Origin of the sequence: Halomonas alkalisoli, from assembly GCF_021412585.1 — a bacterium.
Classification (GTDB): Bacteria; Pseudomonadota; Gammaproteobacteria; order Pseudomonadales; family Halomonadaceae; genus Halomonas; species Halomonas alkalisoli.
Map to the genome: position 1 here is coordinate 1 of NZ_JAKCMI010000040.1, position 57,671 is coordinate 57,671.

At 59.7% G+C, this 57,671-nt stretch carries 50 protein-coding genes and 1 tRNA gene (1 of these 51 running past the window's edge); 28 read left to right on the forward strand and 23 right to left on the reverse strand.

Translation table 11 applies throughout. From position 1 onward, the window contains the following. The 3 genes from LY622_RS17505 to mtgA form a co-directional block, all read left to right on the forward strand. A partial coding sequence (locus LY622_RS17505) for an S-(hydroxymethyl)glutathione dehydrogenase/class III alcohol dehydrogenase (RefSeq protein WP_234292064.1) occupies positions 1–1,110 on the forward strand: 1,110 nt, incomplete at its 5' end. A gap of 215 nt (positions 1,111–1,325) precedes the next feature. Next, positions 1,326–2,180 carry an S-formylglutathione hydrolase gene (gene fghA, locus LY622_RS17510; protein WP_234292065.1) on the forward strand — a complete coding sequence of 285 codons (855 nt, stop codon included), beginning with the start codon at positions 1,326–1,328 and terminating at the stop codon, positions 2,178–2,180. Between the two features lie 24 nt (positions 2,181–2,204). Then, complete coding sequence (gene mtgA, locus LY622_RS17515; RefSeq protein WP_234292066.1) at positions 2,205–2,918, forward strand: monofunctional biosynthetic peptidoglycan transglycosylase; 714 nt, start codon at positions 2,205–2,207, stop codon at positions 2,916–2,918. Positions 2,919–2,930: 12 nt separating this feature from the next. Here the strand turns inward: mtgA and LY622_RS17520 are convergent, their stop codons facing one another. Further along, on the reverse strand, positions 2,931–3,851 hold the full coding sequence (locus LY622_RS17520) for a DMT family transporter (protein WP_234292067.1): 921 nt from the start codon (positions 3,849–3,851) through the stop codon (positions 2,931–2,933). A 197-nt stretch (positions 3,852–4,048) separates the two neighbouring features. Here LY622_RS17520 and LY622_RS17525 point away from each other — a divergent pair, with 197 nt between their 5' ends. The 3 genes from LY622_RS17525 (at position 4,049) to LY622_RS17535 (ending at position 7,234) form a co-directional block, all read left to right on the forward strand. Next, complete coding sequence (locus LY622_RS17525) at positions 4,049–4,444, forward strand: DUF4168 domain-containing protein (protein ID WP_234282028.1); 396 nt, start codon at positions 4,049–4,051, stop codon at positions 4,442–4,444. 147 nt (positions 4,445–4,591) lie between these two features. Beyond that, positions 4,592–6,505, forward strand: coding sequence for a DUF294 nucleotidyltransferase-like domain-containing protein (locus LY622_RS17530; protein WP_234292068.1), 1,914 nt, complete (start codon positions 4,592–4,594; stop codon positions 6,503–6,505). Positions 6,506–6,508: 3 nt separating this feature from the next. Then, a complete protein-coding gene (locus LY622_RS17535) occupies positions 6,509–7,234 on the forward strand; it encodes a 3'-5' exonuclease (protein ID WP_234292069.1) in 726 nt (241 codons plus the stop codon). 21 nt (positions 7,235–7,255) lie between these two features. On the opposite strand, the gene LY622_RS17540 is transcribed toward LY622_RS17535, so the two are convergent. From LY622_RS17540 to LY622_RS17550, 3 genes are all read right to left on the reverse strand, one after another. Beyond that, complete coding sequence (locus tag LY622_RS17540; RefSeq protein WP_234292070.1) at positions 7,256–9,040, reverse strand: sensor domain-containing phosphodiesterase; 1,785 nt, start codon at positions 9,038–9,040, stop codon at positions 7,256–7,258. 281 nt (positions 9,041–9,321) lie between these two features. Continuing rightward, positions 9,322–10,971: a BCCT family transporter gene (locus LY622_RS17545; protein WP_234292071.1), complete on the reverse strand. Its 1,650-nt coding sequence runs from the start codon at positions 10,969–10,971 to the stop codon at positions 9,322–9,324. 55 nt (positions 10,972–11,026) lie between these two features. Then, positions 11,027–11,452 carry a universal stress protein gene (locus LY622_RS17550; protein ID WP_234292072.1) on the reverse strand — a complete coding sequence of 142 codons (426 nt, stop codon included), beginning with the start codon at positions 11,450–11,452 and terminating at the stop codon, positions 11,027–11,029. A 451-nt stretch (positions 11,453–11,903) separates the two neighbouring features. Here LY622_RS17550 and LY622_RS17555 point away from each other — a divergent pair, with 451 nt between their 5' ends. The 6 genes from LY622_RS17555 (at position 11,904) to LY622_RS17580 (ending at position 17,818) form a co-directional block, all read left to right on the forward strand. After that, the gene (locus tag LY622_RS17555; RefSeq protein ID WP_234292073.1) at positions 11,904–13,037 is read left to right on the forward strand and encodes an ABC transporter ATP-binding protein; all 1,134 of its coding nucleotides are present in this window, start codon (positions 11,904–11,906) and stop codon (positions 13,035–13,037) included. Positions 13,038–13,159: 122 nt separating this feature from the next. After that, positions 13,160–14,278 (forward strand): extracellular solute-binding protein, encoded by a 1,119-nt coding sequence (locus LY622_RS17560; RefSeq protein ID WP_234292074.1) that lies wholly within the window; start codon positions 13,160–13,162, stop codon positions 14,276–14,278. Between the two features lie 85 nt (positions 14,279–14,363). Further along, entirely contained in the window at positions 14,364–15,617 is a 1,254-nt protein-coding gene (locus LY622_RS17565; RefSeq protein ID WP_234292075.1) for an ABC transporter permease, read from the forward strand. Between the two features lie 4 nt (positions 15,618–15,621). Continuing rightward, complete coding sequence (locus tag LY622_RS17570) at positions 15,622–16,473, forward strand: ABC transporter permease (RefSeq protein WP_234292076.1); 852 nt, start codon at positions 15,622–15,624, stop codon at positions 16,471–16,473. 267 nt (positions 16,474–16,740) lie between these two features. Next, positions 16,741–17,133 (forward strand): hypothetical protein, encoded by a 393-nt coding sequence (locus tag LY622_RS17575; protein WP_234292077.1) that lies wholly within the window; start codon positions 16,741–16,743, stop codon positions 17,131–17,133. 148 nt (positions 17,134–17,281) lie between these two features. Continuing rightward, entirely contained in the window at positions 17,282–17,818 is a 537-nt protein-coding gene (locus LY622_RS17580) for a hypothetical protein (RefSeq protein WP_234292078.1), read from the forward strand. Positions 17,819–18,097: 279 nt separating this feature from the next. Here LY622_RS17580 and LY622_RS17585 read toward each other — a convergent pair whose 3' ends face one another. From LY622_RS17585 to LY622_RS17595, 3 genes are all read right to left on the reverse strand, one after another. Then, positions 18,098–19,489, reverse strand: coding sequence for a sigma-54-dependent transcriptional regulator (locus LY622_RS17585; protein ID WP_234292079.1), 1,392 nt, complete (start codon positions 19,487–19,489; stop codon positions 18,098–18,100). Next, on the reverse strand, positions 19,486–20,949 hold the full coding sequence (locus LY622_RS17590; RefSeq protein ID WP_234292080.1) for a sensor histidine kinase: 1,464 nt from the start codon (positions 20,947–20,949) through the stop codon (positions 19,486–19,488). Before LY622_RS17590 ends, LY622_RS17585 begins: the two co-directional genes overlap by 4 nt. Positions 20,950–21,019: 70 nt before the next feature. After that, on the reverse strand, positions 21,020–22,162 hold the full coding sequence (locus LY622_RS17595) for a PQQ-dependent sugar dehydrogenase (protein WP_439649599.1): 1,143 nt from the start codon (positions 22,160–22,162) through the stop codon (positions 21,020–21,022). 181 nt (positions 22,163–22,343) lie between these two features. Between LY622_RS17595 and LY622_RS17600 the strand changes: the two genes are divergently transcribed. After that, positions 22,344–22,997 (forward strand): GntR family transcriptional regulator, encoded by a 654-nt coding sequence (locus LY622_RS17600; protein ID WP_234292081.1) that lies wholly within the window; start codon positions 22,344–22,346, stop codon positions 22,995–22,997. 32 nt (positions 22,998–23,029) lie between these two features. Here LY622_RS17600 and LY622_RS17605 read toward each other — a convergent pair whose 3' ends face one another. The 7 genes from LY622_RS17605 to LY622_RS17635 form a co-directional block, all read right to left on the reverse strand. Then, positions 23,030–23,941 (reverse strand): amidohydrolase family protein, encoded by a 912-nt coding sequence (locus tag LY622_RS17605; RefSeq protein WP_234292082.1) that lies wholly within the window; start codon positions 23,939–23,941, stop codon positions 23,030–23,032. A 3-nt stretch (positions 23,942–23,944) separates the two neighbouring features. Then, positions 23,945–24,904, reverse strand: coding sequence for an NAD(P)-dependent oxidoreductase (locus tag LY622_RS22685; RefSeq protein WP_369413800.1), 960 nt, complete (start codon positions 24,902–24,904; stop codon positions 23,945–23,947). Beyond that, a complete protein-coding gene (locus LY622_RS17615; protein ID WP_234292084.1) occupies positions 24,901–25,458 on the reverse strand; it encodes a TRAP transporter small permease in 558 nt (185 codons plus the stop codon). Before LY622_RS17615 ends, LY622_RS22685 begins: the two co-directional genes overlap by 4 nt. A gap of 1 nt (position 25,459) precedes the next feature. Next, a complete protein-coding gene (locus LY622_RS17620; RefSeq protein WP_234292085.1) occupies positions 25,460–26,755 on the reverse strand; it encodes a TRAP transporter large permease in 1,296 nt (431 codons plus the stop codon). An 88-nt stretch (positions 26,756–26,843) separates the two neighbouring features. Then, on the reverse strand, positions 26,844–27,896 hold the full coding sequence (locus LY622_RS17625) for a TRAP transporter substrate-binding protein (protein WP_234292086.1): 1,053 nt from the start codon (positions 27,894–27,896) through the stop codon (positions 26,844–26,846). Between the two features lie 223 nt (positions 27,897–28,119). Beyond that, positions 28,120–29,130 (reverse strand): 4-hydroxythreonine-4-phosphate dehydrogenase PdxA, encoded by a 1,011-nt coding sequence (locus tag LY622_RS17630; RefSeq protein ID WP_234292087.1) that lies wholly within the window; start codon positions 29,128–29,130, stop codon positions 28,120–28,122. 34 nt (positions 29,131–29,164) lie between these two features. Continuing rightward, entirely contained in the window at positions 29,165–30,466 is a 1,302-nt protein-coding gene (locus LY622_RS17635) for an L-fuconate dehydratase (protein ID WP_234292088.1), read from the reverse strand. A 133-nt stretch (positions 30,467–30,599) separates the two neighbouring features. Between LY622_RS17635 and LY622_RS17640 the strand changes: the two genes are divergently transcribed. Further along, on the forward strand, positions 30,600–31,571 hold the full coding sequence (locus LY622_RS17640) for a LysR family transcriptional regulator (protein WP_234292089.1): 972 nt from the start codon (positions 30,600–30,602) through the stop codon (positions 31,569–31,571). Between the two features lie 48 nt (positions 31,572–31,619). On the opposite strand, the gene LY622_RS17645 is transcribed toward LY622_RS17640, so the two are convergent. After that, positions 31,620–32,144 (reverse strand): gamma carbonic anhydrase family protein, encoded by a 525-nt coding sequence (locus tag LY622_RS17645; protein WP_234281987.1) that lies wholly within the window; start codon positions 32,142–32,144, stop codon positions 31,620–31,622. A gap of 315 nt (positions 32,145–32,459) precedes the next feature. On the opposite strand from LY622_RS17645, the gene LY622_RS17650 reads away from it, so the two are divergent. Continuing rightward, entirely contained in the window at positions 32,460–33,251 is a 792-nt protein-coding gene (locus LY622_RS17650) for an enoyl-CoA hydratase/isomerase family protein (RefSeq protein WP_234292090.1), read from the forward strand. A 35-nt stretch (positions 33,252–33,286) separates the two neighbouring features. Then, positions 33,287–34,471, forward strand: a complete 1,185-nt coding sequence (locus LY622_RS17655) for a CaiB/BaiF CoA transferase family protein (protein ID WP_234292091.1) — start codon at positions 33,287–33,289, stop codon at positions 34,469–34,471. A gap of 31 nt (positions 34,472–34,502) precedes the next feature. Here LY622_RS17655 and LY622_RS17660 read toward each other — a convergent pair whose 3' ends face one another. Further along, complete coding sequence (locus tag LY622_RS17660; protein ID WP_234292092.1) at positions 34,503–35,378, reverse strand: AEC family transporter; 876 nt, start codon at positions 35,376–35,378, stop codon at positions 34,503–34,505. Positions 35,379–35,514: 136 nt separating this feature from the next. On the opposite strand from LY622_RS17660, the gene LY622_RS17665 reads away from it, so the two are divergent. Further along, entirely contained in the window at positions 35,515–37,329 is a 1,815-nt protein-coding gene (locus LY622_RS17665; protein ID WP_234292093.1) for an ABC transporter ATP-binding protein, read from the forward strand. 212 nt (positions 37,330–37,541) lie between these two features. Further along, the gene (locus LY622_RS17670; RefSeq protein ID WP_234292094.1) at positions 37,542–37,985 is read left to right on the forward strand and encodes a DUF6789 family protein; all 444 of its coding nucleotides are present in this window, start codon (positions 37,542–37,544) and stop codon (positions 37,983–37,985) included. Positions 37,986–38,119: 134 nt separating this feature from the next. Here the strand turns inward: LY622_RS17670 and LY622_RS17675 are convergent, their stop codons facing one another. Further along, on the reverse strand, positions 38,120–38,554 hold the full coding sequence (locus LY622_RS17675) for an SRPBCC family protein (RefSeq protein ID WP_234292095.1): 435 nt from the start codon (positions 38,552–38,554) through the stop codon (positions 38,120–38,122). A gap of 45 nt (positions 38,555–38,599) precedes the next feature. Between LY622_RS17675 and LY622_RS17680 the strand changes: the two genes are divergently transcribed. Continuing rightward, positions 38,600–40,177, forward strand: a complete 1,578-nt coding sequence (locus tag LY622_RS17680; RefSeq protein ID WP_234292096.1) for an NAD(P)H-dependent oxidoreductase — start codon at positions 38,600–38,602, stop codon at positions 40,175–40,177. A 118-nt stretch (positions 40,178–40,295) separates the two neighbouring features. Here LY622_RS17680 and LY622_RS17685 read toward each other — a convergent pair whose 3' ends face one another. Further along, on the reverse strand, positions 40,296–40,907 hold the full coding sequence (locus tag LY622_RS17685) for a hypothetical protein (protein WP_234292097.1): 612 nt from the start codon (positions 40,905–40,907) through the stop codon (positions 40,296–40,298). 145 nt (positions 40,908–41,052) lie between these two features. On the opposite strand from LY622_RS17685, the gene LY622_RS17690 reads away from it, so the two are divergent. The 7 genes from LY622_RS17690 (at position 41,053) to LY622_RS17720 (ending at position 53,169) form a co-directional block, all read left to right on the forward strand. Beyond that, positions 41,053–41,129: transfer RNA gene (locus LY622_RS17690), tRNA-Ile, on the forward strand. 536 nt (positions 41,130–41,665) lie between these two features. Continuing rightward, positions 41,666–43,057 carry a DNA cytosine methyltransferase gene (locus LY622_RS17695; protein WP_234292098.1) on the forward strand — a complete coding sequence of 464 codons (1,392 nt, stop codon included), beginning with the start codon at positions 41,666–41,668 and terminating at the stop codon, positions 43,055–43,057. A gap of 46 nt (positions 43,058–43,103) precedes the next feature. Next, positions 43,104–45,230, forward strand: coding sequence for a hypothetical protein (locus LY622_RS17700; protein WP_234292099.1), 2,127 nt, complete (start codon positions 43,104–43,106; stop codon positions 45,228–45,230). Next, positions 45,227–46,765, forward strand: a complete 1,539-nt coding sequence (locus tag LY622_RS17705) for a hypothetical protein (RefSeq protein ID WP_234292100.1) — start codon at positions 45,227–45,229, stop codon at positions 46,763–46,765. Before LY622_RS17700 ends, LY622_RS17705 begins: the two co-directional genes overlap by 4 nt. Then, the gene (locus LY622_RS17710) at positions 46,762–52,308 is read left to right on the forward strand and encodes a putative type IV secretion/conjugal transfer ATPase (RefSeq protein WP_234292101.1); all 5,547 of its coding nucleotides are present in this window, start codon (positions 46,762–46,764) and stop codon (positions 52,306–52,308) included. The genes LY622_RS17705 and LY622_RS17710 overlap by 4 nt, the downstream gene beginning before the upstream one ends. A gap of 23 nt (positions 52,309–52,331) precedes the next feature. After that, positions 52,332–52,757, forward strand: a complete 426-nt coding sequence (locus LY622_RS17715) for a very short patch repair endonuclease (protein WP_255762632.1) — start codon at positions 52,332–52,334, stop codon at positions 52,755–52,757. A gap of 238 nt (positions 52,758–52,995) precedes the next feature. Then, positions 52,996–53,169, forward strand: coding sequence for a hypothetical protein (locus tag LY622_RS17720; protein WP_234292102.1), 174 nt, complete (start codon positions 52,996–52,998; stop codon positions 53,167–53,169). 376 nt (positions 53,170–53,545) lie between these two features. Here LY622_RS17720 and LY622_RS17725 read toward each other — a convergent pair whose 3' ends face one another. The 4 genes from LY622_RS17725 to LY622_RS17740 all read right to left on the reverse strand — a co-directional run bounded on the left by LY622_RS17725 (position 53,546) and on the right by LY622_RS17740 (position 56,597). Next, positions 53,546–54,517 (reverse strand): SH3 domain-containing protein, encoded by a 972-nt coding sequence (locus LY622_RS17725; RefSeq protein WP_234292103.1) that lies wholly within the window; start codon positions 54,515–54,517, stop codon positions 53,546–53,548. Between the two features lie 6 nt (positions 54,518–54,523). Further along, positions 54,524–54,748 (reverse strand): hypothetical protein, encoded by a 225-nt coding sequence (locus LY622_RS17730; protein WP_234292104.1) that lies wholly within the window; start codon positions 54,746–54,748, stop codon positions 54,524–54,526. Between the two features lie 741 nt (positions 54,749–55,489). Beyond that, positions 55,490–55,786, reverse strand: a complete 297-nt coding sequence (locus tag LY622_RS17735; protein WP_255762633.1) for a nucleotidyl transferase AbiEii/AbiGii toxin family protein — start codon at positions 55,784–55,786, stop codon at positions 55,490–55,492. After that, entirely contained in the window at positions 55,776–56,597 is an 822-nt protein-coding gene (locus LY622_RS17740) for a type IV toxin-antitoxin system AbiEi family antitoxin (protein WP_234292105.1), read from the reverse strand. Before LY622_RS17740 ends, LY622_RS17735 begins: the two co-directional genes overlap by 11 nt. 392 nt (positions 56,598–56,989) lie before the next feature. Here LY622_RS17740 and LY622_RS22510 point away from each other — a divergent pair, with 392 nt between their 5' ends. Together LY622_RS22510 and LY622_RS17745 are read left to right on the forward strand one after the other, a co-directional pair. Next, positions 56,990–57,124, forward strand: coding sequence for a hypothetical protein (locus LY622_RS22510; RefSeq protein WP_255762634.1), 135 nt, complete (start codon positions 56,990–56,992; stop codon positions 57,122–57,124). 27 nt (positions 57,125–57,151) lie between these two features. Further along, positions 57,152–57,388 (forward strand): YMGG-like glycine zipper-containing protein, encoded by a 237-nt coding sequence (locus tag LY622_RS17745; RefSeq protein ID WP_410505377.1) that lies wholly within the window; start codon positions 57,152–57,154, stop codon positions 57,386–57,388. Positions 57,389–57,428: 40 nt separating this feature from the next. Here LY622_RS17745 and LY622_RS17750 read toward each other — a convergent pair whose 3' ends face one another. After that, positions 57,429–57,671, reverse strand: partial view of a type II toxin-antitoxin system VapC family toxin gene (locus LY622_RS17750; protein ID WP_223136375.1) — the 3' portion only. It continues 144 nt past the right edge of the window; the window shows 243 of its 387 coding nt (coding positions 145–387); the start codon falls outside the window, past its right edge — the gene reads right to left on this strand; it ends in the stop codon at positions 57,429–57,431.

A 57,671-nucleotide genomic window follows, 5' to 3' on the forward strand; every position in this document is an offset into this window, starting at 1 on the left:
ATGAAATCACGCGCTGCCATCGCCCTGGCCGCCGGCAAGCCGCTGGAGCTGGTCGAGATCGACGTCGAGGGACCGAAGGCCGGCGAGGTGCTGGTGCGTATCGCTGCCACCAGCGTCTGTCATACCGACGCCTTCACCCTCTCCGGCGCCGACCCCGAAGGCCTCTTCCCCTCGGTGCTGGGCCACGAGGGCGCCGGGGTCGTCGAGGAAGTCGGCCCCGGCGTCACCAGCCTCAAGCCCGGCGATCATGTCATCCCCCTCTATACCGCCGAGTGCGGCAAGTGCAAGTTCTGCCTTTCCGGCAAGACCAACCTGTGCCAGGCGGTACGCGCCACCCAGGGCCAGGGGCTGATGCCCGACGGCACCTCGCGCTTCTCACTGGACGGCAAGATGCTGCACCACTACATGGGCTGCTCCACCTTCAGCGAATACACCGTGCTGCCCGAGGTGTCGCTGGCCAAGGTGTCCAAGGAAGCGCCGCTGGACAAGATCTGCCTGCTCGGCTGCGGCGTGACCACCGGCATCGGCGCGGTACTCAACACCGCCAAGGTGGAGCCGGGCTCCACCGTTGCCGTGTTCGGCCTCGGTGCCATCGGCCTGGCGGTGATCCAGGGGGCGCAGATGGCCAAGGCCAGCCGCATCATCGCCATCGACGTCAACCCGGACAAGTTCGAGCTGGCGCGCCAGTTCGGTGCCACCGACTTCGTCAATCCCAAGGAGCACAGCGATCCGATCCAGCAGGTGATCGTCGACCTGACCGACGGTGGGGTCGACTACTCCTTCGAGTGCATCGGCAACGTCAACGTGATGCGCCAGGCGCTGGAGTGCTGCCACAAGGGCTGGGGCGAGTCGGTGATCATCGGCGTGGCCGGGGCCGGCGAGGAGATCTCGACGCGGCCGTTCCAGCTGGTGACAGGCCGGGTGTGGAAGGGCTCTGCCTTCGGCGGGGTGAAGGGCCGCAGCGAGCTGCCCGGCTACGTGCAGCGCTACATGGATGGCGAGCTCAAGATCGACGAGTTCATCACCCACGAGATGCCGTTCGAGAAGATCAACGAGGCGTTCGAGCTGCTGCATGCTGGCAAAAGTATCCGTACCGTGCTTCGCTTTTGATACGCGCCCGAAGCCGCGCGGGTGATACGCGCCGCTTTTGACTTACGCCCGATGCTGCGTGACGCGCGGGTGATACGCGCCGCTTTTTACTCACGCCCGATGCTGCGTGACGCGCGGATGATAGGCATCCGAAACTGCGCGTGATACGTCATACGCGCCCGCAATCAGCCGTTTCGGTCGTTGCCAGTCGGGGACGACCGTGAGGAGACCGAACGATGAGCATGACCGAAAAGCTCGAACTGGTATCGGCCAACAAGAGTTTCGGTGGCTGGCACAAGCGCTACCGGCACCGCTCGCGGGCGCTTGACTGCGAGATGGTATTCGCCATTTACCTGCCACCCCAGGCCGAGACCGAGCGGGTGCCGCTGGTCTGGTGGCTGTCGGGGCTGACCTGTACCGACGAGAATTTCATGCAGAAGGCCGGGGCGCAACGCGTCGCGGCAGAGCTGGGAATCGCCATCGTCTGCCCGGACACCAGTCCCCGCGGAACCGACCTGCCGGGTGAGCATGATAGCTACGACCTTGGCTCCGGTGCCGGATTCTACGTCAATGCCTCCCGGGAGCCCTGGAAGAAGCATTACCGGATGTATGACTACGTCACCGAGGAGCTGCCTTCGGTGGTTCGGCAACACTTTCCGGTCAACGGCCGTGAAGCCATCAGTGGTCACTCCATGGGCGGTCACGGCGCCTTGATCATGGCGCTGCGCCGGCCCGGTCACTACTGCTCGGTCTCGGCGTTTGCGCCGATCGTCAATCCCAGCCAGTGCCCCTGGGGGCGCAAGGCCTTCCACGAGTACCTGGGCGACGACCCCGGCAGCTGGACCCAGTATGATGCCTGCGAGCTGGTGGCCAAGGGGGCGTCGAGCCAACCCCTGTTCATCGATCAGGGCGAGGAGGACGATTTTCTTGTGGAGCAGCTCAAGCCCGAGCGACTCGAGGCGGTGTGTAATACACACGATCACCCACTGACGCTGCGGCGTCAGCCGGGGTATGATCACAGCTACTACTTCATCGCCAGCTTCATCGAGGACCACCTGCGCTATCATGCCGAGTACCTATTCAAACGCTGATCAACGAACGCTGTCAGGCGTGGCATGATTCGCGCCGTTCTCTTTCGTGTACTGCGCTGGGCGGCCCTGGTCGGGGCCGCCTTCGTCGTGTTGTCGCTGGTGCTGGTGCTGATGATGCGCTATGTGCCGGCCTACGGTTCGATGGTGATGCTGGAACGCAAGGTCGAAGCCTGGCTCGCCGGTGAATCGCTGACCATCCGGCACCAGTGGCGTCCGTGGGAGGAGCTCTCCGACCACGCCAAGCTGGCGGTGATCGCCGCCGAGGATCAACGCTTCGCCGATCATCGGGGCTTCGATGTCGCCGAGATGCGGCGTGCCTGGGAGGCCAGTCGCTCCGGCGCGCGTCTCCGCGGTGCCAGTACGATCAGCCAGCAGACCGCCAAGAACCTGTTTCTCTGGACCGGGCGCAGCTGGGCCCGCAAGGGACTCGAGGCCTGGTTTACCCTGCTGATCGAGACACTGTGGCCCAAGGAGAGAATCCTCGAGGTCTATCTCAATATTGCCGAGTGGGACAATGGTGTGTTCGGCCTGGAGGCAGCCGGGCAGCACTACTTCGGCGTGTCGGCCAGCCAGGTGAACGAGGTGCAGGCGAGCCGGCTGGCCGCCATACTGCCCAATCCCCGGGCCTGGGATGCCGCGCGACCGGGCCCACAGACTGAGCGTCGCAGCCAGTGGATACGCCAGCAGATGCGCAACCTCGACGGCCCGCGCTACCTGGAACGACTGTCCGCTGATTGAGGAATGGTCGCGTCAGGCCTGGCCTGCCGGCTTGTAGCGAACGGCCAGCACGACGCCGACGATGGTGACCACCATGCCCACCAGTCCTATCAGCGGCAGTCGTTCATCGAACAGCCACCAGGCCTGCAGCGCCGTGACCGGTGGTACCAGGTAGAACAGGCTCGCCACCCGTGAGGCCTCGCCACGCCGGATCAGTGCCATCAGCAGCAGGATGGCGCTGATCGACAGCACCAGCACCAGCCAGGCCATGGTCAGAATGAAGGTGGGGCTCCAGTCGATGCTGCGCTCCTCGAACAGCAGGGCACCGAGGCCCAGCAGGCAGCCTGCCGCCAGGTATTGCACCACGGTGCCGGACAGCAAGGGCATGCCGGTGCAGAAGCGCTTCTGGTAGAGCGTGCCCAGGGTAATACCCGCCAAGGCGGCCAGGATGCTGGCCAGGGCGCCCAGGCCGAAGCCTTGAAACAGCGCCGCCCCCGGGTCGAGCTTGCTGCCCAGCACCATCACGATGCCGGCAAGCCCCAGCAGCAGCCCCAGCCACTGGATGACAGAGATTCTCTCGCCCAGCAGGGGGCTGGCCAGGGTGGCCGTCAGCAATGGCTGCAGGCCTACCAGCAGAGCGGCCAGGCCTGCCGGCATGCCCAGGTAGATGCCGTAGAAGACCCCGCCCAGGTAGGCGCCATGTACCAGCATTCCGGAAACGCCGATGTGCCCCCATAGTCGCGCTCCCTGTGGCCAGCCGCCCTTGAACAGCTTGACCATTGGCACCAGCAACAGGAGGGTCAATACGAAGCGCACGAACAGGAAGGTGAAGGGCTCGGCATGGGGAAGACCGAACTTGGCACCGATGAAGCCCGTGCTCCACAGGGCTACGAACAGCACCGGCATGCCGGCCAGCAGTATGGTGTCGAGCCGGGAGAGGGTAGGGGCGCTCATTGACAGCCAGCATCCGTATCTGAGTAAAGTAGGGACGATACTGCGTCTTGGAGCGCGGGAAAAGGTAGCAAGATAAGTATTTTCACGACGGGGCTTGTTTCATTCCGTTACATGAAAATTCTGAACCCATGGTTCTCACCCGCGTCTCAGTCCCACGTAACGCAACACACCCACGCAATACGTTTTGGAGGTATTTCATGCAAAGGATGACTGCACTCTTCTCGGCCGCCCTGCTTACTGCCGGCCTCATGGCCGTTCAGGCACACGCTCAGGACGCAGCGCAAGATCCGGCCGCCGATCCGCAGCAGCCGCAGGCCGCTGCCCCCGCCCAGGATTTTTCTGATGACCAGCTTCAGCAGTTTGCCGATGCGTCTCAGGATATCGCGGTAATTTCCCAGGAGTACACCGAGCGCCTGCACGCCGCTGAGGATGAGCAGACCCAGCAGGAAGTGCGTATGGAAGCCAACGACAAGATGGTGGAAGTGGTCGAGGATAGCGGTCTCGACGTGGATACCTTCAACGCCATCGGGCACGCCATCCAGCAGGATCCCGAGCTGATGCAGCGTGTGCAGCAGATGGCCGAGCAATCCTGATGTGACGGCGCATCGCCAGCATGATGCAGAAAGGCCACCCGAGGGTGGCCTTTCTGCTATTTGCGCGTCGCATTCGGCTCTTTACAGCATCAAGCGAGCCTTACACACTGGTCGCCATCCAATCATGTGCTGACAGTGGGGTGACGCATGGAAGTGGAGCTGCTGGAAATTCGTCAGCACATGAGCCGCTTTCCTCCCTTCGAGAGCCTCTCCGACGACCTGCTCGACGCATTGGCCGGGCAGGTGGAGGTGAGTTATTTCAAGGCGGGTAGCGATATCCTGGTACTCGATCAGGAATTGCATGACCTGTGCTATATCCGCAGTGGCGCCGTGGAGGTCTATCGTCGCAACGGCGATCTCTACAATCGTCTGGGCGAAGGGGACATCTTCGGCCACTTCAGCCTGCTGCGAAATCATCGGGTGCGTTTCCCGGCGCGGGCCCTGGAAGACACCCTGATCTATTTCATTCCCGAGCCGCTGTTTCATAAGCTCTGTGAAGCCGACGAGCATTTCGCCGACTTCGTCGAGCTGGGGCGACCCCGCATGGCGGCGGCGGTGGAACAGCACAAGCAAGCCAACGACATGATGATCACTCGGGTGCGCAAGCTGCTGACGCGCTATCCGGTCATGATCGAGGCTGCCACGACGGTACAGCAGGCGGCTCGCCAGATAGGGGAGGCCCAGGCTTCGGCGGCACTGGTACTGGATGCACCGGACGACAATCCACGCTACACCTTCACCGATAGCCAAGACCGGCCCTGGAAGGTCTGTGGCATCTTGACCGACAGTGACTTTCGCACCCGGGTCGTGGCCGAGGGCCTTTCGCCCGACACGCCCGTCGGCGAACTGCTGGGCGAACGGCTGATCACCATCCAGTCCGACGAATCGGTGCATGAGGCGATGCTGTGCATGCTGCGCAACAACATCCATCATCTACCGGTACTGCATCGCCGCCGTCCGGTGGGTATCGTGCATCTATCGGACATCATCCGCTACGAGACCCACAGTAGCCTCTACCTGGTCAGCAATATCTTCAACCAGTCCAGCGCCGAAGGGCTGGCCAAGCTGGCTCCCGATGTGCGCGCCGCCTTCGTGCGCATGGTGGAAGACGGGGCCAACTCGCAGATGGTGGGCAGTGCCCTGTCGACCATCGGCCGCAGCTTCACCCGGCGCTTGCTGGAGCTGGCCGAAGAGGAGCTGGGGCCGCCGCCGGTTCCCTACTGCTTCATGGTCAATGGCTCCATGGCGCGCAACGAGCAGTCCATCGTCACCGACCAGGACCATGCCCTGGTACTCTCCGACGATTTCGATGCCAAACGACACGACGCCTACTTCCTGGCTCTGGCGGAGCGTGTCAGCGATGGCCTCGATGCCTGCGGCTACCCGTATTGCAAGGGGGAGGTGATGGCGACCAACGCCAAGTGGCGCCAGCCTCTCTCGGTGTGGAAACGCTACTTCAATGACTGGATCGACAACCCCACCCCGGAACGGCTGCTGCACAGTTCGATCTTCTTCGACCTGGACAGCAACTATGGCGAGGAGGCGTATGTCGAGCAGCTGCAGGACCTGGTGGCGCAGAAGGCCGCCGGAAGCCCCTTGTTCCTGGCGGCCATGGCTCGCAATGCCTTGAATCGCACGCCGCCGCTGGGATTTTTCCGGACCTTCGTGATGGAAAAGGATGGCAAGCAAAACAATTCCATCAACCTCAAGCGACGTGGCACGGCACCCATGGTCGACCTGATCCGGGTGCATGCCCTGGCCTGCGGCTCGCAGGCACAGAACAGCTTCGAGCGGCTCGACGCTATCGGCAACACCCAGCTGCTGGCACCGGGGGCCGGCGAGAAGCTGCGCTATGCGCTGGAACTGATCGCCATGGCACGGATACGCCATCAGGTCATCGACATCCAGCAGGACCGAATGCCGGACAACAACATCGAACCGGAGAACGTCGAGGATAGCGAGCGCCACAACCTCAAGGACGCCTTCCAGGTCCTGAGCAACGCACAGAAGTTCCTCAAGTATCGTTATCCGATGCCGGCTCGCACCGGCCGGTCTCGCTAGGCCATGCTCTCTCATCGCCTGTCTCTGCAGCGCTCCCCTCCTGGCTGGACGGAGTTTCTTGCCGCGCGTGCCGGCGAGGCCTCCCAGCCTGAACTGGGCCGCTACTTTGCCGCCGGTTGCCCGGCCCCCGACACGCCCATCGGCGAGGCGCCGCTAGTGGCGCTGGACCTGGAGACCACCGGGCTCGATGCGCGCCGTCATGATATCGTCAGCATTGGCCTGGTTCCCTTCACCCTCGGCCGCATTCGCTGGGCCGAACGTCGCTATTGGGTGGTGCGGCCAACTCGCCCGCTTTCCAGCGAGTCGATCACCTTCCATCGCATCACCCATTCGGAAATCGCCGAGGCGCCGGACCTGGCCGCCGTGCTGCCCGAACTACTCGAGGCCATGGCCGGCCGCCTCGCCGTGGTGCACTTTCGCCATATCGAGCGGCCGTTCCTGGACGAGGCGACCAGGTCTCGCCTGGGGGAGGGGCTTCGCTTTCCGGTCATCGACACCATGTCCCTGGAGGCGCGGCGACACCGGCTCTCGCTGTGGGCACGCTTTCGGCGTTGGATGCGCCGGCCTCCCGTATCCATACGGCTCAGCGATAGCCGGGCTCGCTATGGTCTGCCGACGTATCAGGGCCATCATGCGCTGCTCGATGCCCTGGCCACCGCCGAGCTGCTCCAGGCCCAGATTGCCACCCACTATCGATCCCAGGTGACGGTCGGCGAGCTGTGGAGCTAGCCGTTGCCGCTTCAAGTGGGCTCAGAGCCAGAGGTCGGCAAAGGTCTTGCCGTCCACCGGCCTGCCGTAGTAGAAGCCTTGAACGCCGGTGCAGCCCAGCTCGCGCAGTGCCTCGGCCTGCTCCGCTTCCTCGACGCCCTCTGCCACGGTATGCATCCCCAGGGTTTCGGCCATGGCGATGATGGTGGCAACGATGGCGTGATCATGACTGCTCTTGAGCATGTCCTGCACGAAGGACATATCGATCTTGAGTGTATCGGCGGCAAAGCGCTTCAGGTAGGTCAGTGACGAATAGCCGGTGCCGAAGTCGTCGATCGCCAGGCCGAAGCCGGCGTCATGCAGGGCGCGGGTGATACGCACGGTCTGCTCGGGGTTGCGCATCAGCCCGCTCTCGGTAAGCTCGAGGCCGAGACGTCCTGGCGCCACCCGGGTAGCGAGGCGCTGTACATGCTCCGCCAGGCGTGGATCGTCCATCTGTTGAGCCGAGACGTTGACACACAGCCGCCCGGGAAAAGGCTTGTTCTGGCCATCCCATGCATGTAGCTGATTGCACGCTTCGTCCAGCACCCAGTCGCCCAGCTGCCGGATCAGCCCCTGCTCTTCGGCCAGGGGGATGAAGGTCCCCGGGCTGACGTGGCCGAGGACGTCGTCGTGCCAGCGGCAGAGCGCTTCGGCACCACTCAACTTTCCGCTCTTGAGACAGAACTGGGGCTGGTAGTGCAGTGCCAGGCGGCCCTGGTTCAGAGCTTCGAAGAAGCGCAGCTGCAGGAATTCACGCTGATGCAGTTCGTCGGCCATGTTGGTATTGAAGAAACGGGTCCGGCTGTCATCCCTCTTGGCATGATTGAGCGCGATGCTGGCATGCTGAAACAGCGATTGAGCGTTATCGGCATCCCGTGGGAAGAGTGCCGCGCCGACGCTGGCCGAGATCGAGAAGCTACGATCGGCGATCTGGATCGGTGGCGAGAGGCTGTTGCGGTAGCGTTCGATCGCGTGAGCCATGGCGGCTGGGCGAGTATTCGTCAGCAGTACCATGAACTCGTCGCCCCCCAGGCGAGCGACGAACTCCCCGGGCTCGGTCTGGGCTCCGAACCGCCCGGCGATTTCGGCGAGCAGCAGGTCTCCACGCTCATGGCCCTGGGTATCGTTGATCTGGCGAAAGCGCTGCAGGTCGAGATAGAGCAGGCCCAGGCTCTTGCCCTGAAGCTGAGCCTGGTCACATGACTCCTGGAGTCGCTCCATGAAGTGTCGGCGATTCGGTAATCCCGTGACGCTGTCCCAGTAGATCAGTTGCTCGATGTGCTGGTCGCTGCTGCGTCGGGTCTCCTCCGCGATTCGACGTGCCATCTCGGCGCCTGCCTGGGTGGCAGCGATGCGCAGCACTTCCGGTGCATAGGCGGCCAGCGATAACGGACGATTGCTCATCAGCGCCAGCAGGCCGAGCAACTGCCCATTCGGCGCCCGGAGAGGGACGCCCACATAGCCTTCCGCACCGAGTTCCCGAAGCATCTCATCATCGGGAAAATGTTCATGGAGGCTATCGGGGAACTGGCAGATCTCGTCGTTCAACACATGTTCGCAGGGGGTGCCGGCCAGTTCGTAGGTTGCAGCCGGCTGTAAGCTTCCCTGCGACCAGAAGGCAACGGTGAGGATGGTCTTGCCATCGGACATCACCTTGCCGATCAGGACATGATCCCCATCGAAAATCGACGCGATGCGTTCGACCAGATGCTCGAATGCCTGAGGAGTGCCGGCTTTGCCCAGGCCATCGGCGAGCAGACGGAAGGCGTCTTCGGGTGCCATCATGGGCGTCGAACGGCTCCTTTATCGTAATTGTAGTGCGGGCTTACTGAAATATGCCCGATGCGTTGACGGGTTACCAGTGGCCGAAGGCCTTAGTCTGTAGGGCTTGACTAAAGACATTACCCTGATGTGCCGAAACCTGCATAGTAGGGCGTCGCTCGAGTGAGTTTTTCAAGGTGAGACATCATAGCAGGGGCCGCGCCCCTTGAGGGATGCGGAACCCAAAAGGCGGCCCGAGGGCCGCCTTCCTTTTACCTTCTTGCTTGTTCAGGCCTGCGATCGGCTCAGCCCCGTGGCTCGCTCATCAGGCCCTTGATGATGGCGTAGCAGGCGACCAGCAGCACCAGCGTGAAGGGGAGGCCGGTGGTGATCACCGCGGCCTGCAGGGCGGCCAGCCCTCCACCCAGAAGCAGGGCGATGGCGATGGCACCCTCGATGATTGCCCAGAACATTCGCTGCGGCCGGGGGGCATCGATCTTGCCACCGGCGGTGATGGAGTCGATCACCAGCGAACCGGAGTCCGAGGAGGTGATGAAGAACACCACTACCAGGACGATGGCGATGAAGGAGGTGATCTCCGTCAACGGCAGGCCACCCAGCATGATGAACAGGGCATCGGTCTCGCCCTCGAAGGTACCCCGGATGAACTGGTCGATGCCGGTGCCGCCGAAGGAGGTCATCCAGAGTACCGAGACGAGGGAAGGGACCAGCAGTACGGCGATCAGGAATTCCCGCACGGTGCGCCCACGGCTGACCCGGGCGATGAACATGCCGACGAACGGTGACCAGGAGATCCACCAGGCCCAGTAGAAGGCGGTCCAGCCCTGGGTGAAGTTGGCGTCTTCACGACCGAAGGGGTTGGAGAGCCCCGGCAGGTTGGTCACGTAGGAGATCAGGTTCTGGAAGAAGCCGGTGGCGATCATCAGCGTCGGCCCGACGATGATCACGAACAGCAGCAGCACCAGCGCCAGCACCATGTTGAGCTGGGAGAGCCGCTGTACGCCCTTGTCGACGCCGAGCATGATCGAGCCCATGGCCACCACGGTAATGCCCATGATCAGGATCACCATGGTGGCGTTACCATCGGGGATGCCGAACAGGTCGTTGAGGCCACTGGTGGCCTGCTGCGCCCCGAGGCCCAGCGAGGTGGCCAGGCCGAAGAGAGTGGCGAATACCGCCAGGATGTCTATCACATGGCCCGGCCAGCCCCAGACACGCTCGCCCAGGATAGGGTAGAAGATCGAGCGCATGGTCAGTGGCAAGCCCTTGTTGTAGGAAAAGAGCGCCAGTGCCAGGGCCACTACGGCATAGATCGCCCAGGGGTGCAGCCCCCAGTGGAAGATGGTGGCGGCCATGCCCAGTGCGATCGCCCCCTCTTCGTTACCTTCGGCGGCACCGAGCGGGGCCCAGTCGGTTCTGGCGCCGTTCTCCGTGGCAATGCCGCCCAGGGCAGACTGGAAGTGGTCCATGGGCTCGGAGACACCGAAATACATCAGGCCGATGCCCATCCCGGCGGCGAACAGCATGGAGAACCAGCCGGCATAGCTGAAGTCGGGTGTGGCTTTGGCCCCGCCTATGCGCACCTTCCCCAGCGGCGTGAAGATCAGGATGATCGACAGGAGGACGAAAACATTCGCGGCAAACAGGAAGAACCAGGCCAGGTTGCCGGTGAGAAAGGCGAAGGCGCCATCGAAGATGGGAGCGACCTGCTCCTGAAGCGCCAGGGTGACGATCACGAAGAACAGGATGACGATGGCGGAGATCGTGAAGACCTTGCCATGCAGGTCGATATCAACGCCCAGCGTGGTGGTGGTGATGTTGTCCTGTCCAATGACGTAGTCGGTATCGATGAGGTTTGCCGGCCCCTCCGGGGCCGGGATTCCTTCGGAGCCATTGGGCCCCTTGTCGTTCTCGTCGTTGTGGGGGTTGGCCACGAGACATCTCCCTTGCAATTGGTGTCGTCGGGTTTATAGGTGTGTTGAGAAATCGTCAGGCGCTCTTCGGCCTGACGAGAAAAACCGATGCCTTGGTGTGAGTAGCCACCTTGCCACCATGGGACGGCATGATGACGTCCAGGTGCTTGGGTGGATGAGTGGGCATGATCACCAGGTCGGCTCCGACATCGTCGATGGCCTGTATCAGGCGATCATCGAGATCGGCGATCGGGTCGGGGCTGACGATGGTGTGGGTGCTGACCGGTTGACCATGCACCCCGGATCGCTCCTGGGCGAACGCCTCCAGCTTGCGGGTGAACTCCTCCGGCGTTCTTGCGACGCTGCCTGGTGCGGAGGATGTGACCCCGACATAGCACACCTCGGCATCGTAATGGCGGGCCAGGTCGGCGACCGCTTGCAGGGAGGGTTCAAGCACTTCGATGTGTGCCAAGTCGATTGGTACCATGATCTTCTTGTACATGCCGTTTCTCCTAGTACTCCGGGCGATCGAGCGAGTCTCGATACGGCTGATGGCACTTTAGAGTGTGGCGGCTTTGGCCCACGATACCAGTCCTGTTACAAAGGCGTTTCTGTAAAGCCCCCAGGATCTTGTTCCGTATCGTGAACAGCTATTGTACCGGCCGGGAGGAGTATTTTCGAGGCACCTTGCCGGCCAGGGTGAGCCCCAGGTGGCCTGGCAAAGGCATAGGTGACGGTTGGTTTCATGACGAGACTGCGTCACTAGCCGATTTTGCTCACAAATGTTCACAATGCCTTCAACGCTGATTGGACTCTGTGGGGTTGCGGCACCTGTCGTAATCGGACTAGTGTCGACCCATTCCAATGAGAACAACACCACTTGGCCAGGTGGCTAGCGGAACTCCTCGACACCAAGCGATCCGCTGGTTGCTGGCTATTAGCGGGAACCATGCATGAACGACAGTCTTGAAGTAGAAGCAGACGTAAGGGAAACGAAAGATCCGGGGGAGTGCTTTGCCCGTTTCGTGAATGTTCAGAAGAGCTACGATGGTGTCGAGCTGGTGGTCAAGGGATTCAACCTGGACATCCAGCATGGCGAATTCGTGACGCTCCTGGGGCCTTCCGGTTCGGGAAAGACAACCTGCCTGATGATGATGGCGGGCTTCGAGACCCCGACCCATGGTGAAATTCTCCTCCAGGGCGAGCCGATCAGCGGCCTACCGCCTCACAAGCGGGGGATCGGCATGGTCTTCCAGAACTATGCCCTCTTTCCCCACATGACCGTTGCCGAGAATCTCGCCTTTCCACTGGAAGTGCGACATCTTTCCAAGGCCGAAACCCGGAAAAAGGTCGACCGGGCACTGGCCATGGTGCGCCTGGAAGAGTTCGGCGACCGTCGCCCGGCTCAGCTATCCGGCGGCCAGCAGCAGCGCGTCGCACTGGCCCGTGCGCTGGTCTTCGAGCCCGAGCTGGTGTTGATGGACGAGCCCCTGGGTGCGCTGGACAAGAACCTTCGTGAAGAGATGCAGTACGAGATCAAGCGGATCCATGCCAGCCTTGGCGTGACCATGATCTACGTGACCCATGACCAGACCGAAGCCTTGACCATGTCTGACCGCATTGCCGTCTTCAATGATGGCATCGTCCAGCAGCTGGCGACGCCCGAAGCCCTCTACGAAGAGCCCGAGAACGCCTTCGTGGCTTACTTCATCGGTGAGAACAATCGCCTTCAGGGCGAGGTGGTCGAGCATATCGGAGACGAGTGCAAGGTTCGCCTCGACAGTGGAGAGATCGTGCTGGCCAAGGCGGTGGCAGCGGGTGGTGTTGGGGCGCGAACGACCCTCTCACTGCGGCCAGAGCGGGTCAGCATCCTCCTCGATGAGTCGACGCCCTTCGATAACTGCTTTGAAGGCGAGGTAAAGGAGGTGATTTACCTCGGTGACCACCTGCGGACCCGGCTAGCCGTTTGCGGCAACGATGAGTTCATTCTCAAGACCCCCAATGCGAAGGGGCATCCGGCCCTCAGGCCGGGCCAGACCATCAAGGTCGGCTGGTCCAGCAAGGATTGCCGGGCGCTGGATGCCTGAGTCAGCCGGGCAATGGGGCGGCCGGGCAAACGGTAATTGGAACCGTGATAGCGGTAGAGCAGCTTGATAAAGGCTGGCATGGCAATAAGCGAGTGAGCAACAACAACAAGTGGAGAAGTGACATGAAACTACAGGGAAATCACAAGCGCGCGGTACGCCGCACCTTGGCGCTGGCCGTGGCGAGCGCCTCAGTCGTCGGTCTGTCCAGCATGGCCCAGGCCCAGCAGACGCTCAACATCGTCTCCTGGGGTGGTGCCTACAGCATGAGTCAGCAAGAGGCCTATCACGAACCCTGGATGGAGAAGACCGGCGACGAGATCGTCAATATCGATCGTAGCGCCAATGCCCTGGCCGGCCTGCGCGCCCAGAGCCAGGCCGGTAACGTGACCTGGGACCTGGTCGATATGCTGCCGGCGGATGCCATGATCGCCTGCGCCGAGGGCCTGATCGAGCCGCTGGACCATGATGAGCTGCTGGCAGACGCCCCTGACGGTACGCCGCCCAGTGAAGACTTCGTCGACGGTGCTCTTGGCGAGTGCTTCGTGGCCTCGATCGTCTACTCGAACATCGTGGCATTCAACAGCGAAATGTTCCCGGAAGACAACCAGCCCAGCACCATCAAGGATGTCTTCGACCTGGAGAACTACCCTGGCCAGCGCGCCCTGATGCGCCGTCCCATCAATAACCTGGAGTGGGCGCTGATCGCCGACGGCGTTGATCGCGACGACGTCTACGACATGCTCGAGACCGAAGAGGGTATCCAGCGCGCCTTTGCCAAGCTCGATACCATCAAGGACAACGTGATCTGGTGGGAGGAGGGTGCCCAGCCGCCGCAGCTGCTGGCCGACCAGGAAGTGGCCTTCGCCTCTGCCTATAACGGTCGTATCTTCGACGCCATGGTCAGCGAAGACCAGCCCTTCGAGATCATCTGGGACGCCCAGGTATTCGAACTGGATGGCTGGGTGGTACCAACCGGCAAGCTCGACAAGGTGCGCGACTATCTCTATTTCGCCACCGACACCCAGCGGCTCGCCGATCAGGCCCAGTACATCTCCTATGGTCCGGCACGCATGTCCTCTTCCGACATGGTCTCGACCCACGCCGAAGCCGGTATCGACATGATGCCGCACATGCCGACCTATCCGCCCAACTTCGCCACCGCCATCCAGAAGGATGATGAGTTCTGGGCGGACTACAGCGATGAACTGAGCCAGCGTTTCGACGCCTGGCTGGCCCAGTAAGACCTGGCCGCCACCCGATATGGGTGGCGGCTGCATTTCACTCGAATTCTTCTGAATTGTCCTGTCGCTTACTGGAGAGGCCTGCGTGTCTGAATCTCCCGCTTCCCCCTTGACGACTGCCGACGGGGTGCCGCTAAAGGTCAGCCTGCGACGCGCCGTACGGCGGTCGAAGGTCAAGGCGCTGCTGCTGGTATCGCCCCTGTTGCTGTTTCTGATTATCGCCTTCGTCATGCCGATCTTCGACATGTTGTGGCGCAGTGTGGACAACCCCGAAGTCTCGGCCGGACTGACGCGAACCGTCGAGGCGCTGGAGGGCTGGGATCGCCAGTCGCTTCCCGATGAGCACGTCTTTGCTGCCCTGGCTGCGGACCTGCAGGAGGGACAGGAGGCGCGCAACCTGGGGCTGTTGTCGAGCCGGTTGAACTACGAGCAGTCGGGCATGCGTTCGGCGATCACCAGAACGGCGCGGGGTCTGCGCACCATGGAGCCGCCCTACAAGGAGGCCCTGATCGAGGCTCATGATAACTGGGGTGAAGTGGATACCTGGAAGCTGATCGAGCGTGAAGCCACGCCACTGACGATGTCCTACTACCTCATGGCGCTGGATCGTCAGCTCACGCCGGATGGCGAGATCGTGCGCGCACCGGAAAATCAGCGAATTCATGTCAACCTGTTCTGGCGCACCTTCTGGATGAGCGGCGTGATCACCGGCCTGACCTTGCTGCTTGGCTACCCCATCGCGTTCCTGCTCGCCAACCTGCCGCTGCGTCATTCCAACCTGTTGATGATACTGGTGCTATTGCCGTTCTGGACGTCGCTGCTGGTGCGTACCACGACCTGGATCGCCATTCTGCAGTCACAGGGCGTGCTCAACGATGTCATGGTGGCGATTGGCGTCATTGCCGATGAGGCACGATGGCAGATGATTCATAACAAGACCGGCACCATCGTCGCCATGACCCATATCCTGCTGCCGTTCATGATTCTGCCGCTCTATTCGGTCATGAAGACCATCCCTCCCAGCTACATGAGGGCGGCTCGCTCGCTCGGTGGTCGTCCGTTCCTCTGTTTCCGGCGGGTCTACTTTCCGCTGACCATTCCCGGCATCGCGGCGGGGGGCATTCTGGTTTTCATTCTTTCCATCGGTTACTACATCACGCCAGCCCTGGTGGGTGGGCAGTCGGGCCGATTCATCACCAACTACATCGCCTATCATATGCAGACCTCACTCAACTGGGGGCTGGCCGCGGCGATCGCCTCGATCCTGCTGTTCGTGGTGATCATCTTCTATCTCGTCTTCAACCGCCTGATTGGCGTCGACAAGGTCAAGCTGGGGTAATCCGATGGCCATACCTTCCTATGCCACCCGTGGTGAGCGCATCTGGCACTATGTCTTTCTCGGCATCTGTGCCCTGATCTTCCTGTTCCTGGTGGGGCCGTTGCTGATCATCATCCCGCTCTCCTTCAACGCCCAGCCCTACTTTACCTTTTCGCAAAAGATGCTGACCCTCGATCCGGAAGGCTTCTCGTTGCGCTGGTATCAGGACTTCTTTACTTCCCGGGCCTGGCTCAATGCGATCAAGAACAGCTTCATCATCGGTATCGCCTCGACGATCCTGGCGACCGTGCTGGGCACCATAGCGGCCTTGGGCCTGTCGAGTCGCAACATGCCGGCTCGCGGGGTGATCATGGCACTGCTCATTTCGCCGATGATCGTGCCGCTGATCATTTCCGCGGCGGCCATGTTCTTCTTCTTCTCCAAGGTGAATCTGGCCCAGACCTACCTGGGCGTTATCCTTGCGCACACGGCGCTGGGCATCCCCTTCGTGGTGATTACCGTCACCGCGACCCTCTCGAGCTTCGATACCACCCTGATCCGCGCCGCCCACAGCCTGGGCGCCAACCCGACCCGAACCTTCTTCAAGGTCGTATTGCCGCTGGTGACGCCAGGCGTGGTCTCCGGTGCCCTGTTTGCCTTCATCACCTCCTTCGATGAGGTCGTCGTGGTGCTCTTCATTGCGGGTCCCGAGCAGCGCACCATGCCCATTCAGATGTGGTCCGGGATCCGCGAGCAGATCAGCCCCACGATACTGGCGGTGGCCACCATGCTGGTGCTGCTGTCGATGTTGATGCTCACTACCCTGGAGCTTCTGCGACGTCGTGGAGAGCGCATGCGGGGCCTCACGCCGGGGTAGATGGCCGAGGTTACCCTCCATGGGGGAGGCATCGAGAGATGCCTCCCCCATGTCGTTTCGGGTTGGTATCCGGAAGGGGTGTCGGTGACGTGGATTTCTGGCTCATGTGTCATATTTAACCAGACTTAGCGGGCGTTAATGTTTGGACTTTTCTAAAGTTACATAACTTCAATCAACTGATATAAAAGAGATTTCTTGAAAAATTCCCCGTGTGGCATGCTCTGTGCTGCGGTCAGGGTGATTACGGATCAACAGGGAGTGTTTCATATGAGCCATGAAAAGAATGTTCGCTGGGCCTCTGCCGGACGTTTGACGGCTTTAGCTTCGGCCATGGCGCTGTCGCTGGGTACGTTGAGCTTGGCGGGTTGTGGCAACGATGATGACTTGCCGCCGGTAGAGCAAGAGCCGCCTGCTACAGAGCAACAAGGTTCTCCCATGCAGGATACTACTGCTGATCCAGGCATCGACCAGACCGGTACTGCGGCTGGCGATGGCGCGGAAGACCCGGCGGGTTCCATGGAGCAGATGCCCGAAGACGAGGGCACGCTGCCTGAAGCCGAGCAGGAGCCCGTACCGGATGGGGCGCAGGACACGATGGCGCCCGATGATGAGGAAGAGTCGTTCATGGATGACGACATGGACGATGAAATCGATCGTTAATTCTCAAGTCAATGGATCGAGTTAATTCAATTGAGTGAGTGATGACTATCTCAAGCGCTTGTGGTGATGAAGTGATAACGGTCACGCAAGCGCGGAGGGTGAGAGACCCTCGACACTTCGTCGAAAGACGACTTTCAGGAGGTGTAACATGATGTCCAAGGAATTTTTGAAGCATCTTGGTATTCTGGGTATTACCGTTGGCCTCACGGCTAGCCCGTTGGTCATGGCGCAGCAAACCCAGCAAGACCCTGCAGGACAACAGGAGTCTGGCCAAGTATTCGACAGTGAGCCGGGAGCCCCCGAAGCGCCACACTCTGATCCGACCATGGATCCGACTGACCAGGCTGATCCGGCTTACCCGGACGATGCTGCAGCTCCGGCCGACCCCACTGCTCCGGTCGATCCGGCAGAGGAGGGCGCACAGACCGATCCGACCAGGGATCCCACGGCACCGGCCGATCCGGCTTTCCCGGACGATTCTGCAGCTCCTGCCGACCCCACCGCTCCGGCCGATCCGGCAGAGCAGGGGACACAGACCGATCCGACCATGGATCCCACGGCACCGGGCACCGAGACAGCACCCGGCGCTGAGGGTGATGCAGGATTCGGTGAAGGCACCGAGCCCATGCCGGGCGCGGATCCCGCACAGGACGAGTGGGAACAAGAGTACTATGAAGACGACTAAGTCTTCGTTTCATGGCTCCGGTGCCAGTCACCGGAGCCAGCCAAGGATGGCGAACACGGCAAGCCTCAATGACTTCTTGCAAGCGCAGAATCCACTGACGGACCGCCACCCTCCCCCTTGCACCGTCAGTCGGATTGCATGGCGCATTTTGCCCCCAACCTCCCAGGGGGCTTTTTTTATATTCATCGCGTCTTGCCGGGCTATTTACCCGTTTTATCCATGCACATGCCGTGTCTGGTCATCATGGCGTCGAGTCGCCGGGCCGAGTGGCAGAGCCGATTACTCGTCGTCCAGTCGGCGATAGAGCGTGCGCCTGGCGATCCCCAGGATATCGGCGGTACGGCGCTTGTTGCCGCCGGTCGCTTCCAGCACTTTCTGTATATAGCGCTTTTCCACCTCTTCCAGGCTGGGCCAGTTCTGCTGCTTCTCGGCCGCCACCACGGCGTTGCCTGCCTCGAGATAACGCGCATTGCTGCGTTGTTCCAGGCCATGTTGACGAATACGCTCCGGCAGGTCGGCATGGCTGAGCAGGCCGCCTTCGGCGAGCGTCACGGCTCGCATGACGGCGTTCTCCAGCTCACGCACATTGCCCGGATAGGAGTACTCGAGTAGCGCTTGCAGGGCCGAGGGCTCGACGCTCTCGATCTGCTTGCCCTGAGCGGTGGCGTGCTTCTCGATCAAGGCCGAGATCAGCCGCTCGATGTCGCCGTTCCGCTCCCGCAGCGGGGGGATGCGCAAGGAGAACGTCTCCAGGCGATAGAAGAGGTCGCTGCGAAAATTGCCGCTCTCGATCTCCTGCTCCAGTTCGCGGTGGGTGGCGGCGATGATGCGTACATCCACCCGCTCCTCCTTCTCGGCCCCCACTGCCTTGATCGTCTTCTCCTGCAAGGCACGGAGCAGCTTGGCCTGGAGTCCGATGGACATCTCCCCGATCTCGTCGAGAAAGAGGCTGCCGCCGTTGGCAGCCTGGAACAGTCCCTGGCGGGAATCGCTGGCGCCGGTAAAGGCACCCTTTACATGGCCGAAGAACTCGCTCTCCATCAGCTCGGAGGGAATGCTGGCGCAGTTGATGGCGATGAAAGGGTCTTCGGCACGAGGGCTCTCGGCATGGATGGCACGGGCAAGCAACTCCTTGCCGGTACCGCTCTCGCCCTGTATCAGGATAGGGGCGTCGCTCTTGGCCAGCCGTGCGGCGTCATGGAAGAGGGCCTGCATCGTTTCGCTTTCGCCGACGATGCCATGAAAGTGGCCGGGAGGATGGTCCTGATGAAAGCGCTCCGCCAGGCGGCGGTTCTCCAGCACGCGATAGACCGCCTCGCGAACACCCTCCAGGTCCAGAGGCTTGGTCAGGAAGTCGTCGGCACCGATCTTCAAGGCTTCCACGGCCTGGTCGATAGTGCCGAAGGCGGTGATCACGATGAAGCCCAGCTGATTGCCTTCGCTGCGCAGCTGCTCGAGGAGCTGCATGCCGCTGCTGCCCGGAAGGCGGACATCGCTGATGATCAGTGCCACGTCGGTGTGGCTCATGGTGGCCAGTGCATCCTCGGCACTGCCTACGCCGAGGGTTGGGTATCCGGCTTCCTGCAGCTCTTCTTCCAGCAGTTCCAGTATGGCTGCGTCGTCCTCGACGATCAGGATCGGCAAGCCGCTGGGTGTGATGTTCCCTGTCACGTGGCAGTTCCTCCTTCGATGGAATCCGTCGGGCTCAGGGGCAGGCCGACTTCGAAGCCGGCGCCTCCCATTTCACTATCGAAGACACCGACAGTGCCGCCGTGGTCGTTGATAATGCGATGCACCATGGATAGCCCCAGGCCGCTACCCTGTCCCACGGGCTTGGTGGTAAAGAAGGGATCGAAGACCTTCGACTGATTGGGCTGGGCGATCCCGGCTCCGTCATCTTCTACCAAAAGTGTCAGCCAGTCGTCCTCCTGCCGGGCGCTGAGTCGAACCCGCTTCACTCCCTCGGCCTGGGATGCGTTGCGCAACAGGTTCGTGAGCACCTGGATCAGCTGCTGGCCGTTGGCCAGAAACTGAGGTGACGGATTCGGCAGGTCCATTTCCAGTTGAATGGCGTTGCGCTCGAGGTCATCTTCCACCAACTCCCGGGTGGCGTTTATCAGGCTGTCGAGGTCGAGGGGCTCCTTCTCGACATTGTGACGCCGGCCGAGCTCCATCAGCTGTCGCACGATCTCGACGATGCGCTCCACCTCACTGCGGATACGGTCCAGCTTGGCCCGCTCGTCGTCGCCGATGCGGTCCCGGCGTGCCAGGCGCTGGGCCTGACCGTTGATCACCGTGAGCGGTGCACCGATTTCGTGGGCGACCCCCGCGGCCAGCACGCCAAGCTCCGCCAGTTTCTTCGACTTGCGCAGGCGCTTCTCCAGCTCGATCTCCTTTCGCCGGCGCGCCTCGATATCGGCGTCCTTTTCGGCCATGGAATCCAGCATCCCATTCAGCCCGACGGCCAGGCGGGCGTACTCCTGGGGGCCGTTGGCCTCGGCGCGCTGGCTGCGATCCCCCTCCTCGACACGCTGCATGACAGCCAGCAGGCGCTCGAGGGGGCGTTCGATATGTCGACGAAATCCCCACCAGATACCCAACACGATACCCCCGGCCCCGATCACGAAGGCGATCAGGGCCAACTGGCTGAGAAAGCCGGTGTAGTTCTCGATGCCGGTATTGAGGCGGTTGACCTGCAGTACACCACGTATCTCCCCGGTGGGCGACGTGAGGGGTTTCAGTGCCGAGTAGTAGTGCCAGCCGTCATGTTCACGATAGGCCGCGCGCATCTCGCCGTGCTCCGCCACGTCGCGAATGGCGTCGGCGCTGAACAGGGCCTGCCCCAGCCCCAGGCCATAGATCTCCTGGCCGTTGGTATCGAACACATAGGCGCCATAGATACGGTGGAAGGAGAACGCCGAATAGAGGGACTCCTCCAGTGGCTCCGTGGCATCCCGGCTGAGGGCATGGCTGAGGGTGGTGCCGATGACATGGGTAATGACCTGGACTTCCCGCTCCAGGCGGGAGCGAACGTTGTCTTCCAGCGACTTGATCGCCACCAGGCTGAAGATGAGCAGTACCAGGAAGAGCGGGGCGATGACCGTCAGGATGATCAAGTTGCGTAGGCGCATGGGGGCTCACGAGCAGCAATCGGAAATGGCAGGCGCCGGTGTATGGCCTTCACCGGCGCCTGCCGCGGAATCAATCGGCTGGAACCAGCCGGTAGAGGCTGCCCTGCGGATCGTCGTTGAGTAGGTAGAGACTGCCGTCGTCGCCCTGACGGATATCGCGGATGCGTCCGATATGACCGTCGAGAATGGTCTCGCTGGCAACGATATCGCTCCCATCCGGGGTCAGGCGCATGAGGCGTTCGCTGCGCAGGCCACCGGCGAGCAGGTCGCCCTGCCAGTCGGGGAAGGCGTCGGCGGTGACCTGGGCCAGGCCGGACGGCGCCTGGGTGCCCTCGAAGACATGGGCCGGGTCCCGCATGCCAGGCAGGGAGTCCTCGCCGATGGGCCGGCCAGTGCCGTAGTCGCGCCCCAGGCTCACTTCCGGCCAGCCGTAGTTCTCTCCGGCCTCGATGAAATTGACCTCGTCGCCGCCCCGTGGCCCATGCTCGCTGGCCCAGATCGCACCGTCGGCGGTCACGATCATGCCCTGGATATTGCGGTTGCCTGCAGTATAGAGCTCGTCGAGTACGTCGTCGTCATCGACGAAGGGATTGTCATCGGGCACCCCTCCGGTATCGGTCAGGCGCAGCACGCTGCCGGCGTGATCGCCCTTGTCCTGGGCTCGTTCCGGGTGGGTGCCGCGATCGCCGATGCTCATCAGCAGGGTACCGTCGGGCAGCCAGGCGAGGCGCGAACCGTAGTGGCGCCCCGGGTCGGAGTAACGGTCCTGCACGAAAAGCTCCTCGACCTCGACCAGGCTTTCGCCTTCAAGCCTGGCACGGCTCAGCGCCGTGGCCGTGTTGCCGTTGTCCGGCTTGCTCCAGGTGAAATAGATCCAGTCGTGCTCGCCGTCCCCCCAGGAAGGGTGCAGGGCGAGGTCCAGCAGGCCGCCCTGGCCACGGGCATGGACCTCGGGCACGCCCTCCAGGCGGGTGGTGGTGCCGTCTTCCGCGACCAACGTCAGGTGCCCGGGCCGTTCGCTGACCAGAAAGCGGCCATCGGGCAGCCTGGCCAGGGCCCACGGATTCTCCAGGCCGGAAGCGAGCCGCTCCAGGCGCAGGTCCAGATGTTCGGTGGCGATGCGTTCGTCGATGACCTCGGCATTGGTGTGGGGTGCGATCAGCATGCCGAGTGTCAAGAGGGTTGTCGGCAGTGCCTTGCAGGGCTTGTCCATCCCGCTCTCCCTTCGTCATTATCCGCTGTGTTTGGCTTCCCTCATGCTGCAGTAAGGACCCCCCGAAGGGCGCTATGTTCCCCAATCAGGTTCCCAAGTTCGGTCAGACGGTGGTGCCTTGCTGCTTCTGAATACAGAATATATAATTATATGTATCCCTTCTGCACTTGCGCGAGGCTCTATGGAAAAGATTAGGCAGAATACGCTGCATGGGGAAGTCGCGAACCGAATCCGGGACATGATCGACCAGGGCATGCTGACGCCGGGAAGCCGTGTTCCGGAACTGCAGCTCTGCGAGCAGTTCGGTGTTTCGCGGACGCCGCTACGGGAGGCACTCAAGGTGCTGGCCTTCGAAGGGGTCGTCGAACTCCTGCCGAACCGTGGCGCGCGGGTTGCCAAGCTGACCAAGGCAACGCTCAAGAACACCTTCGAGGTGATGCAGAATCTCGAAGCCCTGGCCGGTGAGTTGGCGGGGGAGCGGATCTCCGAGGCGGAGCTGGCCAATATCGAGGCGCTGCACTACCAGATGCTGTCGCACTACAAGAGCGGCAACATGAAGGAGTACCTGCTGGTCAATCAACAGATCCATGAGGCCATCGTGGTAGCGTCGCAGAACGACGTGCTGATCGATGTCTACAAGAACCTCAACCACCGTGTGCGGCGTGTTCGCTTCACCGCCGAGCTGAGCAGCGCCTATTGGTCCAAGGCGGTGGGCGAGCACGAAGCCATGGTCGAAGCCTTGAGGGCGCGCGACGGTGTCGCCCTGGGCGAGATCCTGCGTCGTCACCTGCGCAACAAGATGGAGGTCTCGGCACTCGACGACATGGCGGAATGAGAGTTGCCGGCCTCCGTGCCGGCAGGCTACGGCTACCGTTGACGCTCGAGGCGGTAGAATGTCACGGCGTTATCATGGAACAGCTTGAGGCGTTCGCTTTCGCTGAAGGTGCCCGTGATGGCCTGGAAGCCCTCGAAGAGGGTGTCAAAGGATGCCACCAGGCTATCGACGGGGAAGTTGCTGGCGAACATGCACCGGTCGACGCCGAAGCAGTCGATGGTTTCCAGTACCACGCGCCGGTTGGCCTCGGCCGTCCAGGTTGTTTCCGGTACACCGATCCCCGAGATCTTGACGGCGACATTGGGCTGCCTGGCCACGGCGGCCATGGCATCCCGCCAGCTTCTCAATCCCTCTTCGCTGCGATCCGCCGGCAGCCCCGTATGATTGATGATGATCTGCGTCTCGGGATAGGCCTCGGCGAGTTCGGCGGCCTCGTCGAAGTGCCACCAGGGGGTCTGCAGGTCGAACGAGAGCCGGTGTTCGGCCAGCAGCGCGAATCCGCGTCGCCAGGCCGGGTCGCCCATGGAGCCCGGCACCCCCGGCACCACCTCGGCGGCCGAACGGGCCGCCGTTGGCTTGTGGCGGATGCCACGCACACGCGGGAAGTCACTGTGCGCGGCCAGCAGCTCCCCGACATCCGGCTGGTTCAGCCGGGCCTGGGCGACCATGACCGTCGGTAAACCTTCCCTGTCGGCGAGCTCATGCACCCAGCGGGTTTCTTCGACCGGCGTGCGTGGATCCCATTCGGCCTCGACATATACCGTACCCGCGATCCGGAAATTTGCCGTATCACGGCGGTAATCCTCGGGCAGATAGTTGCGCCGGATCGCACTGTAATCGCCATAGCGAAAGGGAATCATGGGCTCGTCACACAGCCAGGGCAGGTAGTTGCGCTCCAGGTCCCAGAAGTGTTGATGAGCATCGATGAGCGGTATGTCATTCATGAATCAGTGCTCCGGGTTGCTTCCTTCCAGCAGCGACACGATTGCCGCACCGTCGAGCTCGCCCTTGCCCTGCGCGATCAATAGGCTGTAGAGCGCATTGGCCGTCCCCGCCATGGGCATGGCGACATTCAGGCCGTTGGCCGCATCCTGCAGCATGTGCAGGTCCTTGAGGATCTGCCGGGCGTAGCCCCGCGGCTCGAAATCGCCCTCCACCATGCGTGGCAGCAGGTCATTGAGCAGGTTGCTGCCGGCATAGCCGGAGGAGAGTGCCTCGGGAATCTTGCTCACATCGATGCCGAAGCGATTGCCGAGGTTGCAGGCTTCGGCGATCACGCAGTAATTGGATAGCACCAAGGCCTGGTTGATCAGCTTGGTGGCCTGGCCGGCGCCGACCTCGCCCATGCGGGTGAACTGCCCCAGGGTCGCCATCAGAGGCTGGATGGTATCGATGGCGGCCTGCTCGCCACCGGCCATGATCGCCAGGCGCCCTTCGGCAGCGGCACCGGGGCCGCCGGATACCGGCGCATCGACGAACTGCATGCCATTGCGCTGGGCGAGGGTCTCAGCCAGGCGCTTGGTGGTGTCGAGTTCGGTGGTCGAGTGATCGACGACGGTCTTGCCACCGCCCTGGTCGACCTCGACGATACCTCCCTCACCGAGAATGACCGCTTCCACCGCGGCAGTTGAAATGACGCAAACCTGGATGATATCGGCACGTTCGGCGACCTCGGCTGGCGATGCGGCGATTTCCACCCCTCTTGCCTTGGCGGCCTGGCAGCAGGCGTCATCGATATCGTAACCGACGACGCCATAGCCGCTGTCGAGCAGGCGCGTGGTGAAACCGGCGCCCATCTTGCCGAGGCCGATGAAACCGATGGTTGTCTTGTCTGACATGAATACCTCCTGTCGCTTGTCGTGAGCATGTTGCTTGTCGTGAGCATCGCTGGTGTTGCACGCGTTCACTCTTTGCTGGACCTGCCTTCGTCATCGTCCGGGTTGGCGCCGACCAGGCCGGCTGCCTCCTTGAGGACCACGACGCCGGCCTGGAACATGATGAAGGCGCCGCCCAGCACGATGGTCATGCGTGGCCAGTAGAGCGAGAAGGTGCGGCTGGTGACGAGTTCGTTGCGCCCCAGTTCGACCAGGGCATGGCCGGACTGGTACACCTTCAGGGCGAAGTAGAAGATCAGCAGGTGAATGGCGATGACGAACAGGCTCCTCAGTATCCTGGGCAACGCATTGAGCAGCAGGTCGACCTGGAGATGAGAGCCGTGGCGGATACAGACGGCCGCTCCCCAGAGCGCGAGGATCGGTAGTTGATAGGCGGCGACCTCCTCGATCCAGGCGAACGGGGAGTGGATCACGTAGCGCAGCAGGACCTGGGCGAACATCAGCAGGAAGATGCTCGACATCACCACCACTAGAATGGCCTGGAGCGCCCTGTCCATCCAGTAGGCCAGCAGGTCGATGGCCTGGACGAAGCGCCTTAGCGCGTGACTGACATTGCTGGCGGTCATATCAGATGCCTCCGAAGCCAAGGGCGCGAGGCAGTGCCTCGCTGAGGGCCGGAATCGCCACAATCAGCGCGGTCAGCACGACCTTGACCAGAATGAAGGGCCAGGCATAGCGGCTGATTTCCGCCACCGACATCTTGCCCACCAGGGAGGCAGTGAGCAGGGTGCCGCCGAAGGGTGGCGTCAGGTGCCCGACCCCCAGGGCAGAGATGATGATCATCGCCGTCTGGACGTCGCTGAAGCCCAGCTCCATGGTGAAAATGGGGATGATGATCGGCCCCAGCAGCAGCAGGTTCGAGTTGCGGTCGATGAACATGCCGGCGATCAGCAGTACCAGAATGATCAGTGCCACGATGCCGATGGGGGACTGGGTGATCTGCAGCAGGAAATCCACCACCTGAGTGGGGATGTTGCGCCGTACCACCACATAGGAAAACATCGCGGCGACCCCCACCAGGATGGTGATGGCGGCACTGGTGATGGCGGTCTGGCGAATGATGGGAATCAGTTCGCGCAGGCGAATGGTGCGATAGACCCCTACGGTGACTACCAGGCCATAGGCCACCGCCACCGAGGCGGCCTCGGTGGCGGTGAAGAAGCCGCCCAGGATGCCGCCTACCACGATGATCGGCATGCCCAGGGGAATGGCGGCCTTGAAAAAGGTGCGGGCCAGCTCTCTGACACCCAGCCAACCATGGGAGGGAATGCCGTAGCGCCATACCATGGCGTAGGTAACCAGGCCGAACAGCAGGGTCAGCGTCAGGGCGATGGTCAATCCGGCGGCAAAGAGGGCGCCGATGGAAACGCTGAAGGCCGAGCCGTAGATGATGAGGACGATGCTGGGCGGAAACAGCGGCGACAGGGTCGCCGAAGCGGCGGTCAGTGCGCCGGCAAAGCCGCGGGGATAGCCCTCTTTCTGCATGGCCGGGATCATGACAGGACCCATGGCGGCAACATCGGCATAGGCCGACCCGGAGATACTGGAGAAGAACAGGCTTGAAGCGATATTGACCTGGGCAAGCCCCGCCTTGAAATGCCCGACCAGTGCTCGAGCCAGGTCCATCAGGCGGTCGGTCAATCCGCCACGGGACATGATTTCCCCCGCCAGCAGGAAGAGCGGGATGGCCAGGAAGGTGAAGGAGGTCATGCCGTCGAACATCCTCAAGGTGAGAATGTTCATCGTCGCCTCGCGGCCGGTTTCCCAGTAGTGAATCAATGACGCACCGGCCATCGCCATGAAGACGGGTGCACCGATGATGATCAGCCCGACCAGGGCAATGAGCAGGGATAGAGCGATCACGGCAACTCCCAACCGAGTCGAAGGATTGCGCCCCCTTCCCGCCGCGGGAGCCCGCAGAGGGAAGGGGGGAGCACTCATGGACGTAATGTCAGTCGGTAGTGGAACCCTTCACACCCGCAATGCGTTGCTCGGTCCGCTCGAGGGCGGCTAGCGTCGCCTCGATGTAAGATTCCGGCACCTCCTCCTCGATGAAGTCGCGGGCCGCCGGCACGGCGATCTCCTGCCACTGGCTCAGTTCTTCGACGGTGGGCACATAGATCTCCTTGCCCGCCTCGGCCATCAGTACCAGGGCCTCGTTGTCATCCTGGAAGCTGATTGCGTTGCTCGTGGCCGTCGCGATGATGGCGGCTTCGTCCACCGCCTGACGGTGTGCTTCGGGCAGGCTTTCGTAGAAGTCGTTGTTGGATACCAGCCACAGGTATTCGTACATGTGGCCGGTGAGGGAGACATAATCGGCGACTTCCATCAGGCCGGCATCCCAGGCGGAGGACAAGCCGCCCTCGAGGCCGTCGATCAGGCCACTCTGCAGTGCCGAATAGCGTTCCGGCGCCGACACCGTGACGATTTGTGCGGCACCCAATGCCTCGAACAGCTCCTGGTGCAGCGGCACGGCCTGGGTGCGCATCTTGATGGCATGTTCCTGCATGTCGGCGGGAGTCCGGATCGGGCCTCGGGTGGTATAGAGGTGGCGGATCGAGTTCTCCATCAGTGCGAGCAGGCGCATGGTGCCGCCGCTGGCATCGAGCAGCTCGTCGCGGGTCAGCTGCATGTACTCGGGATCCTGGGGCAGTGCCCAGAACACGCTGCGCTCGGTGAACAGGAACGGCCAGCTGTGGACCTGAGCATGGGGAAAGATACTGGCGATGCCGCCAGCGCCGGGGAGGTTGAACTCCAGCTCACCGAGGCGCAGCTGGTCGGTAATCTCCCGGTCGCCACCGAGCGCGCCATGGCGCACCAGGTTGATGGTCAGTTCGCCATCGGTGGCCGCCTCGACATGGTTCTTGAAGGCCTCGGCGGCTTGTACCCCGTAGTTCTGATGCGGGTGGGCCAGGGTCGCCTCGTAACTCTGGGCCAGGGCCAATGGGGCGAACAAGGCTGAGATCGAGAGGGTGCAGAGCAGCTTGCTGGCGTGCTTCTTCATGATTGTTCTCCGTTTACTGTCGTTGATGCGCTGTTGTTCTTGTCGTGGTTCTTGTCGTGGTTCTTGTCTGGCACGCATGGTGCCCTTGTCGCGGCTCTCCCTGCCGGATGAAACCGCGCCTTCCCGAGAGGGCGCTGGCTCGTTCAGGTCGTGGCAATCACGCCTAATATGTCATTATGAACACATAATTCATTTTAAGTTGTAGAACATTATGCCCGTTGGCTCAACCGTTTTCGAGTCGGTGACGGCCCATGCGACAGGCGATATCGAAGGCGTGCCGCATGGCCTGGACGTTGGCCTTGCCTTGGCCGGCGATATCGAAAGCCGTCCCATGGGCGGGAGTGGTGACGGGAATCGGCAGGCCGCCCTGTACGGTGACACCGCGCTCGAAGCCAAGCAGCTTCAGCGCGATCTGGCCCTGGTCGTGATACATGGTCACCACGCCATCGAACTCCCCGTCACGTGCGCGCCGGAATAGCGTGTCGGCGGGGAAGGGTCCCTGGGCGGGATAGCCGGCACCGACGCAGGCCTCGACGGCAGGGGCAATGATGTCGATCTCCTCGCGACCACAGGTGCCACCCTCGCCGGCGTGGGGATTGAGCGCCGCGACCGCGATTTTCGGATGTTCCAGGCCGCTGGCGATCAGCGCCTCGTGGATCAGTCGCGTGGCGCTCATGATGCGTTCGTGGGTCACATGGCGGGCGGCCTCGGCAAGCGGGACGTGGGACGAAATGCGCGATGTCCAGAGGTTGCCCAGCGTATTGAACTCGCAGACATCGGTGGTGACGCCCAGGTACTCGGCCAGGAAGTGCAGCTCGTCCTCATGCTTCAAGCCGCCCTGCTTCATGGCCAGCTTGTTGAGGGGCGCAAAGCAGATGGCGTCGATGTGACCGTCGTTCGCGGCATCCAGGCAGTGAGCCAGTACCTTCAGCACAGAGGCGCCGCAAACCGGCGAGACCTGGCCATACTCCGCTTGGTCGCGATCCAGCGTATGCAGGGGGAACAAGGCGGGCCCGGAAAGCTCGCGGGCCTGTGCCATATCGTCGATCTCGGGAAGATCGAGATGGGTGCCGGCGATGCGCTGGCCTTCCTGCCACAGCCAGGGGTCGCCGACCACGACGATCGCGGCCTGATCCGCCGTTCCTCGTTCGGCGAGTAACCGGGCGACCAGCTCAGGGCCGATGCCGGCGGGGTCGCCCAGGGTCAAGGCGATGCAGGGGCGGGGTGTAGTCATGTTCCTCTCCTTCCAGGGCTGTTCGGGAGTCGGCTCAGGTTTCTTGCCAGGCGGCGCCGCCGGGATAGGCGTGCCGTGCCAGCGAGTCGGGGTGCATGGTGATGCTGTAGCCCGGGGCCGTGGGAACCTGGTAGCGACCGTTGCGGACCACCACGGGGTCAACGAAGTGCTCGTGGAGGTGGTCGACGTATTCGAGAATGCGCCCCTCCAGCGAGCCGGAAACGGCGATGTAGTCGAAGATCGAGACGTGCTGCACGTATTCGCAGAGTCCGACGCCCCCGGCATGGGGGCAGACCGGCACGCCGTACTTGGCCGCCATCAGCACCACCACGATGACCTCGTTGAGGCCGCCGAGGCGGGCGGCATCCACCTGGCAATAGTCGATGGCGCCAGCCTGGAGCAGCTGCTTGAACATCACCCGGTTGTGGCAATGTTCGCCGGTGGCCACGCCGATCGGCGCCAGGCGCCGGCGAATCTCGGCATGACCGAGGATGTCGTCGGGGCTGGTCGGCTCCTCGATCCACAGCGGGTCGAACTCGGCAAGCACGCGCATGTTGGCGATCGCCTCGTCCACGTCCCAGACCTGGTTGGCGTCCATCATCAGCGGACGCTCCCAGCCGATCTCCTCGCGCAGGATCTGGGCGCGGCGCCGATCCTCCTCGAGGTTGCCGCCGACTTTCTGCTTGAAGTGCGTCCAGCCCTCGGCCAGGGCCTCGCGGGCCAACTTGCGAACCTTGTCGTCCGGGTAGCCAAGCCAGCCGGCTGATGTGGTGTAGCCCGGATAGCCGTGCTCGCGCATCTCCTGCTCCCGCTGAGCCTTGCCCGCCGCGTTGCGCTTGAGCATGGCCAGCGCTTCCTGTGGGGTCAGCGCATCGCTGACGAAACGGAAGTCGAGGCTGTTCACCAAGGCTTCCGGGCTCATGTCCGCCAACAGCTTCCAGACCGGCTTCTGCTCCGATTTTGCCCACAGGTCCCAGATGGCGTTGACGATGGCGGCGGTGGCGAGATGAATGGCTCCCTTGTCGGGCCCGATCCAGCGCAGCTGGCTGTCGCTGCTGGTCAGCCGGCGCCAGAACTCCCCCATGTTCGAGGTGATCTCCGCCAACGACGCCCCCTCCACCAGGTAGGCCAGCGACTCCACCGCCTTGACGCAGATCTCGTTACCCCGGCCGATGGTGAAGGTCAGCCCGTGCCCCTCCAGCTGTGCGTCATCGGTATGCAGTACGACATAGGTGGCGGAGTAGTCCGGGGCGGCATTCATGGCATCCGAGCCATCCAGGGAGCGCGAGGTGGGGAAGCGAATATCCTGAACGGACAGGCGAGAGATGGTGGTCATACAGTCGGTTTCCTGTTGTGCGTCGGTTGTTATCGTTCCAGCCTAGAAGGGGAGTGTAATAACCTTCCAATCGAAATTTCCGCCTAGCTGATCCATTCTGGTTATCAGTCGGAGGAGTAAGGGGAGGGTGACGATGGACAAGCTGACGACGGCTAGCCTGTGTGCCTGGCTACGCTTCAAGCACTTACAGCTGCTGGTGAACCTGGGCCAGAGTCGCAACATGCATGCCGCCGCTCGCCAGATGCACCTCAGCCAGCCGGCGGCCAGCAAGATGCTGCGCGACCTGGAGACCTACTTCGGCTTCGCGATCTTCGAGCGGCAGCCGCGTGCCATGGTGCCTACCGAGCTGGGCGGGCATGTGCTGCATCATGCCGAACGCCTGCTCAACGACGTACAACGTCTGGTCGAGGATGTGGAGTCCCTGCGTGAGGGGGGCTACGGGCGCCTCGCCATCGGGGCCATACCGGCCGCGGCCCCCGAGCTCCTGCCAGCGGCGATTGCCGCCCTGAAGCAGCGGCGGCCGCGGCTGGCGCTGCGCATCGACGAGCAGAGCAGCGATAGGCTATTGCTGGCGCTGGAGTATCGACAGCTGGACCTGGTCATCGGCCGCCTGACGGAAGTCAGTCAGCACAACCAGTTCGATTTCGAAGCGCTGCTGGAGGAACCGCTCCGTGTCGTGGCGCGCTCGGGGCATCCACTGGTGAAAGGCGGGGAGGCGTCACTAGGCGTACTCAGCCGCTGGCCTTGGATACTGCACCCCTTGAGCAGTCCGATGCGCGGCGTCTTCGAGAGGGCCCTGGCCGAGGCTGGCATTGCCACGCCCGAGGACATCATCGAGACGACCTCTACCCAGTCGATCCTGCAGCTGCTGCTGGCCTCCGACATGTTGGCCGTGCTGCCCCACTCCGTCCTCAAGAGGCCCCTGGCCAGCGGCCAGTATGCGACCCTGCCATTGACCATCGGCAAGCCGCTGGACCACTACGGCATCATCACCCGCAAGCACCAGCCGCTCTCCACGGCGGCGGTCGAGTTGATCGACGAACTGCGCGGGCAGGTGGCATTGGCGCGCCGCAGTCCATCGTCAGGGGGAACGTCCGCGCCGTGACAGGACCGCCAATCAGGCCGGCTTCGTATCTGGTTGACGGGAGGCTGACTAGGTCAGCTGCGTCAGCTCGCTGAGATAGCGATTCTTGCGCGCGACGTAGTCCTTGCTGCTCACGGTGAGACCGGCTATTTCCTCCTCGCTCAGCGTCCGCACGACCTTGGCGGGGGAGCCGAGGATCAGCGAGTTGTCGGGAAAGTCCTTGTTGGAGGTGATGACGGAACCGGCACCGATCAGGCAGTTGTCACCGATCCTGGCGCCGTTGAGCACCGTGGAGTGCATGCCGATCAGGGTGCCGTTGCCGATGGTGCAGCCGTGCAGCATGACGAGGTGGCCCACGGTGACGCCTTCGCCGATCTCCATCGGGAAGCCGGGATCGGTATGCAGTACGCAGTTCTCCTGGATGTTGCTGCCCGCGCCGATGACGATCGCCTCGTTGTCACCACGCAAGACGGCGCCGGGCCAGATGCTGACGTCCCGGGCCAGGCGGGCATCGCCGATGACCGCGGCTTCACGGGCGATGAAGACGGTATCGTCATAGGTCGGGGCCAGATCGTCGAGTGCATAGGTAGCCATGGTGGTTCTCCGTCAAGGCGATATCGGAAAGACGCGGGGTGCCGGAAAGGGCGCCACCTCCTACGTTAGGAAGCGGGGCATAACGCGTCAATAATTTTGAATTCACTTTTTCTCTCTTCTCCCATCTTCTGCTTCCCCGCTGATTTCCTTCACCCTTTCTTTCCTCTCCTTGCTAGCTCACGACTAAAGTCTAAATGTTGAAATGAATTATGTGTTCATAATCATGTTGTGACGCAGGCTGCGTGCCGCCAGCGGCCGTAAACAGCAGCCATAAACAAAAGCCACCAGCAACAGCCGCGAGGAGGTAGACGAATCATGAACGAGCCCAGCGACGAACTGCTTCATGAACGCATCGGCCGTGTCGCCTGGCTGACGTTCAACCGCCCCCGAGTGCGCAATGCCATGACCTGGGCGATGTATGACGCGCTGGAGAGGCACTGCCGCGAGTTGAACGATGACCCCGACGTGGATGTGGTGGTCCTGCGCGGGGCGGGAGGGGAAGCCTTCGTCGCCGGTACCGATATCAAGCAATTTGCCAATTTCACCGAAGCGCAGGATGCACTCGATTACGAGCGGCGCATCGATAGCGTGATCGGCGGCTTGCACGCCCTGAACAAGCCCACCATCGCCCTGATCGAGGGCTACTGCGTCGGTGGCGGCGCGGCTATCGCCATGGCCTGCGACTTTCGCTACTGCACGCCGGACCTGAAATTCGGCATTCCCATCGCCAGGACCCTGGGCAACTGCGTATCGATGACCAACGTGTCCCGGCTGGTGGACCTGGTCGGCCCGGCACGAGCCAAGGAAGTGCTGATGCTGGCCAGGATGATCGGAGCGGATGAGGCGAAGCTCGCGGGCCTGGTGACCGATAGCTTCGCGGCCGACTCGATCGAAGCAGAGGTGGGGCGAGTCATCGAGCGTCTCCAGGGGTTCGCTCCCTTGACCCTGGGCGCCTGCAAGGAGGCGATCCATCGCGTCCAGGTCGCACGCCAGCCGGCCGAGGGCAGCGACATCGACCTGATATCGCGCTGCTACACGAGCCAGGACTTCCGTGGTGCCGTCGCGTCTTTCATCAACAAGACACCGCATAGCTGGAGCGGCCGTTGAGCCGCTCGCTATCCGCCGACCAAGAGGTAATGAATATGCTTCCCCTAGCCAACATGAAGGTGCTGGATATTTCGCAGATCATGGCCGGACCGTACTGCACCATGGTGCTGGGCGACATGGGGGCCGAGGTCATAAAGGTCGAGAAGAACGGCGGCGACGACAGCCGGCAGATGGGGCCCTACATCAACGACGAATCGACCTGCTTCGCCCAGATAAACCGCAACAAGAAGAGTATCTCGATCAACCTCAAGGAAGACGAGGGGCGGGAGATATTCTACCGACTGGCGAAGGAGGCCGATGTCATCGTCGAGAACTATCGCCCCGGGGTGGCCAAGTCCCTCAAGGTCGACTACGAAACGATCCAGGCCCTGAACCCCGGCATCATCTACTGCTCCATTTCGGGTTACGGGCAGACGGGGCCCTCCAGCCACAAGGGCGGATTCGACCTGGTGGCGCAAGGCATGTCGGGGTTGATGTCGATGACGGGGGAGCCTGGGCGGCGCCCCTTGAAGACCGGGATCGCCGTGTACGACATTGGCGCCGGCATCACCGCGACCTACTCGATCCTGGCCGCCTATATCCACAAGATGACGACCGGGGAAGGGCAGCAGGTGGATGTTGCCATCGCCGAGTGCGGGCTGCCCTGGTTTACCTGGGAAGCCGCCGCCTATTTCGGCGAAGGCACCATTCCCGAGCCGACCGGCTGGCGGCACCGGGTGTCGGCGCCGTACCAGGCGCTCAAGGTCCAGGATGGCTACATCATGCTGGGCTGTGCCAATCAGCGTACCTGGGAGCGTCTCTGCCATGAAGTGATCCAGCGCCCGGACCTGCTCGAGGAGCCGCGCTTCGCGACCAACCATCTGCGTGGGCAGAACGTGGAGGAGCTGGAAGCGCTGCTGGAAGAGATTTTCGTGACGCGCACCAAGCATGACTGGCTCGAAGCGTGTGACAAGGCCGGGGTGCCCGCAGGCCCCATCAACAACTTCGCCGAGGCGCTTCAGGACCCCCACTACCTGGCAAGGGGGATGGTCCAGGAAATGGAGCACCCCACCATCGGCAAGATGAAGACCATCGGTTTCCCCGGCAAGCTCTCTCGCACGCCGCCCACCATACGTCGCCCGGCGCCGCTGTTTGCCCAGCATACCGACGAAGTGCTGGCGCAGCTGGGCATCGACGGGGCGCAGTGCGACGCGCTGCGCGAGCGAGGCATCATCAGCTGACGCCTCGAGGGGGTCTGTGCTGCCGCCCGGGCTACATCAAAATTGCCAGCAGCACCGGCAGGTAGATCAGCGACAGCAGCGTGGAGCAGAACACCAGGCTGGCCGTGTAGGCGGCACCGCGGCCGGCACGCAGGGCAAAGAGGTAATTGAAGACGGCGACCGGCATGCTCATCTGCAGGATGAGAATGCTCTGGGCCATGGGGGGCAGGCCCACCAGCATGCCGATGCCCCAGGCCACCAGCGCGGCGATGGGAATGCGCAGCAGGCTGAAGCCGATCCCCGACTTCAATCCCTTGACCTGGATGCTGGCCAGGGAGACCCCCAGGGTGATCAGCATCAGCGGTACGGTAAAGCCGGAAATCAGGTCGACGCTGTTGTCCAGCCACAGCGGCAGTTCGGTATCGGTCAGCAGCAGGGCCAGGGCGATCAGAATGGCGTAGACGGTAGGCGTCTTGGCCAGGGTGCGCAGCGGATTGCCGCGGCTGGCCATCATGGCGCCGATGGTGAACTGGAACAGCGAGACCGTGACCATTATCGTGATACCGAACACGAAGCCGGCGCTGCCGAAGGCGTAGAGCACCACCGGAAGCCCCATGTTGCCGGTGTTGGGGTACATGGTGGGGGCCAGCAGGACCCGCCAGTCGCGCCGCAGCAGCTTGGCCAGCACGAAGGCCATGCCCGCCATCGTGATGATCACCAGGGCGGCGGCCAGCATGGTGCGCCCGAAGCTGCCGGCATCGATGTCCGCCCCGGAAAGCGAGGCCAGCACCAGCGCGGGCGTGCCGATATTGAAGACCAGGCGCGTGACGAAATCCACGGGGTAGGGGTGGCCCAGTCGAATCCAGGTGAAGCCGAGCCCGGCACCGGCCAATACCGGCGCCATGACGGCAAAGAGTTCGGCAACCATGCAGGTGTCCTGTTGAGTGACTGTTCGCGGAAGGGGCTTTTGCGTGCCTATTGTCGAGGTATCGGTCCTGCCACGCAAACCGTTAGGCCGCTAAACGCGCTACACTCTGGCCATCGCCACCGTCGGATGGGTACTCATGTCTTCTTCAGCCAACAGCTTCCAGGCCCTGGTGCGCCTGCTGCGCTATGCGCGTGGCTATCGCCGCCGCATCATTGCCGCCACGACCTGTTCGATCATCAACAAGATCTTCGATATCGCTCCCGAGATCCTCATCGGGGTGGCCATCGACGTGGTGGTCAACCAGGAGCGCAGCTTCGTCGCCCGGCTCGGCTTTACCACGCCCCAGGAGCAGATCCTGATGCTGGCCGTGCTCACCTTCTTCATCTGGGCCGGCGAGTCGATCTTCGAGTACCTCTACAAGATCCTGTGGCGCAACCTGGCCCAGCGGTTGCAGGCCGACATGCGCCTGGACACCTACGAGCACGCCCAGCGCCTCGACATGGCCTTCTTCGAGTCGAGGAGTTCCGGCCAGCTGGTGGCGACCATGAACGACGACGTCAACCAGCTGGAACGCTTCCTCGACGGCGGTGCCAACTCGCTGATCCAGGTTGGCGTTACCGTGGTCGCGGTGGGGGCGGTGTTCTTCGTCATCTCGCCGCTGATCGCCCTGCTGGCCTTCACGCCGATCCCGATGATCATCTGGGGCGCCTTCTTCTTCCAGCGCAAGGCCGGGCCGCTCTATGCCGACGTACGCGAGAAGGTGGGCGATCTGGCCAGCCGGCTCTCCAACAACCTCTCCGGCATCGCCACCATCAAGAGCTTTACCAGCGAGGAGCGCGAGGCGGCGCGGCTGCGTGCCACCAGCGAGGCCTATGTGGAGGCCAACCGGCGTGCGATCCGGGTCAGCTCGGCGTTCATTCCGGTGATCCGCATGGCGATCCTGGCCGGCTTCCTGGCCACCTTCACCGTGGGCGGCATGCTGGCGCTGCGTGGCGACCTGAACGTGGGCGCCTACGGCGTGCTGGTGTTTCTCACCCAGCGCCTGCTGTGGCCTCTCACGGGCCTGGCCGAGGTGATCGACCTGTTCGAGCGCGCCATGGCCAGCACCCGGCGCATCCTCGACCTGCTGGCGGTGCCCATCACCGTGAAGGACAACGAAGGCAAGCCGCTGGCGGCACCGGTGCGCGGCGAGGTGAGCTTCGAGGCGGTGAGCTTTCACTATGCCTCGAGCGGTGTGGGCGTCGATGGCGTCAGCCTTCGGGTGCCCGAAGGCAACACCCTGGCGCTGGTCGGTGCCACGGGCTCGGGCAAGTCGACGCTGATCAAGCTGCTGCTGCGCTTCTACGACCCCGAGGCCGGCCGGGTCTGTATCGATGGCCAGCCGATCGGCGAAGTCAGCCTCAACTCGCTGCGCCAGTCCATCGGCCTGGTCAGCCAGGACGTCTACCTCTTCGAAGGCTCTATCCGCGACAACATCGCCTATGGCAAGCCCGATGCCGACGAGGCGGAAGTGATCGAGGCGGCCCGCACCGCCGAGGCCTGGGAGTTCATCCAGGTCCTGCCCCAGGGGCTCGACACCCCGGTGGGCGAGCGGGGCATTCGCCTCTCCGGTGGCCAGCGTCAGCGCCTGTCGCTGGCCCGGGCGCTGCTCAAGGACCCGCCCATCCTGGTGCTGGACGAAGCCACCAGCGCGGTGGACAACGAAACCGAGGCGGCCATCCAGCGCTCGCTGCTCAAGATCGGCCATGGCCGCACGGTGATCATGATCGCCCACCGGCTCTCTACCATCGTTCATGCCGACGAGATCGTGGTGATCGATGGCGGCAGGGTGGTCGAGCAGGGCACCCACGGCGCGTTGATCGAGCGTGGCGGCCGCTATGCCGCCCAGTGGAAGGTCCAGACCGGGGCGCTGAGCGCCGATGCCGCCCTGGGTGCGTTGCCGAGTATGTGACGCTCATAGGCCGTTGTCGGCTGAACGGCTATCAGCTCGTCCTTCCGAGCTGGCTTCTTGCCACCCGGTACGCTCCTGCAATCCACCTTGGCCAAGCGTTGCGTGCAGCCGCCGGTTCGACCATGCAATACCCTGCGAGAGCGATGGCACTGGCGGCCGGCGCAGCCATTACACCTATACTGGAAGGAAATTTCCTGCCATTGAGGTGTGTCATGATCGCTCGTCTAGGCAGAGGGATTATTGCAGGGCTGGTGGCGACACTGGTCATTTCCATGTTCATGATCCTGCGCCTGTCGGCCGGGATCATGCCCTGGTACAACATTGTCGAGATCATGAACCTGACGGCCCAGAGCCTGCTGGGCACGCCGAACAGCATTGTCGTGGGATGGATCATTCACTTCGTGGTAGGCACGTTGATCTGGGGCACGCTGTTCGCGCTGTGGGCTCCGCACCTGCCCGGCAGCAGCGATACGCGTCGTGGGCTGGTGTTCGGCCTGGTCGCCTGGCTGGTGGTGATGGTTACAGTGTTCCCCCTGGCCGGTTCGGGCATGTTCGGCATGGGATTCGGGTTGATAGCGCCCATTTCCACCCTACTGGGTCATATCGTGTTCGGGCTGGTGCTGGGTGGCACCTACGGCTGGCTGCGGCGCCTGTAGGTGAGGCGCTCCCCGGACATTCTCTCTTATTCTTCGCCCTTCTCTTCGTGTGTGCGTTTCAGGCGGTCGTGGCGGGGCTCATCAGCGTCTCTCTCCATGGGCGATCTGCCCACCCATCGAGACACGGTATCGTGTTACTTCCGTCCGTCTTGTTGCGATTGTAGCTGCGCCTCCACCTTGCCGATGATGTCCCGGCTCAGCTGGCGTAGCAGGGGCTTGGCGGCCAGGTTGACAGCCTTCTCGAGCGGCGGAGAGGGCAAGCTGTACGCCAGGGTGAGGTGAATGCGGGTGCCGCCTTCGATGGGGGTCAGGCGGTAGCAGCCGTGGTTGGGCACGCCACCCACCGAGCGCCAGGCGAAGCGCTCGGGGGGCGTGAACTCCGTGATCTCCACCTCGAAACTCAGTGGCAGGCCGGCCACGCGAAGCTGCCAGCGGTAGCGACGCTCCCCCAAGCGAACTATGGTGTCTATGGCGTCGCTGTAGTCGGCGAACGTCTCCACTTGGCCGATGAGCGCAAACACCTCCTCCGGGCTGGCCGCGATTTCGGCCTCGTGCTCGATGACACGCATGCTCCTCTCGCCCCTCTAAAGACTATGCGGTGACATAGATAAGGTATGACAACGTTCAGGAAGAACGACACGACAGCCGGCGAAGGGGAACCGGTCCGGCCGCCGGTCAAGGTGCTGGTCATCCTGGGGCATCCGCGCGCCGACAGCCTCTGCGGGGCCCTGGCGGACGCCTTCTGCGAAGGCGCTCGCGCGGTGGGCACCCAACTGCGCCGCCTGGATCTCGCGACGCTGGAGTTCGATCCGCACGTGCACACGCAGTCGCCCAACGACCAGCCCCTCGAGGCCGATCTCTACCGGGCGAGGGAACTCGTCGCCTGGGCGGAGCATCTGGTATTCGTCTACCCCACCTGGTGGGGGTCGGTTCCCGCGCTGCTCAAGGGATTTCTTGACCGTATCATGGCGCCGGGGTTCGCGTTCAGGAGCTGTGAGGGGGGGATCGGCTACGAGGGGCTGTTGAACGGCCGGTCGGCGCAGCTGATCACCACCATGGACACGCCACCGCTGATCCACCGGCTGCTCTATCGGGAGCCGGGCAAGAATGCCATGGCGCGGGCGACGCTGGGCTTCTGCGGCGTTCGTCCGGTGCGTGCGCTCGCCTTCGGTTCTGTCAAGGAAGCCAGCCCGCTGCAGCGTCAGGCCTGGCTCGCGCGCGCCAACCGCCTGGGACGGCAGCTGGGGCGAGGCCGGATCACCCCGGTGGAACGGCTCAAGCACAAGTCAGGGGCGTGGCTGCGCGCCCTGCGCCTGCAGTTCTACCCCATGACCTGGATCGCCTATGCCGTCGGCGGCCTCGCTGCCTCGCCGGGCGGGGGCGTGTTCGGCAACCCGGTGTTCTGGCTTGGCTACCTCTGCCTGTTCCTGCTCGAGGTGGCCACCGTACTGGTCAACGAGGTGGTCGACCTGCGCACCGATCGCGCCAACCGCTTCTATAGCACCTTCACTGGCGGGTCGCGGGTACTGGTGGAGGGCCTGCTGAGTCCACGTGAGGTCAAGGCCGGGATCATCGCCGCGTTGCTGGGCTTTGTGGGTAGCACAGTCTGGCTGCTCGGCCTGGCACCGGTGGCCCCGGCGAGCGTGGTCCTCGTGCTGGGGGGGCTGGCGGTCCTGGCCATCGGCTATACCTTGCCGCCGCTGATGCTCAGCTATCGCGGCCTGGGTGAGCTGGATGTCGCCGTCACGCACAGCATCGGCGTGCTGCTGTGCGGCTATGCGTTTCTCGGCGGAGCCTGGAGCGACCCGCTGCCATGGCTGTTGAGCCTGCCGCTGCTGCTGGCGATCCTGCCGTCCATCACGCTGTCGGGCATCCCCGATCTCGAGGCGGATGCGGGCGCCGGCAAGCGCACCCTGGCGGTGCGCCTGGGGCGAAGAGGAGCGCTCAAGGTGGCACTCGGCTGCACGCTGCTTTCCGCTGCCGTCGCCGTGGTCTGGCAACTCCTGGGGTTGGCCGGTGGCGCCTTCGGTGGTATCGCCTTGGTGGCCGTCCCCCACGGCGCCTGGCTGGCGTGGCTGCTGAGCCGGCATATTCAATCGGACCGCCCTCCCGGGCGCATCGATGGCCTGATGGTCGCATCGCTGGGTTATGTGCTGTGGTTCGGGCTGGTTCCGCTGTTCCGGCTGGCATGAAAACGTGCGACAGCCCCGTCTCCGTCGCGAGGCAGCTCAGAGGAAGGAGCGGCCAAGGGATTATGAGCCCCTTGGCGGAGCCCCGGGCAGGCGGTTCAGGAAGTTGTGGCGGGGCTCATCACCGGACCAGGAGGGCATCCAGGCTCACCGGCACCTCGTCGCCGATCTGCTCGTAACCGAGCAGCAGCATGACCGAGCGCAGGGTGGGGTCGGCCATCAGCGCCTGGCCGTCCAGCGCCACCCGCTCGGCGTTGGTGATGCGGATCTGATCGGCGGAAACCCGAGTGAAGCGTACCTCCAGCGGCTCCTGGCGGGTCGTCTGGCCCGTCTGCACCGAAAGCTGCAGGGTTTCCACCAGCGATTCACCCACCGCCAGTGCATTGAGCCGCTCGGGCGGGAAGCGGGTGGTCAGGGTCGCCATGGGGCGCTCGGTCAGTCCGGACAGCCAGGGTGGCAGGGGGCCCAGCCGCTCCACCACATCGCTCTGGTTCAAGCGCAGCGGCAGCTCCAGTTCGCCATTGGTATCCGCACTGCCGGCCAGCCGACGTACCTCATGATGGCGGGGCACCGGCCCATCGGGGCCGATCTGCACGATCGTCGCGGACACGCGGGACTGCGCCGGGTCCAGCTCCCACGCCGCCAGCAACGGTGACAGCAGCAGCAGGGCCAGGCCGCTCGCCAACCCAGCCCCTTGACCCCATGTCTTACCCAGGCGATGGCATCGTCTCATCAGCGTCTCTCTCCATGGGCGATATGCCCACCCATCGAGACACGGGAACCGAGCGGAAGTGCCCTGTCCGGCAGCGGAAAAGAAGGAACAAACGAGGAGCTGGCCTCATCCAGCCGCTTTCGCTATCATACGGCGGCGCAATGCAGGGCCTATAGCTCAGTTGGTTAGAGCAGGGGACTCATAATCCCTTGGTCGCTGGTTCGAGTCCAGCTGGGCCCACCATTCAGATCAACTACTTAAGAATTTTCTGTGGTGAGTCCCATAGTCCAAGGGTACAGTTTCGGTACAGTGCCGATCCTTCAGCCCCCTGGAGACTTTCATGGCCACCATCGTCAAGACCCCCTGCCGGTAGCTGGAAAACCGTCATCCGCAAGACCGGCTGGCCCACCACGGCCAAGACCAAGACCTTCCGCTCCAAGCGTGACGCCCAAGACTGGGCACGCCGCACCCCCGCTGCCGTATGACCCACCCCTATGAAAACACAGCAACGAGATCACCTTCTTCGACGGTCGTGTGATGCCCCTTGCCGACTAGGTGGGCGACTCGCTGTCGAGGTTGCTTTATCATACGAAGCCGCTTCGGCCTCTCATAGTGCTTCGCTTACCGGTTTGGTCACTATTTTAGTCGGTTGCAACCTGCTAGGGTGGCTTATGAGCGAATACGTCGATGTCAATAGCTAAAGTGACCTGGAGGTTTTCTTCTTTCCATGTCAAACTCTTTTGACCTACTGAATGGTGTCTACAGGCAATTTCGATATTATGGATAAATCCACTTCTCCTCTTCGTTTTGTCGACGTTTTCGCGGGGTGTGGAGGACTTGCTCTCGGCTTGCTCCAGGCTGGTTGTCAGGGAGTTTTTGCTATCGAGAAGAGCCCCTTAGCATTCGAAACGTTCCGTCACAACCTGATAGATGGAGAGAAATTCCAGTTTAAATGGCCCGAGTGGCTACCCAAAGAAGCCATGTCTTGTGAAGACTTATTGGAAACTTATCCTGATCAGTTGGCTGGGCTGAGGGGGAGCATAGATCTACTTGTGGGTGGTCCTCCTTGCCAAGGATTCTCTACGGCTGGGCGTCGTGACCCCTCAGATCCAAGAAACCAGATGACAAGCCAGTACTTGCTTTTAATCGAAATGTTACAGCCTCGTTACCTTGTTATTGAGAACGTGGCTGGAATTAATATGGGTTTCGCATCGGAAGACGATCTGTTCTCCCTTGTGCAGGAGGCGAAGCCTCCCTCCCATGCGGATTGTGTGGAAAAGTGTTTAGAGGAACTCGGTTACTCTGTTTCGCGAGGGTTGGTAAATTGCTCAGACTTCGGTGTTCCACAAAACCGTATACGATATTTGTTTCTTTGTGAGCGCAATGAGGGTGGAGAGAAACGTAATGAAAATCTCCTGAAAGAGCTGCTTGATTCGAGAAAAGATTTTTTGGCTGGAAATGATTTGCCTCACAGTCGAAAGGTTACTGCAGAAGAGGCTATTAGTGACTTGCGCACTGTCGGAAAAACTTTGCTAGATAGTTCAGATTCCAGTGCTAAAGGGTTCAAAGAGGCTGAGTACATTGCCCCTCTGGTTGAGGTTGGGTATTTAAAGTTAATGAGACAAAAGTCGGATGGTGAAGCACCGAATAGTCGTCGTTTAGCCAATCATAAAGATGAAACCGTTAAGTACTTTAGAAAAGTACAGGAAATTTGTCGGCCTGGGCGCCCGATGTCAAAAAGAGAGCGTGAACTGTTAGGTATTAAGAAGCACACTACTACGGTTTTGCATCCTGATCTCCCGGCACCAACGGTTACAACTCTGCCTGACGATATCCTACATTATTGCGAGCCGCGTATCCTAACAGTAAGGGAAAATGCAAGGCTTCAATCTTTTCCTGACTGGTTTTCATTTCAGGGGAAATACACTACCGGAGGAAAATTTAGGAAACATGAGTGCCCCCGCTATACTCAAGTGGGAAATGCAGTCCCCCCCCTGTTAGCAAACGCAATTGGAAGTATGCTTTTCGCAAGACACCAGAAAGCATCGGTGCACCTCGAAAAAGCTGCGAGTACAAAATCTATTCCTGGGGTTTATGAAGAAGAAAGGAAAGCTTATGATTTGGATCAAGAAGCAACTCCTTCTGAGGAATTAAGCTATATGAAGGCGTGAGCGCCGAAAAATAAAAATAGAAAGATAAAATTAAAAAGGGGAACAGATGGACAGTACAATACAGGTCGGCTCTTTATACCCAGCAGCCTTGCTAGATTGGGCTGGCCACCATTCAGGAGGGGTGAGGCGACTCTTCGACGAAAATAGTGGTCGGCCTAATAAAGATATATTGAAGACGAATTTATTGTTTAGATTAGAGGCTTGGGCAAAGGATATAGCCGGTGCCAAAGCAGGGATCCCGAGAATCTTACTCTTGGTAGGAGGGCCGGGAAACGGGAAAACAGAAGCTATCGAGTTAACAATCAATTCCTTGGATAAGGAGCTAGGCTGCAACGGAGAGCTGGTTGATGAGCTAGTCCAGCATTTCACACCTCCTCTAGGGAATGCTGTACCTAGGATCGTAAACATCGATACTAGTAAGATTACTGCGCAGAAGGGGGGCTTCGAGCTAGGAGTCGTGCAAGATGCATCTGTTACCTCTGGTCACGAAGGGAAATCGGCAGCCGAGTTGCTCGTTGAAGAGCTCGTCAATTCTTGTGATGCCCCCGCTTCGAAAATTTATTTATGTTGTGTAAATCGAGGTGTACTTGACGATGCGCTGATACATGCTCTGGACAACAATTTGGATGTCCCAATAAGGTTGCTCTCAGCTATCACCGGCGCTGTTAGCCTAGCTCCTGATGCCCCCTCATGCTGGCCTCTAGAGAAGTACGAAGCTATTGCAGTGTGGCCAATGGATGCTGAATCCCTGCTGGTTCAGCCCGATGAAGGTGTTCAGCCTCCAGCTGCCAGACTGCTAGCTCAAGCGACAGCAGAGCATATGTGGCCTCCCCATGGCGCGTGTGCTGCCGGTAAGAACTGTCCGTTCTGCTATAGCCGCTTCCTTCTATCGCACATAGAACCAAGAGAATCCTTGTTGAGAACTCTAAGATGGTGCGAGTTGGCAAGTGGTAAACGCTGGAGCTTTCGTGATTTGTTCTCCTTGATGTCGTACTTGCTTGCTGGTCACCATCAGTCTTCGCAAGGACAGCAAACTGATCCATGTGGTTGGGCCGCGAATCTCCTAAAACTAGATGAGTCGAGCAAGACGACAAAGCGGCCAGTGCGACAACAGCTAACTGCGATCTTTAATCTCGCGACATCTAGTTACCAGCATGCCCTGTTCCATCTTTGGGACAGTGGGGTGGCCAACTCGCTGCGTCAAGATATCAAAGAGCTTGGGCTCGACACCAGCGATGCTGATATGCGTGTATTGCGGGGGCTCCAGTATTTTCTGCAGGAACGAGCATCGCCTTACTTACCGGCGACGATAGCATCGCTAATGGAGGATTTAGCCGAACTGCTGGATCCGGCACTAGCAAACCCCGATAGCGAAGTCGCGGTCAGTGGTCGTAGCAGTGTTGTGCTGCGTGATCTTGACATAAGATTTAGTCGCTCAATCGAGAGCGGCATTGATTTTATTCGAAAATACCAGACACTATCCGCGAACGAACTTGAGTTACTCAGGCGGCTAGCCAAGGCTGACAGCCTGCTCTCCTCGCCACTCATACGTCGAAAGAAACCAACTGCAGCAAGTCGTATTCAGCGAATGTTGCGCGATTTTTCCTGTCGCCTTGTACGGCGCAGCATCTGCACTCGCTCTGCCATTGTCGCGGATGCCGATATTCTGAAGGCATTCCAGCAGGTTGTGGAGGATAAACAAGAAAAGCGCCTATACGAGGTCGCCCAACAGGTGAAAACCCTACTCAATAGTCGACATGGCTTCGAAGCCTCGCTCACGACTACGTTCGGACAGCCCCTGCCACCCCGCCAGCGCCAGGCTACCCTTCTTGTTCAGCCACAACCTGTCAGGCCGTTACCCCTTTCTACAAAGGGGCGGCCACATTCCCCCATTTGCTTCTTAGAGGTGGGACGCGGTCAGTCGTCCCAACCAATTGCATTGACATACGATCTCTTCAAAGCTGTGCAAGAATTGGAACGTGGGCTATCGCCTGCATCTCTTCCTCAAACGGTGGTAGCATTAATTGATACTACTAATTCGAGGCTCGCTGGCCCTATTGTGCGCGATCAAGACATACTCGCTGATGCAAGGATTAGGATCGGCGATGATGGTACGGAGATTGTCAAGTCTTGGAACGGGTTCGTATCGTTGAAGGGAAGGAGCAACGAATGACTCTCGCTGATTTCGAACAAGCCCCGTGGAAGCGTGAAAACACCCATGCCAGGTACAAGCAGTCAGCACTTTCAATCAGCCCAGCCCCTGAATATGCAAGTTCGGAAATATTAGTTGCATCGCTCTATCGTACCGTTGGGTTCAAAGAAGTTAGCGAGGGTGGTATCCCGCAAGCTGGGCGTGAGCTAGATAGAAAAATCCAGAAACTTCGGGACAAGCCTTCGAAGGCCCCTGAAGGCATTACTGTCGACGTGAGTACATGGAGTGCCGTTCTGCACGGCATACTAGAAAGTCCCAAGCTACCCAATCAATCGTCCAAGCGCTTCCTCCAAGTGACCCCGCTCGTTCCTGGAACAGCGCTCTTCTCTGGCTCGGCTCGCCTGTCTAACAACTCATGGCCCGCAGGTAGCCTCGTGCGCCGAATGGTCTCTCTTGGTTCGAAGGACAAAGATGCGGCTCAGTCGCTATGGAAAGATCTTTTCTTGGCCTTGAGCGTGGACGAAGGCGACGATGTCTTTGCCCGGTGGCTTGAGAAGGAAACCTATTCATGGGGGGCGCCTCAGAAGTGGGAGCTAGTACCAATCCCCGAGTCCGAGTCTATATCATTGGCAGAAGAGGACTTCAAGCATGTCCCTTTCCTTCCAGCCCGGCAATTTTCGAAAGACCTGCGTGCTATTATCCAGGCCAAGGATGCCATGACCCGCCGCCAATGGACCAGCTTGCTAGAGGCAGTGCTCCGTCTAGCAAGTGTGTCGCATGTAACTTGGCTCTGTGATGTTCAAGTTAGAATCTGGCGATGCCTGTCTGACGCTCTTGACATGAATGGTCCAAAAGGCGCCAACGATACCAGGCAGGCTCTTTTTCCCACTTCCGCACAGTATATGACGTACGGTGGCAAGGCTCTGCCTGGGCTTAAGCACAGGGCTTCCGGCTACCTCGCAGCACGCCTGGGCATAAACACTGTTCTTTGGTCTTTAGATAAGGTAGGTTCACCCTATGAAGGGAACCTATCTTCCAGTCAGGGAATTGCCTCACTGTGTCAGCATATTCGCGATAACCACACCGCCCTTGTCAATCTCAATGTACGACAAAAAATCGTAGACATTCGCGAGCGCGAGGCTCGGGCCCTGAACTGCAAGAAGGGAATAGGGGCGAATTTGCACGAGTTCGCTCGCCATGCCCTTGGGCAGCGCCGATCTGCTATACCCCTACTCAGGGGCTACGATCAAGGCTATATACTCAAGCAGAAAGGCAAAGGCCCATCCAGTCCGTGGATAGTATCCCTTGGGCCAGTCGCTGTTCTTGCTCTGGTGCATTGTGCATTGGCCGGCATGGGTGGACCGCGTTCGATACATCGACTGGGCCAGCATCTAGCCGCCTATGGTATTGCTATTGATCGCCACGACATCGCAAGTAACGATCTGGGTCATCAACTCCGGATGCTTGGGCTGGTGCTTGATAGCCCGGATGCCGAAAGCGGCATGTTGTTGCTGCCACCCTTTCCTGTAACCCAGGCTATGGATAACGCACGATGAATATGTTGGTACGCACGCTCGCCGATATCGTTAAGGAAAGGGTATTGGATGCAACTAAAGGACGCAGTGGCGCCAGGCTCGAGTCCCGCTTTATTTTCCATGGCCCCCCGCTTGTCCTTCTCGAAGCCGTCTTTGAGGAATTAGTAAGCAACGGTGGCATACAGGTCCCGCAAGGCCCGAATGACATGCATGCATCCCTGCCTGTCATACTGCAGCTTCCTTCTGGCGTCAGGTCAGGAGGCAATCCGGGCATAGGCACATCTGGCAGGTGTGATGAAAACCACCTGCTTCATATTCGCAACGACCCACATAGCCCCAGCTTTGTGGCACTTGTGCCACCAGGACAACATAACAACAAATCAGTAGCCTCGACGACAGAGGAGTTCGGTATGCACTCCTCGAGCAATACGGGACATGCGACCTTCGAAGAATGGTGGAACGATGGGTTTATTCAGCAACTAGTATCCCGTGGCTTGAAAGCAGCCGGATTAGAAGAAGAGTTAGGAGGGGCCATTCAGCTTGTGGAGCGTGCAGCTGAGGCTTTCGATGAAATGGACCGGGATGAAGGGAGCCGCAACGCAGCTTGGCGCCTATTGGCTCGCATCTACTCCATTCCTGATGAGCAATCGGGACTGTCTGCTGGATCGGCGCTTGCCCTTGCATGCGGTGTCCCTCCTATGCAAGAAGGGGGTATCTCGCCCAAGCTGCAGCTCGATATTCTTGCAAAAATTGCTGACGAATTAGCAGACGGCTTCAAGACAGGTGTTGACCGTATCGCTGTTGATTCGTCGGACTCGGTCAAGCAGGCTCTTGCTGGGTTTCTCGAACATATACAGAAAAGTTGCGACGTGACCACAGCCTTTGAGCACGCCACGCAAGCCTTCTACGTACCAACAGATGCCCCCATGCTCACGGCACCTCCTGCGTGGTGGGAGACGTTGACAGCTGAGTGCTGGACTGAGCTGCTTTCCGAAGAGCCCGATGAGGCGGCTGGTGCTATCTCTATAACCTGTGCTAACGCCATCCTTCCGGTTGTTCGTAACATGCCAGCGATAGTAAGTGACGAGGTAGTGCTTACGGTATCCCTAGACGATGATCAAGAAGGTCGGTCAGTCGAGGCCCTCCTTACCGGTGGATCGTACGGCAAAACCGGGATGCAATTATTGATCAGTAGCGCTACTACTTCACTTCATGATACCCCTCCTATCAGTGGGCATAGGACACCACTCACTTACAAAGTAGACTCTGCTGGTCTCAAGCCGGCGAAGGCGAGAGTCATTTCACTTGCCTACTGGACCCCATCAATCCTCGTCACCTGCAGGATGGCCAACAAATTTTCCCCGCCAAGGAAGCCACGCAAGGCCAGAACCAGAACAGGGCCAGAGTGGGAGTCCTCGATTTCACTACCTGGTTCGGGACGTTACGAATTGCTTCTACTTACCTCCCCAGGCACAAGCATTATTGAAGCTGTCGGCGTATCTGACGATGCTACCGAGACTGATCTGGAGGGTCCTGAGACACTTGCGGTTCATGAGGTGCGTAGCGGCGAGTACCAGTTAGAAATAGTGGCTGATGGTAAGTATCAACTCGATGTGACCTTTCAACCTCCTGAGCGTGAGAAAGAGACCTGCAGGATTTACATTACTTGTGAGGATGCGAGAGAAGAGGGGTGTCGGAGCGAATTCGAAAGGCTCATCAAGCGAAACCGACAGCATTTGGAAAAATTCGATACTAAGGCTGTGGTCCAGCTGGATCGTCATGCCCGTTCCTCCAGCCTGCAGTCATGGATCCTCGACGAGTACAATGTTGCCAAGTCATTCATTCCCCTTATCTTGGCGGATGACTATGCGACCCACTGGGCACCGCCCGACTGGGATGCGCCTAATGGTCCCATCCTGTCCGAAGCCCGCTTTCTGCACGATCCAAGGCCCGAGGCTGGATTGTTCAACCCACCGCAAGGGTTCGTTGAGGCGAGGCGGGCCATCGCCGAACGGGTCAGGAAGAGTACCGAGGATCAATCAGGTCTAGTCGAGTCGGCCCCGCTTGGGAAATGGCTAGCACGTGACGAGGACTTCCGCGCGCTCGTTGAGGCATACCTCGACGCCTACACGGCATGGCTGGCATCCGACCGGGATGTTGCCTGCTGGGTGGACGCCATAGCTGTGTGCTCGCGAGAGGCAGGTGGCCGTACCCTTGCGCGGGTGCCGGATGCCATCATCCTATCCCCATTGCACCCCTTGCGCCTCGCATGGCATTGTCTCGCACAGCAAGTGCTCCATGATGAAGTGGAAGGGAGCGATCCTCGTCCCTGCCCCGCAGCCAGTATTTTGGATCCCGGTAGCGTTCCTGATCTACTGACGATATCTCTCCAATCTCCAGGGGGAATACAAGGTATCGATCGTGTGGATTTCCTTTCTATCGAATGCAACTCGGACTATTGGTCGGTACTGTGGAACGGGTCACGCCTGGGCGGGATCGCCGAAAGATCGCGGCAGCCCCCCTTTGATAACACGTTTGGCCTGGTTGTTGGAGGTATATCAAGCGGCTTCAGTCCAGCCCAAGTCGGTCGCGCACTTGAGGACGTAACCGATCTACTTGCCGCAAAATCCATTGTCAGTCTGGCTATCTCCAGTGCAGGAGGTACTACCGACGCTTGCAACGAGGGGCTGACTAGCTGGTGTACCAAGCGATTGGGGTACAATGAGAAGACTGCGATACGACACGGAGTAGGCCCTAGAATTCTGGAAGTCTACGACACCCGACCGTCCGGATCACGCCCCGACCAGGCCACTTTAGCTAACCTATCCGAAGATACCGCCAATCAAGTTCGTTGGTTTGAGAGGCAACCCACAGGCGCGATACCAGACCTTGGCATAATCGCTCAGTTGGACTCTGCCCAGCCCGAGTCGACCGAAGTGGGAATCCGTTCACCACTTGGATTCGGTGGGCTGATCCGACATAGGGTCAGACGCCGACTTCACGGGGCTTTTCTTAGCGAGTCAAGGCAGGCCCTGCCCATGCCTCCCTCGGGAGATACATTCCCAGACAAGATTTCAAGCTGTATCATTGCTTTAGAAAGCAGCTCCGATGGCAAGATTGGATTGCAATTCGCTCCAGATGTCCATGCTGTCTCCAGTATGCTCAATGAGCACAAAGCAGGTTTTGTCGCGGTCTCATCATCTGCTATTGACCCCGCTTGCTTCTTGAGTGGCTGGATTCAGGGAGCCTATCTTTGGGATTATGATCTACCTTCCTACTCACAACGCGCCGGGGATACAAGTGGATATTATTTGTTGTCCCAAGTAGGAGATGCCGACTGCGAATCATTGGCGCGAGTCCTCGAGCCTGTGCCTGGAGGCAAGGAGTTGAACGAAAATGAAGTCGAGGAGATACTTCTTGAGGTGGCAAGACGGGGTATCCCTACGATTCGTGGCCTCTCTGGCGACGATACCGGAGCTACAGGGGACCTAGGCCTCTTTCTCGCCGTGCGATTACTACAAGATCAGTTTCGTATCTCGGGCAATTTGGAAAGCCTCCTACCCGTTATTTCGGGTTCGGAAGGTGACACATCGATCGCTATAATCATTCCAGTCGATCCTTTCCGAGGCTATCTTGCCGACCTAGCGCGCTCACTTGGTAAGGAACGGAAAGACGCCTCGTTATCACGCCCCGATCTTCTGGTCTTTGGAATCCATGCAAGTCAGGACCGGATTTCATTACATCTCACACCCATCGAGGTGAAATGCCGCCAAGGCAGCACATTCAGCGCGAACGATGCGAGAGATGCCCTTGGTCAAGCCAAGGCGCTTTCCGTGCTATTCCGTTCCATACAAGAACGAGCATCGAAGTCCCAGGCGTGGAGACTTGCGTTTCAACATCTCCTGCTGTCGATGGTTAGCTTCGGCCTGCGCGTCTACAGCCAGCATGAACAGGCTACTGCGCAGGCAGGGCGCTGGGCAGATTACCATGAGCGCATTACTGCCGAAATCCTTGGTTCATCTCCATCTTCGATCAGTATCGATGACAGGGGCAGGCTCATAGTAGTAGATTCTTCACTGCATAGCAGCTCCCGGGACCATGATGACGATGGCCTTGAAGAAACCATTGTTATTTCCCGTACAGATGCAGGGCGTATGGTGACGGGTGATGCACAGGCTTTCTACGACGACGTTCGCAATAGAGTTGGCAATTGGGGCCTGTTACCCAAGCCGGATAAGCCTGACAGCAAAGCTTCCATGCTCGGCCCTTCTACCTCAGGCGAAGATGCGGAAGTCGTGTCACAATCCGGGGCAACTTATTCACCATCAGCGGCATCTAAAAACAAACCTGCTGATTCCAGTGATTTGGATATCGAAACTTTGGTCAAGGCAGCCGGCACACCGAATTCTGGGCAGGTCGAGGCAGGCACGGGTCTCGTCCTCTCGGTTGGCCAAACAGTCGATGGCTTTGAGCCCCACCAGCTGAAGCTGAACATATCTGACACACGGCTAAATCAGCTAAACATTGGTGTAGTGGGTGATTTAGGTACGGGCAAGACCCAGTTGCTTAAGTCTCTTATTTTTCAGATAGTCACGTCACGCCAGAAGAACCAAGGCATCAAACCAAGATTCCTTATTTTTGACTACAAGAGGGACTATAGTAGCCCGGAGTTCGTGGCTGCTACTGGCGCCAAGGTTGTCAAGCCTAGCCGCTTGCCCTTGAATTTGTTCGACACAACATCCATGGATGAGTCAGTTGCACCGTGGCTGGATAGATTCCGCTTTTTTGCCGATGTACTAGACAAAGTCTATTCGGGGATCGGACCAGTACAGCGTGACAAGCTCAAGAGCGCAGTGCGAAACGCGTATGAAGCTTGTGGGCCGAACGGGAATCAACCCACGATCTACGATATCCATGCCGAATATAGGGAACTTCTTGGCGGGAAGTCTGATTCGCCCATGGCCATCATTGATGATCTGGTGGATATGGAGGTATTCGAACGCGAGCCTAGCAAGACCCAGTCTTTCGATGAATTTTTTGATGGCGTGGTGGTGATCTCGCTTGATGCGATGGGTCAGGATGACCGTAGCAAAAACATGCTCGTCGCGATCATGCTGAACATGTTTTATGAAAACATGCTTAGGACGCCGAAGCGGCCCTTTATCGGAGAGGATCCTCAGTTACGAGTAATCGATTCCTACTTGCTTGTCGATGAAGCCGATAACATCATGCGATATGAGTTTGATGTGCTGCGAAAGCTGTTGCTGCAAGGCCGTGAGTTTGGGTCTGGAGTGATATTGGCCTCGCAATACCTAAGGCATTTTAAGGCCAGTGCGACCGATTACCGTGAGCCTCTATTGACTTGGTTCATCCACAAGGTGCCAAATGCCACCCCTGCAGAGCTTGGCACGTTAGGCTTTACCACTGATCTTGGCGACCTGTCCGACCAAGTTAAGACACTGCCTAACCATCACTGCCTTTATAAGTCATTTGATGTTGCAGGTGAGGTGGTCCGTGGGCTACCTTTCTACGAATTGGTCGAAGACAAGCTAGAAAAGGATTAACTGGATAGTAATGGAATAGCGAGATGGTAGACTTCCTTACTCCCCGCGAACGCTCGGAAAGGATGTCACGTATCAGGAGCAAGGACACGCAGCCCGAGCTAGTATTACGCAAGGTCCTTCATGGGCTCGGGCTACGTTACCGTCTGCACGGCAGGGGCTTGCCTGGCAAGCCGGATCTAGTATTTCCTCGCTACAGGGTTGTGGTCTTTATTCACGGGTGCTTTTGGCATCGGCACGCTGGATGCAAGATTGCCACGACACCAAAGAGCAATACATCGTTTTGGGTCGAAAAGTTCGAAAAAAATGTTGCACGGGACCTGCGCGTAGCAGCTGAGTTAGAATCATTGGGCTGGAGGGTGTTTGTCGTTTGGGAATGTGAGGTAAATTCGACCACCAAGGCCAGTTTGACAGGAGAAAGGCTGGCTAGGTTAATACGAGAAGAGGCATAATTGAGTATGTCAATTCCTCTTTGGTGCCTCCAAGTGTGGTCGACGAGCTCCGTCGTAGGTCTTGCCTTACTACTCAGTGGCGTCTTTGAAGGTCTCCTGATCTACCTGCTCGGTTACTACACACCGTTGACGAGGTGATCAATCTGCGGATGAAACTGCTGGAGGAGGTCGAGTACGATCAAAAATTTGTCGGCATGACCGGAGCCGATCCCGATGCAAAAGCTGGAGGCAGTACGGCATGAGCACTTATGCGGTTCGACAGCTTATTGCAGATGAGGTTGTTAACTTTCTTCTTTCGTCCTGTATTCAAGCAGGGGCGCCGATCACGCGCCATATGGTCAGCGTTGCTTTGGGAATCAGCTTCGCGGAACAGGCTATCGATAAGCACCTGCACCGTCAGCTTGGCCTGTAACGCCCTGGTGTGCTGGCTCAGGAATCTAACCTGCTGGCTTCACTTTCCGCCGCTGCCAGACGCCGCAGTGTTTCAGTCCTCATGTCACCGTTCTAAGCAATAACCAATGCATCTGGAATCGCGCCCCTTGGGTAACGCGGGTATTGCCTCACCTTCGCCCGTGCTCGTTCAATTCCTCAAGCATCCATGAATACATTTCATGCTGTTATACACTTTTGCCCGTTTGAAAGATTCGCCCGAGAAAAGTTGAGAAAATAATAAAGATATACTGTTTAGGGAATATGCAATTAGGCGGAGCGTAAACTCTAATACGTTTAAATCCGCGAGGTTACTATGACCATTTTTTCTTTAGTGGCCGGTTTTCATGAGCATGCCGTCACACTTCACTTCTTTCTTGATTGTGGCGAAGGGATATCTGCTTTATTCTGTTGTGTGTTTCAAAGCTAAAGCCTGATACGGTTAGAATCTTATCTCTTGGAAATGAGATGCAATCGTGAGATGATATTGTTCCAGGGTCAAAGTCATATTCAGTGGTAAACACTGGCAGTTTTTCCTTGTCACGGTAACCAGACATCACTGGTATGATTTGTATTGAGTTTGAGGTAATGCTCTCTTCATCTGGCTCGGGAAGAATTTTTGGAAGGCCGATATAGAATTTATCGTTTTCAAGAGTGATGAGCGAGTAGTTTAGCTCTCTATACTCAAGAGTATTAAAGATGTCTTTCATTTTATTTTTGTCTTTTCTGTCTATTTCGCCACTAAGAATGGCTTCGTAAACTTCCTCCCTTAAATTCGCTATATCTTCATTGTATGTTATGTCGCTGTCTGCTTTTTTTGCAATCATGAGGAGTTGGTATTCTATTGGTGATTTCGCCGCGTACAGTCTTTCAACACTGGTGAATATTAACGTATCTAGCCGGATGGTTCTTGATATAACCTTTGAAATCCTGCTGTTTCCACTGCTGACTTTCCTCATGATCGCCGCTAGTAGCCATGCAATAAATATTGATGTGATTGAGATCGAAGCTATGTCTAAAGAAGCTTTGGTGCTTTCAGATTTTTCTAAATGGAGAACATTGTTTTCTTCTATAATGCTAGATACAAATAAAAAAATATTAGTGTTTGGGAGTGGGGTAAAGCCGGTTTTTTCACCAATTAAAAATCCTAGTTTAGGAAGGGCAATGCCAAACAGAAAGAATATCATTGCTACAATCAGCATTCCATATGCCGCAGCTCGGATATAGAGAGACCATCCGTGGTACAGGCTGATTCTTATTTTTTCTGAAGGCCAAGTTGTAATATATAGGTAGCCGCACACTAAAATCGGGAATAAAAGAAGTCCGATCAATTTTAACTAGTCCTTGTTGACGTTTTTAATGTTTTTATCTAAAAAAGCATTTATGTTTTTTCTTTCTCTTATGGCGGTGTTTTTGCTTTTGTTGTAATAGACGATAACTGTTGAATTTCCTATTACTTTGGCGTTTTGATGTTTTTCGGCTCGTTCAGCTGCTTTTTCCACCCTTTCTTTTATTGACTTTAAGCTGAACTTTCTGTTTTCGCTCTCAAGAGTCGCGTGCATAGTATTATCTCCGTGAATTAGTTTTTTTAATTAGTTTTATGTTTTTAATAGTTTTTCTCTGTTGGTGCAATGTTTTTTGTGTGCTATGAGTTCAGGTTTTTATTAAGTACCAATGTAGCTCCTCTAGAAAGTCTAGCACAACACCTTGTATGTCTCTAAGCGTCAACTAGGCGTCAACCACGTGGCTATGTGAAGACTGAAGTGCCTCCAAAATGCCCACTCCAGCGACGTTGACGCCGTGTGTCAGCGCTTGGGGCTATCCTAGCGGCTGAAGCGATTTCAGGGGGGCTATACCGCCACTAGTAGTGATATGTCCCAGCAGGAAGACTATCGCGAGCTTCAGGGTAAAAGCGAAATTGGGAAGGTGCCTCAATTTCCTCTGACTCTGCAGGTAGGTGGGAGACTGGTAAAATCTTAGTAGCCCTTGTGGTACACCACCGGTACACACACCAGCTTCGTGTGCTATCCTTAAATTTCGCTAACCTACTGATCTGAAAGAACTGTACCTTTCTCTAGATTTCGGTCGCTTTTGCGAGGGTATCAGTATCTTATTGATTTAAAGACGAACTCATAATCCCTTGGTCGCTGGTGCGAGTCCAGATGGGCCCTTCACTATCAGTCACTTACACAGCTTTCTTGCCTTCCCGGCTGTATTTGCGTGATATGACACGCTCAGCCTGCGCAAAACCACCAGTTCCGGTCTCTTGCTCTCCCGTTCGTACACGCTGTCGCTTCAACCGGCTATGACTTCAAAGCCATGTTCCCGCGTTTTCTGACAGTGGCAGCCCGGACACCGCTGATGCCGCGCTCGATGGCAGTGGCAATGCGATCCATCGCATCGTTGATCTCGGCAAGGCTTTCGACACGGTCTTTGATCGGCAGATAGGTCAGGTCGATATCGACCGACAGGCGTGGCAGATCGCGGTAGAACAGGTTGATGGCCGTGCCGCCTTTCAGGGCGAAGATGTCTTCTTCGGCGACATAGGGGAGGATGCGCACGAGCAGGGCGACCCGTGCTTCGTAATCTTCACGCGCCATCGGCTGCCTCCGTTATCGCAAATTCTTCCGGCACCATGATGCGGTAGCGCGGGTGTATCCTACCGCCCTTGACCAGAGCGCGGTCGCCGCTTCCGAGGTTGAATTCCTGCGGGTCGATGCGTTTGCGCCATGGGTGGTTGTGGCGGTCGGCAAAGACGAAGAACAGCCTCGTAACCTTGATCTTCCTGCAACTGTGCAACAACGCCGACAGGGTGCGCGGGCGTAGGGTCGTCAGGCTTTCAAACACCATGTCGAGATTGTGGAAGCTCTCATGGCCGGGCAGTTCGTCCATGACTTCCAGGATCGCTCGTTCGGGCGATGACATCCTTAGTTGCCAGTCCCAGGGCAGGGTGCTTGAGGTATCGGAGTCGTCCTTGGTGAGACCGAGCGCCGGATCGGAGAAGAGGGGCGTGGTGCGCGTTTCCAGCGGTGCGTTTAGCGGTAGCCTGGCCAGCCAGTTCGGTATGTCTTCGCCATAGACCCAAACCGGAGCGTTCTCCCCCAGCGGTAAATAATGGCTATAGCCCTGCTGTGCGAGCGCTGTCATGCCGCCGACATGGGCATCGTAGCCCATGATGTGCTGTATCGAGAGCAGGCAGGTCTTCCACTCGATGGTATCGGGTTTTCCTGTGCCCGGCGCCGGGCGCAGGAAAACGCCGCGAGTCACGCGTTCCAGCCAGCCGCGATCCACATATTTGCGCGCGAGGAAGCGGCTGACCTCATGGCGTTCCAGCCAGCCAGAATCGACCATGAAGCCGGGAGGGACGGCTTCAAGGGTGTTCTTTAGCTTCTCTTCTTTATGTGCATTCATGGGGCACATATTAGTATGTTTTCAAAGAGGTTGCCGCAGATCTCTTTGATAGTAAGCGTATTTGTGTACTTTGGGGTCACAAAATTGATAAAAGCTAAAGAGTCCGTCAGCCAGAAAGCAGGTCCAATTGCTGGCTAATGCACCGTCCAATTGCGGGTTATACCGTCGTCCAATTGCGGGTTAAGTCAGCGTCCAATTGCGGGTTGGCGGCTCGCCCAAGCCGTTTCGCCATCATCCTCACAGCTCGCCACCCGGATGCGATCAACTGTCGCCATTTCGATACTCAAGTGCCTGAAATTGCCAAAGAGTGTGGATCATTATCCGGTACATGAACCGTCTCCCTTCTGGTGATGTATAAGGTCTACAGCGAATCGGCAACCGTAGGATTCCCCATGGCATGCGATTTCGATGCCGTGCTGCGCGGTTTCGACGACTTGCGCCCCGGCCAAGGCGTCGAGGTGGATACCGAAGACCGGGTGGTCGCCCGGTTGCCGAAGAAATCAAACTGGATGATTGATCACGATTAACCCTGTTGGGAGGGAAATGATATGCGAATGCTATCTATCGGGCTGTTGACCGGCGTGCTGGCTCTGGGACTCACTGGCTGCGGCACCACCACTGGCGAGCGAGCGCTGAGTGGCGCCGGCCTGGGGGCGGCCGCCGGCGCCGGCACCGCGGCCATGACTGGCGGCAACATGACCAAGGGGGCGGTGATCGGTGGTGGCCTGGGCGCTGCCGTCGGGGCGGCCACCAACCGCGATGACATCGACCTGGGACGTCGGCGTCGCTGATCCCCTTGGAACAGGGGGCGGGGCAGGAGTGGTGAGAGGGTCAAACCAACTGGATCGGGCCGGGGTAGCGTGCCACTGTTGAGTCTGCCGTGAGCAGCAGGATGCCTTCGCTTTCCGCCTGGGCGATCAGCATGCGGTCGAAAGGGTCGCGGTGGATGGGGGGCAGGTGGTGCACGGCCAGAGCATGGCCGCTGGTAATGGGTAGTTCGATATAGCCGTTATCCGCTAGACCCCGGCGTAGCAAATAGGGGTCGACCCTGAAGTCCTCTCGGCCGAGGCCGGC

What these genes read in the sequence shown, in the direction of transcription:
- LY622_RS17730 (WP_234292104.1), bottom strand. Translation starts at nt 54,748, where the DNA reads ATGCACGCGACTCTTGAGAGCGAAAACAGAAAGTTCAGCTTAAAGTCA.
- LY622_RS17745 (WP_410505377.1), top strand. Translation starts at nt 57,152, where the DNA reads ATGCTATCTATCGGGCTGTTGACCGGCGTGCTGGCTCTGGGACTCACT.
- LY622_RS17700 (WP_234292099.1), top strand. Translation starts at nt 43,104, where the DNA reads ATGGACAGTACAATACAGGTCGGCTCTTTATACCCAGCAGCCTTGCTA.
- LY622_RS17600 (WP_234292081.1), top strand. Translation starts at nt 22,344, where the DNA reads ATGGAAAAGATTAGGCAGAATACGCTGCATGGGGAAGTCGCGAACCGA.
- LY622_RS17555 (WP_234292073.1), top strand. Translation starts at nt 11,904, where the DNA reads ATGAACGACAGTCTTGAAGTAGAAGCAGACGTAAGGGAAACGAAAGAT.
- LY622_RS17625 (WP_234292086.1), bottom strand. Translation starts at nt 27,896, where the DNA reads ATGAAGAAGCACGCCAGCAAGCTGCTCTGCACCCTCTCGATCTCAGCC.
- LY622_RS17560 (WP_234292074.1), top strand. Translation starts at nt 13,160, where the DNA reads ATGAAACTACAGGGAAATCACAAGCGCGCGGTACGCCGCACCTTGGCG.
- mtgA (WP_234292066.1), top strand. Translation starts at nt 2,205, where the DNA reads ATGATTCGCGCCGTTCTCTTTCGTGTACTGCGCTGGGCGGCCCTGGTC.
- LY622_RS17570 (WP_234292076.1), top strand. Translation starts at nt 15,622, where the DNA reads ATGGCCATACCTTCCTATGCCACCCGTGGTGAGCGCATCTGGCACTAT.
- LY622_RS17630 (WP_234292087.1), bottom strand. Translation starts at nt 29,130, where the DNA reads ATGACTACACCCCGCCCCTGCATCGCCTTGACCCTGGGCGACCCCGCC.
- LY622_RS22510 (WP_255762634.1), top strand. Translation starts at nt 56,990, where the DNA reads ATGGCATGCGATTTCGATGCCGTGCTGCGCGGTTTCGACGACTTGCGC.
- LY622_RS17685 (WP_234292097.1), bottom strand. Translation starts at nt 40,907, where the DNA reads ATGAGACGATGCCATCGCCTGGGTAAGACATGGGGTCAAGGGGCTGGG.
- LY622_RS17670 (WP_234292094.1), top strand. Translation starts at nt 37,542, where the DNA reads ATGATCGCTCGTCTAGGCAGAGGGATTATTGCAGGGCTGGTGGCGACA.
- LY622_RS17680 (WP_234292096.1), top strand. Translation starts at nt 38,600, where the DNA reads ATGACAACGTTCAGGAAGAACGACACGACAGCCGGCGAAGGGGAACCG.
- LY622_RS17530 (WP_234292068.1), top strand. Translation starts at nt 4,592, where the DNA reads ATGGAAGTGGAGCTGCTGGAAATTCGTCAGCACATGAGCCGCTTTCCT.
- LY622_RS17615 (WP_234292084.1), bottom strand. Translation starts at nt 25,458, where the DNA reads ATGACCGCCAGCAATGTCAGTCACGCGCTAAGGCGCTTCGTCCAGGCC.
- LY622_RS17635 (WP_234292088.1), bottom strand. Translation starts at nt 30,466, where the DNA reads ATGACCACCATCTCTCGCCTGTCCGTTCAGGATATTCGCTTCCCCACC.
- LY622_RS17655 (WP_234292091.1), top strand. Translation starts at nt 33,287, where the DNA reads ATGCTTCCCCTAGCCAACATGAAGGTGCTGGATATTTCGCAGATCATG.
- LY622_RS17660 (WP_234292092.1), bottom strand. Translation starts at nt 35,378, where the DNA reads ATGGTTGCCGAACTCTTTGCCGTCATGGCGCCGGTATTGGCCGGTGCC.
- LY622_RS17705 (WP_234292100.1), top strand. Translation starts at nt 45,227, where the DNA reads ATGACTCTCGCTGATTTCGAACAAGCCCCGTGGAAGCGTGAAAACACC.
- LY622_RS17640 (WP_234292089.1), top strand. Translation starts at nt 30,600, where the DNA reads ATGGACAAGCTGACGACGGCTAGCCTGTGTGCCTGGCTACGCTTCAAG.
- LY622_RS17590 (WP_234292080.1), bottom strand. Translation starts at nt 20,949, where the DNA reads ATGCGCCTACGCAACTTGATCATCCTGACGGTCATCGCCCCGCTCTTC.
- LY622_RS17540 (WP_234292070.1), bottom strand. Translation starts at nt 9,040, where the DNA reads ATGATGGCACCCGAAGACGCCTTCCGTCTGCTCGCCGATGGCCTGGGC.
- LY622_RS17580 (WP_234292078.1), top strand. Translation starts at nt 17,282, where the DNA reads ATGATGTCCAAGGAATTTTTGAAGCATCTTGGTATTCTGGGTATTACC.
- LY622_RS17720 (WP_234292102.1), top strand. Translation starts at nt 52,996, where the DNA reads ATGAGCACTTATGCGGTTCGACAGCTTATTGCAGATGAGGTTGTTAAC.
- LY622_RS17525 (WP_234282028.1), top strand. Translation starts at nt 4,049, where the DNA reads ATGCAAAGGATGACTGCACTCTTCTCGGCCGCCCTGCTTACTGCCGGC.
- LY622_RS17605 (WP_234292082.1), bottom strand. Translation starts at nt 23,941, where the DNA reads ATGAATGACATACCGCTCATCGATGCTCATCAACACTTCTGGGACCTG.
- LY622_RS17645 (WP_234281987.1), bottom strand. Translation starts at nt 32,144, where the DNA reads ATGGCTACCTATGCACTCGACGATCTGGCCCCGACCTATGACGATACC.
- LY622_RS17675 (WP_234292095.1), bottom strand. Translation starts at nt 38,554, where the DNA reads ATGCGTGTCATCGAGCACGAGGCCGAAATCGCGGCCAGCCCGGAGGAG.
- LY622_RS17715 (WP_255762632.1), top strand. Translation starts at nt 52,332, where the DNA reads ATGGTAGACTTCCTTACTCCCCGCGAACGCTCGGAAAGGATGTCACGT.
- LY622_RS17535 (WP_234292069.1), top strand. Translation starts at nt 6,509, where the DNA reads ATGCTCTCTCATCGCCTGTCTCTGCAGCGCTCCCCTCCTGGCTGGACG.
- LY622_RS17650 (WP_234292090.1), top strand. Translation starts at nt 32,460, where the DNA reads ATGAACGAGCCCAGCGACGAACTGCTTCATGAACGCATCGGCCGTGTC.
- LY622_RS17740 (WP_234292105.1), bottom strand. Translation starts at nt 56,597, where the DNA reads ATGAATGCACATAAAGAAGAGAAGCTAAAGAACACCCTTGAAGCCGTC.
- fghA (WP_234292065.1), top strand. Translation starts at nt 1,326, where the DNA reads ATGAGCATGACCGAAAAGCTCGAACTGGTATCGGCCAACAAGAGTTTC.
- LY622_RS17595 (WP_439649599.1), bottom strand. Translation starts at nt 22,162, where the DNA reads ATGGACAAGCCCTGCAAGGCACTGCCGACAACCCTCTTGACACTCGGC.
- LY622_RS17575 (WP_234292077.1), top strand. Translation starts at nt 16,741, where the DNA reads ATGAGCCATGAAAAGAATGTTCGCTGGGCCTCTGCCGGACGTTTGACG.
- LY622_RS17735 (WP_255762633.1), bottom strand. Translation starts at nt 55,786, where the DNA reads ATGGCGCGTGAAGATTACGAAGCACGGGTCGCCCTGCTCGTGCGCATC.
- LY622_RS17520 (WP_234292067.1), bottom strand. Translation starts at nt 3,851, where the DNA reads ATGAGCGCCCCTACCCTCTCCCGGCTCGACACCATACTGCTGGCCGGC.
- LY622_RS17695 (WP_234292098.1), top strand. Translation starts at nt 41,666, where the DNA reads ATGGATAAATCCACTTCTCCTCTTCGTTTTGTCGACGTTTTCGCGGGG.
- LY622_RS17710 (WP_234292101.1), top strand. Translation starts at nt 46,762, where the DNA reads ATGAATATGTTGGTACGCACGCTCGCCGATATCGTTAAGGAAAGGGTA.
- LY622_RS17550 (WP_234292072.1), bottom strand. Translation starts at nt 11,452, where the DNA reads ATGTACAAGAAGATCATGGTACCAATCGACTTGGCACACATCGAAGTG.
- LY622_RS17665 (WP_234292093.1), top strand. Translation starts at nt 35,515, where the DNA reads ATGTCTTCTTCAGCCAACAGCTTCCAGGCCCTGGTGCGCCTGCTGCGC.